The 57,222-nt window shown below is 72.6% G+C and carries 52 protein-coding genes, 1 tRNA gene and 1 riboswitch (1 of these 54 running past the window's edge); of the genes, 33 read left to right on the top strand and 20 right to left on the bottom strand.

Annotation, left to right across the window (positions count from 1 at the left end; all coding sequences use genetic code 11):
* The first annotated feature begins 44 nt into the window (after positions 1-44).
* Entirely contained in the window at positions 45-1,574 is a 1,530-nt protein-coding gene (locus ABTZ03_RS11785) for a UDP-N-acetylglucosamine 1-carboxyvinyltransferase (protein WP_350512750.1), read from the top strand.
* A 30-nt stretch (positions 1,575-1,604) separates the two neighbouring features.
* Here the strand turns inward: ABTZ03_RS11785 and ABTZ03_RS11790 are convergent, their stop codons facing one another.
* From ABTZ03_RS11790 to ABTZ03_RS11815, 6 genes are all read right to left on the bottom strand, one after another.
* Positions 1,605-2,129 (bottom strand): protein-tyrosine phosphatase family protein, encoded by a 525-nt coding sequence (locus tag ABTZ03_RS11790; protein WP_350512751.1) that lies wholly within the window; start codon positions 2,127-2,129, stop codon positions 1,605-1,607.
* 60 nt (positions 2,130-2,189) lie between these two features.
* Positions 2,190-2,690, bottom strand: coding sequence for a DinB family protein (locus tag ABTZ03_RS11795; RefSeq protein WP_350512752.1), 501 nt, complete (start codon positions 2,688-2,690; stop codon positions 2,190-2,192).
* A 55-nt stretch (positions 2,691-2,745) separates the two neighbouring features.
* On the bottom strand, positions 2,746-3,513 hold the full coding sequence (locus tag ABTZ03_RS11800; RefSeq protein WP_350512753.1) for a cobalt-precorrin-6A reductase: 768 nt from the start codon (positions 3,511-3,513) through the stop codon (positions 2,746-2,748).
* Positions 3,510-4,271, bottom strand: a complete 762-nt coding sequence (cobM, locus tag ABTZ03_RS11805) for a precorrin-4 C(11)-methyltransferase (protein ID WP_350512754.1) — start codon at positions 4,269-4,271, stop codon at positions 3,510-3,512. Before cobM ends, ABTZ03_RS11800 begins: the two co-directional genes overlap by 4 nt.
* On the bottom strand, positions 4,268-5,506 hold the full coding sequence (gene cbiE / locus ABTZ03_RS11810) for a precorrin-6y C5,15-methyltransferase (decarboxylating) subunit CbiE (RefSeq protein ID WP_350512755.1): 1,239 nt from the start codon (positions 5,504-5,506) through the stop codon (positions 4,268-4,270). Before cbiE ends, cobM begins: the two co-directional genes overlap by 4 nt.
* Positions 5,507-5,712: 206 nt before the next feature.
* Positions 5,713-6,201, bottom strand: a complete 489-nt coding sequence (locus ABTZ03_RS11815) for a gamma-glutamylcyclotransferase family protein (protein WP_350512756.1) — start codon at positions 6,199-6,201, stop codon at positions 5,713-5,715.
* Positions 6,202-6,334: 133 nt separating this feature from the next.
* On the opposite strand from ABTZ03_RS11815, the gene ABTZ03_RS11820 reads away from it, so the two are divergent.
* Positions 6,335-7,372: an EamA family transporter gene (locus ABTZ03_RS11820; RefSeq protein WP_350512757.1), complete on the top strand. Its 1,038-nt coding sequence runs from the start codon at positions 6,335-6,337 to the stop codon at positions 7,370-7,372.
* 96 nt (positions 7,373-7,468) lie between these two features.
* Here ABTZ03_RS11820 and ABTZ03_RS11825 read toward each other — a convergent pair whose 3' ends face one another.
* The 6 genes from ABTZ03_RS11825 to ABTZ03_RS11850 form a co-directional block, all read right to left on the bottom strand.
* The gene (locus tag ABTZ03_RS11825; RefSeq protein ID WP_350512758.1) at positions 7,469-8,032 is read right to left on the bottom strand and encodes an EF-hand domain-containing protein; all 564 of its coding nucleotides are present in this window, start codon (positions 8,030-8,032) and stop codon (positions 7,469-7,471) included.
* A 265-nt stretch (positions 8,033-8,297) separates the two neighbouring features.
* On the bottom strand, positions 8,298-8,738 hold the full coding sequence (locus ABTZ03_RS11830) for a cytidine deaminase family protein (protein ID WP_350512759.1): 441 nt from the start codon (positions 8,736-8,738) through the stop codon (positions 8,298-8,300).
* A 108-nt stretch (positions 8,739-8,846) separates the two neighbouring features.
* On the bottom strand, positions 8,847-10,622 hold the full coding sequence (locus ABTZ03_RS11835; protein WP_350512760.1) for a dipeptide ABC transporter ATP-binding protein: 1,776 nt from the start codon (positions 10,620-10,622) through the stop codon (positions 8,847-8,849).
* Between the two features lie 47 nt (positions 10,623-10,669).
* Complete coding sequence (locus ABTZ03_RS11840) at positions 10,670-11,662, bottom strand: ABC transporter permease (protein WP_350512761.1); 993 nt, start codon at positions 11,660-11,662, stop codon at positions 10,670-10,672.
* A gap of 106 nt (positions 11,663-11,768) precedes the next feature.
* Complete coding sequence (locus tag ABTZ03_RS11845; RefSeq protein WP_350512762.1) at positions 11,769-13,523, bottom strand: ABC transporter substrate-binding protein; 1,755 nt, start codon at positions 13,521-13,523, stop codon at positions 11,769-11,771.
* A gap of 68 nt (positions 13,524-13,591) precedes the next feature.
* Entirely contained in the window at positions 13,592-14,563 is a 972-nt protein-coding gene (locus ABTZ03_RS11850; protein WP_350512763.1) for an ABC transporter permease, read from the bottom strand.
* Between the two features lie 304 nt (positions 14,564-14,867).
* Positions 14,868-14,963, top strand: a riboswitch (ZMP/ZTP riboswitch).
* 20 nt (positions 14,964-14,983) lie between these two features.
* Here ABTZ03_RS11850 and ABTZ03_RS11855 point away from each other — a divergent pair.
* Positions 14,984-16,450 carry a glycine hydroxymethyltransferase gene (locus tag ABTZ03_RS11855; RefSeq protein WP_350512764.1) on the top strand — a complete coding sequence of 489 codons (1,467 nt, stop codon included), beginning with the start codon at positions 14,984-14,986 and terminating at the stop codon, positions 16,448-16,450.
* A gap of 121 nt (positions 16,451-16,571) precedes the next feature.
* Here the strand turns inward: ABTZ03_RS11855 and ABTZ03_RS11860 are convergent, their stop codons facing one another.
* Positions 16,572-18,005, bottom strand: a complete 1,434-nt coding sequence (locus ABTZ03_RS11860) for an aldehyde dehydrogenase family protein (RefSeq protein ID WP_350512765.1) — start codon at positions 18,003-18,005, stop codon at positions 16,572-16,574.
* A gap of 591 nt (positions 18,006-18,596) precedes the next feature.
* Between ABTZ03_RS11860 and ABTZ03_RS11865 the strand changes: the two genes are divergently transcribed.
* Positions 18,597-19,571: a class I SAM-dependent methyltransferase gene (locus ABTZ03_RS11865; RefSeq protein ID WP_350512766.1), complete on the top strand. Its 975-nt coding sequence runs from the start codon at positions 18,597-18,599 to the stop codon at positions 19,569-19,571.
* Between the two features lie 85 nt (positions 19,572-19,656).
* On the opposite strand, the gene ABTZ03_RS11870 is transcribed toward ABTZ03_RS11865, so the two are convergent.
* Together ABTZ03_RS11870 and ABTZ03_RS11875 are read right to left on the bottom strand one after the other, a co-directional pair.
* On the bottom strand, positions 19,657-21,306 hold the full coding sequence (locus ABTZ03_RS11870) for an APC family permease (protein ID WP_350512767.1): 1,650 nt from the start codon (positions 21,304-21,306) through the stop codon (positions 19,657-19,659).
* Between the two features lie 307 nt (positions 21,307-21,613).
* Positions 21,614-21,698, bottom strand: a tRNA-Leu gene (locus ABTZ03_RS11875).
* A 418-nt stretch (positions 21,699-22,116) separates the two neighbouring features.
* Between ABTZ03_RS11875 and ABTZ03_RS11880 the strand changes: the two genes are divergently transcribed.
* Positions 22,117-22,638 (top strand): ATP-binding protein, encoded by a 522-nt coding sequence (locus ABTZ03_RS11880; protein WP_502894438.1) that lies wholly within the window; start codon positions 22,117-22,119, stop codon positions 22,636-22,638.
* A gap of 80 nt (positions 22,639-22,718) precedes the next feature.
* Here the strand turns inward: ABTZ03_RS11880 and idi are convergent, their stop codons facing one another.
* Positions 22,719-23,372 carry an isopentenyl-diphosphate Delta-isomerase gene (gene idi / locus ABTZ03_RS11885; RefSeq protein ID WP_350512768.1) on the bottom strand — a complete coding sequence of 218 codons (654 nt, stop codon included), beginning with the start codon at positions 23,370-23,372 and terminating at the stop codon, positions 22,719-22,721.
* Between the two features lie 489 nt (positions 23,373-23,861).
* On the opposite strand from idi, the gene ABTZ03_RS11890 reads away from it, so the two are divergent.
* The 15 genes from ABTZ03_RS11890 to ABTZ03_RS11960 all read left to right on the top strand — a co-directional run bounded on the left by ABTZ03_RS11890 (position 23,862) and on the right by ABTZ03_RS11960 (position 41,674).
* On the top strand, positions 23,862-24,617 hold the full coding sequence (locus ABTZ03_RS11890) for a phosphocholine cytidylyltransferase family protein (RefSeq protein ID WP_350512769.1): 756 nt from the start codon (positions 23,862-23,864) through the stop codon (positions 24,615-24,617).
* Positions 24,605-25,666: an iron-containing alcohol dehydrogenase family protein gene (locus tag ABTZ03_RS11895; protein WP_350512770.1), complete on the top strand. Its 1,062-nt coding sequence runs from the start codon at positions 24,605-24,607 to the stop codon at positions 25,664-25,666. Before ABTZ03_RS11890 ends, ABTZ03_RS11895 begins: the two co-directional genes overlap by 13 nt.
* Positions 25,667-25,757: 91 nt before the next feature.
* Positions 25,758-26,495 carry a CDP-alcohol phosphatidyltransferase family protein gene (locus ABTZ03_RS11900; RefSeq protein WP_350512825.1) on the top strand — a complete coding sequence of 246 codons (738 nt, stop codon included), beginning with the start codon at positions 25,758-25,760 and terminating at the stop codon, positions 26,493-26,495.
* Complete coding sequence (locus ABTZ03_RS11905; protein ID WP_350512771.1) at positions 26,492-27,406, top strand: glycosyltransferase family 2 protein; 915 nt, start codon at positions 26,492-26,494, stop codon at positions 27,404-27,406. The genes ABTZ03_RS11900 and ABTZ03_RS11905 overlap by 4 nt, the downstream gene beginning before the upstream one ends.
* Positions 27,407-27,551: 145 nt before the next feature.
* The gene (locus ABTZ03_RS11910) at positions 27,552-28,493 is read left to right on the top strand and encodes an ABC transporter permease (RefSeq protein WP_350512772.1); all 942 of its coding nucleotides are present in this window, start codon (positions 27,552-27,554) and stop codon (positions 28,491-28,493) included.
* Positions 28,486-29,295, top strand: coding sequence for an ABC transporter ATP-binding protein (locus ABTZ03_RS11915; protein ID WP_350512773.1), 810 nt, complete (start codon positions 28,486-28,488; stop codon positions 29,293-29,295). Before ABTZ03_RS11910 ends, ABTZ03_RS11915 begins: the two co-directional genes overlap by 8 nt.
* Before the next feature lie 299 nt (positions 29,296-29,594).
* Positions 29,595-30,542 (top strand): squalene synthase HpnC, encoded by a 948-nt coding sequence (gene hpnC, locus ABTZ03_RS11920; RefSeq protein ID WP_350512774.1) that lies wholly within the window; start codon positions 29,595-29,597, stop codon positions 30,540-30,542.
* 41 nt (positions 30,543-30,583) lie between these two features.
* Positions 30,584-31,441 (top strand): presqualene diphosphate synthase HpnD, encoded by an 858-nt coding sequence (hpnD, locus tag ABTZ03_RS11925; protein ID WP_350512826.1) that lies wholly within the window; start codon positions 30,584-30,586, stop codon positions 31,439-31,441.
* A 154-nt stretch (positions 31,442-31,595) separates the two neighbouring features.
* Positions 31,596-33,023: a hydroxysqualene dehydroxylase HpnE gene (hpnE, locus tag ABTZ03_RS11930; protein WP_350512775.1), complete on the top strand. Its 1,428-nt coding sequence runs from the start codon at positions 31,596-31,598 to the stop codon at positions 33,021-33,023.
* Between the two features lie 242 nt (positions 33,024-33,265).
* Positions 33,266-34,354 carry a polyprenyl synthetase family protein gene (locus ABTZ03_RS11935; RefSeq protein ID WP_502894439.1) on the top strand — a complete coding sequence of 363 codons (1,089 nt, stop codon included), beginning with the start codon at positions 33,266-33,268 and terminating at the stop codon, positions 34,352-34,354.
* 127 nt (positions 34,355-34,481) lie between these two features.
* Positions 34,482-36,443, top strand: coding sequence for a squalene--hopene cyclase (gene shc, locus ABTZ03_RS11940; protein WP_350512828.1), 1,962 nt, complete (start codon positions 34,482-34,484; stop codon positions 36,441-36,443).
* Positions 36,440-37,141, top strand: a complete 702-nt coding sequence (locus tag ABTZ03_RS11945) for a 5'-methylthioadenosine/S-adenosylhomocysteine nucleosidase family protein (protein WP_350512776.1) — start codon at positions 36,440-36,442, stop codon at positions 37,139-37,141. The genes shc and ABTZ03_RS11945 overlap by 4 nt, the downstream gene beginning before the upstream one ends.
* 2 nt (positions 37,142-37,143) lie before the next feature.
* On the top strand, positions 37,144-38,172 hold the full coding sequence (hpnH, locus tag ABTZ03_RS11950; RefSeq protein ID WP_350512777.1) for an adenosyl-hopene transferase HpnH: 1,029 nt from the start codon (positions 37,144-37,146) through the stop codon (positions 38,170-38,172).
* A gap of 132 nt (positions 38,173-38,304) precedes the next feature.
* Positions 38,305-40,215 carry a 1-deoxy-D-xylulose-5-phosphate synthase gene (gene dxs / locus ABTZ03_RS11955; RefSeq protein WP_350512778.1) on the top strand — a complete coding sequence of 637 codons (1,911 nt, stop codon included), beginning with the start codon at positions 38,305-38,307 and terminating at the stop codon, positions 40,213-40,215.
* Positions 40,205-41,674: an aspartate aminotransferase family protein gene (locus ABTZ03_RS11960; protein ID WP_350512779.1), complete on the top strand. Its 1,470-nt coding sequence runs from the start codon at positions 40,205-40,207 to the stop codon at positions 41,672-41,674. The genes dxs and ABTZ03_RS11960 overlap by 11 nt, the downstream gene beginning before the upstream one ends.
* Before the next feature lie 57 nt (positions 41,675-41,731).
* Here ABTZ03_RS11960 and ABTZ03_RS11965 read toward each other — a convergent pair whose 3' ends face one another.
* Positions 41,732-42,007, bottom strand: a complete 276-nt coding sequence (locus ABTZ03_RS11965) for a DUF6343 family protein (protein ID WP_350512780.1) — start codon at positions 42,005-42,007, stop codon at positions 41,732-41,734.
* 77 nt (positions 42,008-42,084) lie between these two features.
* On the opposite strand from ABTZ03_RS11965, the gene ABTZ03_RS11970 reads away from it, so the two are divergent.
* Entirely contained in the window at positions 42,085-42,300 is a 216-nt protein-coding gene (locus tag ABTZ03_RS11970; protein WP_350512781.1) for an I78 family peptidase inhibitor, read from the top strand.
* A 95-nt stretch (positions 42,301-42,395) separates the two neighbouring features.
* Here the strand turns inward: ABTZ03_RS11970 and ABTZ03_RS11975 are convergent, their stop codons facing one another.
* Together ABTZ03_RS11975 and fabG are read right to left on the bottom strand one after the other, a co-directional pair.
* Positions 42,396-43,229: a phosphatase PAP2 family protein gene (locus ABTZ03_RS11975; protein WP_350512782.1), complete on the bottom strand. Its 834-nt coding sequence runs from the start codon at positions 43,227-43,229 to the stop codon at positions 42,396-42,398.
* Between the two features lie 231 nt (positions 43,230-43,460).
* On the bottom strand, positions 43,461-44,228 hold the full coding sequence (gene fabG / locus ABTZ03_RS11980; protein WP_350512783.1) for a 3-oxoacyl-ACP reductase FabG: 768 nt from the start codon (positions 44,226-44,228) through the stop codon (positions 43,461-43,463).
* A gap of 374 nt (positions 44,229-44,602) precedes the next feature.
* Here fabG and ABTZ03_RS11985 point away from each other — a divergent pair, with 374 nt between their 5' ends.
* On the top strand, positions 44,603-45,499 hold the full coding sequence (locus ABTZ03_RS11985; RefSeq protein ID WP_350512784.1) for a MarR family winged helix-turn-helix transcriptional regulator: 897 nt from the start codon (positions 44,603-44,605) through the stop codon (positions 45,497-45,499).
* 214 nt (positions 45,500-45,713) lie between these two features.
* Here the strand turns inward: ABTZ03_RS11985 and ABTZ03_RS11990 are convergent, their stop codons facing one another.
* Positions 45,714-46,577 (bottom strand): aldo/keto reductase, encoded by an 864-nt coding sequence (locus ABTZ03_RS11990; protein WP_350512785.1) that lies wholly within the window; start codon positions 46,575-46,577, stop codon positions 45,714-45,716.
* 376 nt (positions 46,578-46,953) lie between these two features.
* Between ABTZ03_RS11990 and ABTZ03_RS11995 the strand changes: the two genes are divergently transcribed.
* The 11 genes from ABTZ03_RS11995 to ABTZ03_RS12045 form a co-directional block, all read left to right on the top strand.
* Positions 46,954-48,714 carry an ABC transporter transmembrane domain-containing protein gene (locus ABTZ03_RS11995; RefSeq protein WP_350512786.1) on the top strand — a complete coding sequence of 587 codons (1,761 nt, stop codon included), beginning with the start codon at positions 46,954-46,956 and terminating at the stop codon, positions 48,712-48,714.
* 46 nt (positions 48,715-48,760) lie between these two features.
* A complete protein-coding gene (locus ABTZ03_RS12000; RefSeq protein ID WP_350512787.1) occupies positions 48,761-50,533 on the top strand; it encodes an ABC transporter ATP-binding protein in 1,773 nt (590 codons plus the stop codon).
* A gap of 168 nt (positions 50,534-50,701) precedes the next feature.
* Positions 50,702-50,947, top strand: coding sequence for a lipopolysaccharide assembly protein LapA domain-containing protein (locus tag ABTZ03_RS12005; protein WP_350512788.1), 246 nt, complete (start codon positions 50,702-50,704; stop codon positions 50,945-50,947).
* Positions 50,948-50,994: 47 nt separating this feature from the next.
* Entirely contained in the window at positions 50,995-51,723 is a 729-nt protein-coding gene (locus ABTZ03_RS12010) for an amino acid ABC transporter ATP-binding protein (protein WP_350512829.1), read from the top strand.
* 52 nt (positions 51,724-51,775) lie between these two features.
* On the top strand, positions 51,776-52,657 hold the full coding sequence (locus tag ABTZ03_RS12015; protein ID WP_502894443.1) for a glutamate ABC transporter substrate-binding protein: 882 nt from the start codon (positions 51,776-51,778) through the stop codon (positions 52,655-52,657).
* Positions 52,658-52,669: 12 nt separating this feature from the next.
* Positions 52,670-53,314 carry an amino acid ABC transporter permease gene (locus tag ABTZ03_RS12020; RefSeq protein WP_350512789.1) on the top strand — a complete coding sequence of 215 codons (645 nt, stop codon included), beginning with the start codon at positions 52,670-52,672 and terminating at the stop codon, positions 53,312-53,314.
* Positions 53,311-54,180 carry an amino acid ABC transporter permease gene (locus ABTZ03_RS12025; RefSeq protein WP_350512790.1) on the top strand — a complete coding sequence of 290 codons (870 nt, stop codon included), beginning with the start codon at positions 53,311-53,313 and terminating at the stop codon, positions 54,178-54,180. The genes ABTZ03_RS12020 and ABTZ03_RS12025 overlap by 4 nt, the downstream gene beginning before the upstream one ends.
* Positions 54,181-54,327: 147 nt before the next feature.
* A complete protein-coding gene (locus tag ABTZ03_RS12030) occupies positions 54,328-55,233 on the top strand; it encodes a LysR family transcriptional regulator (protein ID WP_350512831.1) in 906 nt (301 codons plus the stop codon).
* 121 nt (positions 55,234-55,354) lie between these two features.
* Entirely contained in the window at positions 55,355-55,936 is a 582-nt protein-coding gene (locus ABTZ03_RS12035) for a cysteine dioxygenase family protein (RefSeq protein WP_350512791.1), read from the top strand.
* Positions 55,937-55,950: 14 nt separating this feature from the next.
* Complete coding sequence (locus ABTZ03_RS12040; protein WP_350512832.1) at positions 55,951-57,018, top strand: YeiH family protein; 1,068 nt, start codon at positions 55,951-55,953, stop codon at positions 57,016-57,018.
* A gap of 159 nt (positions 57,019-57,177) precedes the next feature.
* A protein-coding gene (locus ABTZ03_RS12045) for a spermidine synthase family protein (protein WP_350512792.1) crosses the window boundary here: on the top strand, positions 57,178-57,222 show its beginning. The gene runs 663 nt beyond the window's last position; only the first 45 of its 708 coding nucleotides appear in the window; its start codon is at positions 57,178-57,180; its stop codon lies beyond the right edge, outside the window.

The raw sequence follows: 57,222 nt of genomic DNA on the forward strand, positions 1-57,222 counted from the left end.
CCTTGATTCTGTCGCCATCTCAGCCATGAGATATGGTCTGCCGAGTGACAGGCGACTACCTCACCCGTATCGGCACCCTCATCCGTACCGCTCGCCAGCACCGCGGCTGGTCCCAGGCGCAGCTCGGAGAGGCACTCGGCACCAGCCAGAGCGCGGTCAACCGCATCGAACAGGGCAAGCAGAACGTCAGCCTTGAGATGGTCGCTCGCATCGGCGACGCCCTCAACAGCGAGATCGTGTCCCTCGGCTACTCCGGCCCCATGCACCTGCGGGTCACCGGCGGCACCCGACTCTCCGGCTCCATCGACGTCCGCAGCAGCAAGAACGCCTGCGTCGCGATCCTGTGCGCCTCGCTGCTGACCACCGGCCGCACCACGATCCGCAGCGTCGCCCGGATCGAGGAGGTCTACCGCATCCTCGAAGTGCTCACCAGCATCGGCGTCAAGAGCCGCTGGCTCAACGACGGCCGCGACCTCGAACTCACCCCGCCGGCCGAGCTCGACCTCGCCGCGATGGACGTCGAGGCCGCCCGCCGCACCCGCAGCGTGCTGATGTTCCTCGGCCCGCTGATGCACCGCGCCCAGCACTTCGCCATCCCGTACGCCGGCGGCTGCGACCTCGGCACCCGCACCGTCCAGCCGCACCTCACCGCGCTGCGCCGCTTCGGCCTGGAGGTCGCCACCACCGGCGGCGCCTACCACGCCTCGGTCGAGCCGGGCACCCCGATGGACCGCCCGATCGTGCTGACCGAGCGCGGGGACACCGTCACCGAGAACGCCCTGCTGGCCGCCGCGCGGCACGACGGCGTCAGCGTCATCCGCAACGCCTCGCCCAACTACATGGTCCAGGACCTCTGCTTCTTCCTGGAGAAGCTGGGCGTGAAGATCGAGGGCATCGGCACCACCACCCTCACCGTGCACGGCGTCCCGCAGATCGGCTGCGACGTCGACTACACCCCGGCCGAGGACCCGGTGGAGGCGATGAGCCTGCTCGCCGCCGCCGTGGTCACCTCCTCCGAGCTGACCATCCGCCGGGTGCCGATCGAGTTCCTGGAGATCGAACTCGCGGTGCTGGAGGGCATGGGCCTCGACTACGACCGGACCCCCGAGTACCGGGCCCACAACGGCCACACCCGGCTGGTCGACCTCACCGTGCGCCCCTCCAAGCTGACCGCGCCGATCGACACCATCCACCCGATGCCGTTCCCCGGCATCAACATCGACAACGTGCCGTTCTTCGCCGCCATCGCCGCGGCCGCGCACGGCACCACGATGATCCACGACTGGGTCTACGACAACCGCGCGATCTACCTGACCGAGTTGACCCGGCTCGGCGCGGACGTCAAGCTGCTCGACCCGCACCGCGTCCTGGTCCAGGGTCCGACCCGCTGGCGCGCCGCCGAGATGATGTGCCCGCCCGCGCTGCGCCCGGCCGTGGTCATCCTGCTCGCGATGCTCGCCGCCCAGGGCACCTCGGTGCTGCGCAACGTGTACGTCATCAACCGCGGTTACGAGGACCTCGCCGAGCGCCTCAACTCGATCGGCGCCCAGATCGAGACCTTCCGCGACATCTGACGGTCAGTCACATCTCCGTGCGTCGAACCGTCAGTCCGCCGACCGGCCCGCGTCGCTGAGACCGGTCAGCAGGATCGCCACGTCCAACCCGGTGTTCAGGTAGTCCACGAACACCGGGTTGTTCAGCGCCCAGAGCGACCGGCGCTCCCGGACCAGCCGGACCGCCCCGGCCGGTTCGTGCCCGAGGTGGACCAGCGCCTGCGCGGCCACCAGACCGGAGCGGTTGTAGCCGGAGCGGCAGCGCACCAGCGTCCGCCGGCCACGGCGTACGGCGGACGCGGTGAACTCCGCCGCCTCCTGGACGGCGAGCAACTGGCCGGGCGAGAGCGGGGCGTCCGGCACCTCCCGGACGACGTGTTCCACTCCGGCGGCCGGGCCGTGCCCGGGGAGCGTGAACAGGCTGACCACCAGGTCGAACTGCCGCCCGACGACCACCGGTTCCAGCTCGCCGCCGGGCGGGGTGCAGTAGTGCCCGCCCATCCAGAGGCCGGGGACGACCTCGTTCCAGGGCTCGGACGGCCCGGGGGTGCCCCGTTCCTTCTGGCGGGTCCGCATACCTGCTCCTTCCGGCCCGCCGACGCGGCTGCTCGCCCGTGCGGCTGCTCGTTCGTGCGGCTACTCGCCCGTGCTGCCGTCGAGGTGCTCGCGCAGGAGGTCGGCGTGGCCGTTGTGACGGGCGTACTCCTCGATCATGTGGGTGAGGATCCAGCGCAGCGAGAAGACCTCCTCGCCGTAGCGGCCCAGGACGTCCAACGACTCCGCGGCGGCGACGAGTTCCCGGGCGTGGTCGCACTCGCCGCGCCAGATCGCGAAGGCCTCCGCCGGGTCGGCGCTCTCGGCGTCGAACTCGGCGAAGCTGCCGTCGGGGTGCTTCCAGAAGCCGGGCCGGTCCTCGCCGTTGAGCACGTTGCGGAACCAGCCGCGCTCCACCTCGGCGAGGTGGCGGACCAGTCCGAGCAGGGAGAGCCCGGAGGGCGCCAGCGCGGGGGCGCGCAGTTGTTCGGGGGTCAAGCCGGCGCACTTCATCGCCAGGGTGTCCCGCTGGTAGTCCAGGAAGCTTGCCAGGGTGGCCCGTTCGTCGGCCGTGCGCAGCGTGGTGGTGCGGTCGTCGGTCATCGCGTCATCCTGTCGGACGGTCCGCCGGCCGTCCGGCAATTCCACCAGGTGGGATCTACGCGGGCCGTTCCAGCCAGCGGACCGCCTGCTCGACGTCCGGCGCGACCGGCACCCCGTCCGGTACCGGCGGGCGCTCCACCACGACCACGGGCAGGCCGAGTTCGCGCGCGGCGGTGAGCTTGGGGGCGGTCGCGGCGCCGCCGCTGTCCTTGGTGACGACCACGTCGATCCGGTGCTCGCGCAGCAGCGCCCGTTCGCCGTCGAGGGTGAACGGGCCGCGGTCCAGCAGGACGTCGAGCGAGGCCGGCAACGGTGGCTCGGGCGGGTCCACCGACCGGGACAGGAAGTGCAGTCGGTCCAGGTGGGCGAAGGCGGCGATGCCCTGTCGGCCGGAGCTGAGGAAGACCCTGCGCCCGAGGCCGGGTAGCAGCTCGGCCGCGGCCGCCAGCGAGGGGACGCGGTGCCAGCGGTCCCCGGCGACGGGGGCGAAGCCGGGACGGCGCAGGACCAGCAGCGGTACGCCGGTGGCGGCGGCCGCGAGGGCGGCGTTGTGCGACATCCCGGCGGCGAACGGGTGGGTGGCGTCCACCACGGCGTCCACGGCCTCGGCGCGCAGCCAGGCGGCCAGCCCGTCCGGGCCGCCGAAGCCGCCGATCCGCACGTCCCCTACGGGCAGCCGAGGTCGGGCGACCCGCCCGGCCAGCGAACTGGTCACCCGCAGGCCCGGCCGCCCGTCCAGCGCCGCGGCGAGCGCCCGCCCCTCCGTCGTCCCGCCCAGGACCAGCACGTGGGCGGGGAGGCGGCTTCGGCCGTCCCGGGTCATGCGCCGCAGGGCTCGTGCGGGCGCTCGCGGTCCGCCGAGTAGAGGTGGCTGTCGCGGAACTGCTCGGCGGCGAGGGTGCGGCCGACGAGGATGACGGCGGTGCGCACCACGCCCGCCGCCTTGACCTGCCCGGCGATGTCGGCCAGCGTGCCGCGCAGCACCAGCTCGTCCGGGCGGCTCGCCATCGCGACCACCGCGGTCGGGCAGTCGGCGCCGTAGTGCGGCAGCAGCTGCTCGACCACGTCGTCCACGTAGCCGGCGGCCAGGTGCAGCACCAGCAGGGCGCCGCTGCGGCCGAGGGTGGCGAGGTCCTCGCCCTCCGGCATCGGGGTGGCGCGCTTGGCGATCCGGGTCAGGATGACGGTCTGGCCGACGGTCGGCACCGTCAACTCCCGCTTCAGCGCGGCCGCGGCGGCCGCGAAGGCGGGCACCCCGGGGACCACCTGGTACGGGACGCCGGCCGCGTCCAGTCGGCGCATCTGCTCGGCGACGGCGGAGAAGACCGACGGGTCGCCGGAGTGCAGCCGGGCCACGTCCCGGCCCTGCTCGTGCGCGGCGACCAGTTCGGCGATGATCTGGTCCAGGGTGAGCTGCGCGGTGTCGACCAGCCGGGCGCCGGGCGGGCACTCGTCCAGCAGCTCGCGCGGGACGAGGCTGCCGGCGTACAGGCAGACCTCGGCCCGGGCCAGCAGGCGCTGGCCGCGCAGGGTGATCAGGTCGGCGGCGCCCGGGCCGGCTCCGATGAAGTAGACGGTCACGAGGCGTCCTCCTGAGGGGTGTCGGGCTTGGCGGCGGACCACTGGGTGACCGGCATGGCCTGCCGCCACCCGGTGAAGCCACCCACCGGGACGGCGTGGGCGACGGCCAGCTTGACCAGCTCCCCGCCGTGCCGCCGGTACCACTCGGTGAGCAGCGCCTCGGACTCCAGCGTCACGGTGTTGGCGACCAGCCGGCCGCCCGGGCGCAGCGCGGCCCAGCAACTCTCCAGCAGGCCGGGGGCGGTGAGCCCGCCGCCGATGAAGACGGCGTCGGGGGTGGGGAGTTCGGCGAGCGCGGCGGGGGCGCGACCGGTCACCACCCGGAGTCGGGGCACGCCGAGCCGGGCGGCGTTGTGTGCGATCCGCTCGGCCCGGACCGGGTCGCGCTCGATGCTGACGGCCTGGCAGTCCCGGTGGGCGCGCAGCCACTCGACGGCGATCGAGCCGGATCCGCCGCCGACGTCCCAGAGCAGTTCGCCGGGGGAGGGGGCGAGGGTGGCCAGGGTGGCGGCGCGGACGTGCCGCTTGGTGAGCTGGCCGTCGCTCTCGTACGCGTCGTCCGGCAGGCCGGGGACGAGCGAGCCGCGCGGACCGTCGCCGAGTTCGATGGCGATGAGGTTCAGCGGGGCGCCGGGCGGGTGCGGCCAGTCCTCGGCGCGGCCGTCGAGCCGGCGCTCCTCGGTGTGGCCGAGCTGCTCCAGCACGTGCAGCCGGGCGGTGCCGAATCCGCGCTCGGTGAGCAGCGCGGCGACGGTGGCCGGGGTGGTGGCGTCGGCGCTGAGCACCAGCAGGCGGCGGCCGGGGTGGAGGGCGAGCGCGAGGGTGTCCAGCGGGCGGCCGACCAGGCTGACCACCTCGGTGGCCTCCAGCGGCCAGCCGAGCCGGGCGCAGGCGAGGGAGACGGCGGAGGGGTGCGGCAGGACGCGCAGCCGTTCGGGGCCGACGGTCTCGGCGAGGGTGCGGCCGATGCCGAAGAACATCGGATCGCCGCTGGCCAGCACAGCGAGGCGGCGGTCGGCGTGCTCGGCGAGCAGGCCGGGGACGGCCGGGCGCAGCGGGGACGGCCAGGCGACCCGCTCGGCGGTGACCGCGTCGGTCGGGAGCAGCTCCAGCTGTCGGGGACTGCCGATGACCACCTCGGCGGACTCCAGCGCGGCCCGGGAGACGGCGGAGAGGCCGGACCAGCCGTCGGCCCCGATCCCGACGACGGTGATCGGAGGGGGCAGCTCGGGCACCGGGTGGCTCCTCGTGGTTCGTTCCTGCTGGCCGGGGCAGCCTACCTGGCCGGATTCGGGCGGACTCAGGCGAGGTGAGGGCAGCCGAGCAGCGGGCGACGACTTCCGGCGGACAGCTCTCAGTGAACAGCTTTCAACGATCGACTTTCAGCTGACAACTTTCAGAGAACAGATTTCAACATCTGAAATCCGTTCGCTGAAATCTGTCAGCTGTCACCCGTCACCCGCCCGCTCTCACCCGCCCGCCCCCACCGGTCCGCCCAGTCCCCCGAGGCGATCAGGGCCGGCCGGGCCCGGAGCCGGGCCTCGGCCGCCGGCCCGGCGAGGTAGACCCACGCCTCGCGCCGTTCGCCCGCCGCCGTCCGCACCGTCAACCGCCGGCGCACGTACAGTCCCGTACCGTCCGCCCGGCACTCCTCCAGCCGGTCCAGCGCCACGAGTGCCCCCGGGTACGCGTCCGGCCGTACGGTGATCAGCTCGCCGACGACCCGGCGCCCGGGGTCCGGGTCCGGCACCACGTACGGGAACCCCGGTCCGTCGTGCAGGGCCGCGCCGTCCAGCACCGCCGGACGGATCTCGGCACAGCGCCCGGCCAGGTGGGCGGCATGGTTGTGGCCGCCGCTGCGCAGAGTGCCGTACACGAAGAACGGCAGCGCCGCCGCCCCGGCCGGTGGGGCCTGCTCGGACGCGGACACGGGTTCGACCTCCTCGCTGGGGGAGCGCCCACGGTACGTCCTGCCGATCGATCCGTGGAACCCACTGGCGCGCGGGGTGGTGGATGCGCTGTCATATCGGATGTTCTGCCAGCACCGTCCTAGGGGGACACACATGACATCGCCCGCCTCCCCGTCACCGGCAACAACCCCCGGGAGCACTCCTGCCGCCCCCAGTACCCCCGGTGGCACCGCCGCCGCCCCCACCGCCCGCCTCTCCGGCGGGGTCTGGCTGGCCCTCGCGGTGGTCTACGTCGTCTGGGGCTCCACCTACCTCGCGATCCGGATCGCGGTCGAGACGATGCCCTCGTTCTTCTCCGCCGCCGCCCGCTTCCTCACCGCCGGCCTGCTGATGGTCGGCTTCCTGCTGATCCGCCAGGGCCCGGCCGCCCTGCGGGTGAGCGGCCGCCAGCTGGCCTCCGCCGCGCTGGTCGGCCTCCTGCTGCTGACCGGCGGCAACGGCCTGGTGGTGCTCGGCGAGACCTCCGTCCCGTCCGGACTGGCCGCGCTGCTGGTGGCGGCCGTCCCGCTCTGGATGGTCGTGCTGACGGCCTTCGGCGGCGGCGAGCGCCCGAAGCCCGCCGAGCTCGCCGGGGTGCTGCTCGGCCTGGTGGGCCTCGGGGTGCTGTCCGCCCCCGCGATCGGCGGGTCGATCAAGCCGCTCGGGGTGATCGTGATCATCGGCGCCACGCTGTGCTGGGCGTCCGGTTCGTTCGTCAGCAAGAAGCTCCCGATGCCGGGCAACGTGCTCGCCGCGAGCGCCTACCAGATGCTGGCCGGCGGCCTCGCTGACCTGGTGGTCGGACTGGCCCGCGGCGAGCAGCACGGGCTCGACCTCGGGGCGATCTCCGGCCGGTCCTGGCTGGCCCTCGGCTACCTGGTGCTGTTCGGTTCGCTGCTGGCCTTCACCGCGTACTCCTGGCTGCTGCGCTCCGCCCCGCTGACCCTGGTCGGCACCTACGCGTACGTGAACCCGGTGGTCGCGGTGCTGCTGGGCTGGCTGATCCTGGCCGAGCCGCTGACCGGGCCGACGCTGGCGGGCGGGGCGATCGTGGTGGTCGGGGTGTGCCTGGTGGTGAGCGTCAGTCGACGCCCGGGGCAGCAGGGTGCGGGGAAGCGGCGTCCCAGGTGGGGGCGGTCCGCTGGTAGCTGAGCACGGTCCCGGGCCGCGCGGAGCGGCCCGGGCGGCAGTAGTCGACCTGTAGACCGGCCGGCCGGTCTACAGCTCCGGCCGGCCCGTACCCGCAGGTCAGATCGTGTGCGGCGGCTTCCCGGTCCACCAGTTCCCCGGTGCCTCCGGGTCACGGCTGGTCCAGTACTCGACGATCGCGCCGGTGAACTCGGCCGCCGACAGCGTTCCGTCCCCGTCGCGGTCGAGGTGGCGGAAGGCCTCGTCGGCGTCGTCGCGGCAGAGGCCGGCGAAGTGGCCGCGCTGGAAGACGAAGAACTCGCCGGCGTCCACCGTCCCGCTGCGGTCCGCGTCGGCGACGGCGAGGAAGGCCTCGGCCAGGGCGCCGATGGTCTCCTGGGCGGCGACCGGGTCGTCGGCGAGCGCGCCGGTCGAGGCGACGAACTGCTCGCGGGTGATCGCCTCCGTTCCGGTGGACCGGCCGGCCAGGTGCAGGTCGTGCCAGATGGTCAGGTAGGCGCGGACGATGGCCGCCTCCGCCTCCGAGCCCTCCTGGTGACCGAGCGAGCGGGCGACCGAGTGGCCCATCAGTACGTGGTCCCGCTCGGTGAGCAGCCCGTCCCCGTCGGCATCGAGGTGGTCGAAACCGTGATTGATCTTCGCGATGAGCAGGTCGTCCGACAATGTGCCCCCTCCGGTGGCGATCCCCGCGGCTCTGGCTCCGGTCCCGGCTCCGGCTCCGGTCCCGACCCCGGCTTCGGTCCCACTCCGGCTCCGGCTCCGCGGTGCGTTGAGCGACGTCACGTCGCCAGCACGCTAACGCCTTGAGCCACGCCCGCGCATCCGAACGAGGGGCGAACAATTGCCCCCGTACCGCACGTCCCGCCCGCACTCCCCGCCCCGCCGTCCCCGCCCGTACTCCGCCCCGCCGCCCCGGCCCGCGCCCGGCTCAGTCCTCCTGGTGGTCGGCCCAGACGTACGTCGCCGGCAGCAGCTCCGGTATCGGGAGGGTGCGCAGGCCGGAGCCCTCCCCGACGATGACGCCGACCTTCGGGAAGTAGTCGAGCAGCACCTGCCGGCAGCGCCCGCAGGGGGGAATCACCCCGCGTTCGCGGTCGCCGACCGCCACCACGGTGGTGAGGTCGTACGCCCCCTGGCCGGCGGCCGCCCCGATCAGCACCAGTTCCGCGCACGGGCCGCCGGTGAAGTGGTAGACGTTCACCGCCGTGATGATCCGCCCGTCGGCGTTGCGCCCGGCCGCCGCGACGGTGTGGTTGTCGCCCCGCGAGTACCGCCGGGCCACTTCGAGGGCCGCCTCGACGAGCTCCTGGTCGACGGCCTCACGGTCGTCGGCCGTGTGATCGACGGCCTCGTGATGGATGCCGGACATCATCCTCAGTCCCTCCTGGTCAAACCCGAAACACTTCGAGCATGACCGTTCGGGTCCCGATCGTGCCAACCATTTGGGTGAACCCCTTCTCCGGCGGCCCCGCTGCCCTCAGTGCACCGCCGCCAGCAGCTCCCGGGTGTACTCGGTGTGCGGTGCGCCGAACAGCCGGTCCCGGTCGGTCGACTCGACCAGCCGCCCCCGGTGCATGACCGCCACCCGGTCGCAGAAGTGCCGCACCACCGCGAGGTCGTGCGAGACGAACAGGAAGGCGACACCGAGCCGCTCGCGCAGCTCCATCAGCAGGTTGAGCACCTGCGCCTGCACCGACACGTCGAGCGCCGAGACCGGCTCGTCCGCGATGATCAGCCGCGGTTCGGGGGCCAGCGCCCGGGCGATGCCGATCCGTTGCCGTTGCCCGCCGGAGAACTCGTGCGGGTAGCGGTCCAGGTGCGCGGCGGACAGCCCGACCTGTTCCAGCAGCTCGGCCGACCGCTCCCGCCGCTGCGCCGCGTCCAGCGCCGTGTGCAGGCGCAGCGGGGTGTCGAGGGTCTGGCCGACGGTGCGGCGCGGGTTGAGCGAGGCGTACGGGTCCTGGAACACCAGCTGGATCTCCCGGCTGAGCCGCCGCCGCAGTTCCCGGTCCGGGCGGGTGACGTCCTGGCCGTCGTACCGCACCCGCCCACCGGTCGGCCGCTGCAGTCCGGCCAGCACCCGGGAGGTGGTGGACTTCCCGGAGCCGGACTCGCCGACCAGTCCGAGCGTCTCGCCCGGCGCGATCCGCAGGCTGACCTCGTCGACCGCCCGGACCGGCTCGGCCCGCAGCGAGGGGAGGCGCCGCCGTCCGGGGAAGTGCACCGAGAGCTGCTCCACCTCGACCAGCCACCGCCCCGGCCGCTCGGCCGCCCCCGCGCCCGCCCCGGTCCCGGCGTCCGTCCCCGCCACGCCCCCGGTCCCGGCGTCCGTCCCCGCCACGCCCCCGGTCCCGGCGTCCGTCCCCGCCACGGCCCCGGCCCCCGCCGCGGGCCTGGGCGCGAACACTCGCGAAGGTGACGGATCGTCAACTGTCGGCAGTGCGCTGCCCGGTACGGAGTCCAGTCGCAGTGCCGCACCCACCAGCGCACGGGTGTACGGCCGACGCGGGGCGGCCAGCAGCTCGCCGGTCGGCGCGGACTCCACCTCGGCCCCGCCGCGCAGCACCAGGGTGCGGTCCGTCGTCCCCGCGACCACCCCGAGGTCATGGCTGACCAGCAGGACGGCCGTGCCGTGCTCGCGCTGCAACTCGCCCAGCAGGTCCAGGACCTGCCGCTGGACCCGGGCGTCCAGCGCGGTGGTCGGCTCGTCCGCGATCAGCAGTCGGGGGTCGTTCATCAGCGCCATCGCGATCATCACCCGCTGCCGCATCCCGCCGGAGAACCGGTGCGGATGGTCGCGCAGTCGGGCGGCCGGGATGCCGACCCGGTCGAGCATCGCGGCCGCCCGGCGCCGGGCCTCGGCGCGCCCGGCCCCCGGGTGGTGCAGCCGGTACATCTCGGCGAGTTGGGCGCCGACGCCGTGGAAGGGGCTGAGCGAGGTGAGCGCGTCCTGGAAGACCAGCGCGGCCCGGCCGCCCCGCACCCCGCGCAGCACCGACTCCCCGGCGCCGACCAGCTCCTGTCCGTCGAGCCGGATCGAGCCGCTGACGGTGGTGGTCCGCGGGTCGTGCAGGCCGAGGACGGCCAGTCCGACGGTGGACTTCCCGGATCCCGACTCGCCCACCAGGCCCAGGACTTCACCCGCGCCGAGGTCGAAGGACAGGCCCCGGACGGCGGTCACCGGGTCGCCGCCGCGCGGATCGGCGAACGTCACCGTGAGGTCCCGCACGCTGAGCACCGGCTCGGCATCCATCGCGCGACCCCTTTGGGAATCAAGAGACTTCATCGAATCGGCTCCCTTCAGCTCAGCCGGATGCGCGGGTCGAGCCAGGCCACCGCCAGGTCCGCCAGCGCGACGAACAGCACCACGAAGCAGGCGGCCAGCAGCACCGTGCCGACCACGGCCGGCAGGTCCTGTCCGGACACGGCCTGGGCGGCGAACCGCCCGATCCCGTTCAGCCCGAACACCGTCTCGGTGATCACCGCCCCGCCGAGCAGCACCCCGGCCTCCAGCCCGAGCAGCTGGACCAGCGGCCCGGCGGCGCCGCGCGAGGTGTACTTCAGATGGGCGCGCAGCCGTCCCAGCCCCTTGGCGCGGGCGGTCCGGACATACTCCTCGTTCATCGTCTCCAGCAGCTGGGAGCGCGAAAGCCGCGCGAACACGGCCGAGTTGACGAAACCGAGGACGAGCCAGGGGAGCAGCATCCCGCCCGCCCAGGCGGCCGGGTCCTCGCCCGGCGGGGTGTAGGAGGGCAGCGGCAGCAGGCCCGTCGAGTACACCAGCGCCCACTGCGCGACGTACCCGAGGAAGTAGATCTGCACGCTCGCGCCGACCAGGGTGAAGCCGGAGAGCAGCCGGTCGGTGCGGCGGCCGTGCCGCAGCGCCGAGACGAACCCGGTGCCGAGGCCGAGCACCAGCAGGACGGCGAGCGCCCCGGCGGTCAGCGAGAGGGTGACCGGCAGGTGGTCGGCCAGCGCCTCGGTGACGGGCTGGTGCAGTCGGTAGGAGTATCCGAGGCAGGGGGCCGCGCAGTGGATGACCGAGCCGTCCACGTCGTTGATGTCCCGCCCGGCCACCACGCCGACCAGGTAGTCGGTGTACTGGGCGAGCAACGGCTGGTCCAGACCCATGCTCTGGCGCACCGCGGCGATCTGCCCGCTGTCGCAGCGCGGGCCGCAGGCGGCCCGGGCCGGGTCGGCGGGCGCGGCGTAGAACAGGGCGAAGGCGGCGGCGGAGACCGTGACCAGGACGCCGAGCGCCTGGAGGGTCCGCCGCAGGGCGAAGGAGAGCATGGCCGATCCGGGGTCGACGGGACGGGGAGGAAAGCGGTGGAAGCGGTCGAGGCGGCGGAGGCGGTGGAGACCCGGCCCGGGTCCCCACCGCCTCAGGTGTTCGGACTCAGGACTTCAGGTACAGCCAGGTCAGCCCGACCGTCCCGTAGATCGGGTGGATGAACGCCCCGCCGACGTTGCTGCCGCGCAGCTGGTCGGTGGTCGGGTAGGCGAAGGGCAGCACCGGCAGGTCCTTCATCACGGTCTGCTCCAGCGCGTACAGCTCCTTGGCCTTGGCGCGCGGCTCGCCGATCTGGTTGATCCGGTCGATCTCCTTGTCGACCTCCGGGTTGCGGTAGCGCGCGGAGTTGACGTCGCCGCCGGCCCGGCCGTCGAAGGAGAACGGGATCAGGGTGGACGGGGTCGGCCAGTCGACCGAGCTGGTCTCCTCGAACAGGTCGTACGGCGAGTCGGCGCGGTGCACCTCGTCCAGGTAGGCCTTGGGGTCGATCGGCTTGGGCACCACGGTCAGGCCGGCCTTGGCGAAGCCGTCCACCAGCACCTGGGCGACCCGCTGCCCGTTCGGGGTGTTCTTGTACGCGTAGGTCAGGCTCGCCGGCGCCTGCTTGGCCTTGGCGAGCTCGGCCTTGGCGGCCTCCGGGTCGCCCTCGGGCTTGGCCGGGTAGAGGTCGTACTTCTGCCAGTCGATCAGCGCCGGCGAGCTGAGCGTGCTGGCCAGCTCGCCGATCCGGGAGCCGCCCTGCACCTGCCGGGCCTGCTGGCGCGGGTAGGCCAGGTTCAGCGCCTTGCGCACCTCGACGTCCGGTACCCGCTCGTTGTTGACCACCAGCTGGGTGACGAAGGCGCCCTGGCGGCCGGAGACGACGAGTTCCTTCGCCTTGGGGTCGGTGTCGGCGGTCTGGTACAGCTCGGGCGAGAGGGTGTCGGCGGCGGTGGTGGCGTCGGCGCCGCCGTCGCGCCCGGAGAGGATCTGCTGGTTGAGGTTGAGCGTCTCCTTGCCGTAGGTGAACACGAACTTGTCCGGGTACTGGTTGCGGACCGGGTCGGTCTCCGCCTTCCAGGCCGGGTTGCGCTCCAACACCATGCGGGTGTTCTGGACGTGCTCGACGATCCGGTACGGGCCGGTGGCGAACGGCAGCCGGTCGTAGTCCGTCCCGGTGTCCTTGTCGCGGCGCACCGGCGAGGAGGAGGACTGGGCGGCCATGTACGGCACGTCGGCCTGCGGCTGCGGGAAGTGGAAGACGACGGTGCGCGCGTCCGGGGTCTCGATCGCGTCGAGGTCACCGGACTGCGGACCGGCGTACTTGGCCCGCGCCGACTCGTAGTCGGGCGCACCGGTGAGCCACTGCGGCCAGTACGGCGGGCCGACCTCGTAGCCCTTGCCGAAGGTGCGCTCGATGCCGTACTTGACGTCCTGGGCGGTGATCGGCTTGCCGTCCTCCCAGGCCACGCCCTCCTTGAGCCGGTACGTCCAGGTGCGCCCGCCGTCGGTCGCGGTGCCGGTGTCGGTGGCCAGGTCGCCGACCAACCTGGCCTTGCCGTCCACGATCTGATACTGCGTCAGCTGGCGGCCCCAGAGCAGCGAGGCGTTGTAGGCGGCGCCGGCGTAGACCTTCTGCGGGTCCAGGTGGCGGAACTCGACGCTGTTGTACACGTTCACCGTGCCGCCCGGGCGGGCACCGGGGACGGCTGGGGCGGGACCGGCGCTGTCCTTCTCGGTGCCGAGCGCGGCGGTCAGCGGGGAGGTCTCCTTGGCCGGGGCCCCGCCCGCGGCGGAGCCGGTGCTGCCCGCGCCGGCCGAGCAGGAGGTCGCCAGCAGGGCGGTGGCGATGACGGCGAGCGACGGTCTGGTCCAGCGCATGGCGAAATTCCTCAGGAGTGGTCGAGCGGGCGGGAAAGGGAAGGGGAAGGCAGACGGAGGACGGCGGTTCAGCGGCCGCGACGCGGGTCCAGCGCGTCCCGGACGGCGTCGCCGAGCAGGTTGAAGGCGAGCACGAACAGCAGCAGCGCCGCGCCGGGGAAGACCAGGTAGGTCGGGTCGGCCTGGAACACCTCCGAGCCGCGCGCGATCATCCGGCCCCAGTCGGGGACGGGCTCGGTGACGCCGACGCCGAGGAAGGACAGCGCGGCCTCGGAGGCGACGAAGGTCGGCACCGCCATGGTGGCGTGCACCAGCAGCTGGGAGCGGACGTTCGGCAGCAGTTCGTGGACGACGACATGGAACCGGCTCGCCCCCTGCGCCCGGGCGGACTGCACGAAATCCCTTTCCCGGAGTGATCGGACGGTGGCCCGGAGGGAAAGCGCGAGCGGAATCCAGCCGAACGCGGAGAAGACCAGGATCAGCACCAGGAACTGCATCCACTCCGGCTCCGCGGTGCCCGGGTCGACCAGTCGGGACTGGATGACCGGGCTCAGCGCGAGCAGCAGGAGCAGCGTCGGAAAGGCCAGCAGCACATTGGCGAGAAAGCCGAACAGCCGGTCCGCGATTCCGCCGAGATAACCGACCGCGACCCCGGCCAGCACGCCGAGCGTGGTGGTCACGGCGGCCGCCGCGAGGGCGATCAGCAGTGAGGTGCGGATGCCGTAGAGCAACTGGGTGAACACGTCCCGGCCGAGGCCCGGTTCCAGGCCGAACCAGAACTCGCCGGAGATCCCGCCGTTCGGCAGCATCGGCAGGCCGCCGTCGCTGAGCAGGCCCGGAGCGTTCTGGCCGTAGTGCTCGACCGGGTTCTTGCCGTACAGGGCGGCGATCAGCGGAGCGGCGAGGGCGAGCACCAGGAACAGCAGCACGACGGCGGCCGCGACGGCGCCGGTCCGGTCGCGCAGGATCCGGCGCGGCAGGCTCGGGGCGGCGGGCCCGGAGGCCGTGCCGGAAACTGCGACTGTGTCGACCGCTGCCATGTGAGGCGTACTCCCCGAATTCTCCGCCGCCCCATGGGTGAGGGTGCGCTGGTGGGCATTTCCGAACCGGCCCCAGGGGTTTCCCGGCGGCCGTTCGAGCGACATCAGATCGGATGCGTCCGAGGTTCCGCAAATCACCGGAAGGCGTTCCGCGGGAATTCCTTCGGCACTGTTTCGGGAATTGTGGCGGCTTCATTTCGCCGCAACACGGCCGTTGCAGGAGAACGGACATAACGCCGTGAACCGGGCGGCCCGTTCCGCATTCTGAGACCTCCGCCACAGTCCCCGGGGTGTTGGTACGATCCCGGTGGACCGCGACTGGCGCGTAGGGATGGAATCGACCATCGGGAAGCGGTCCCGTGAATCCTCACGTCGGTTGCCGAGCGCCTGGGCCACCCGCATCCCCGTCAGGAGACCGCCATGGCCCAGCCCGAGCAGACGCCCCACACCGCAGCCGCCCCCGCGGCCGACACCGCCTTCCGCAGCGCCCTGGACGTCGTGGCCGGCGTCGAGCCGCGGATCGCCGCCGCCATCGGCCGGGAGCTGGAGGACCAGCGCGCCTCGCTGAAGCTGATCGCCAGCGAGAACTACGCCTCCCCGGCCGTGCTGCTCGCCATGGGCAACTGGCTCAGCGACAAGTACGCCGAGGGCACCGTCGGCCGGCGCTTCTACGCCGGCTGCCGCAACGTCGACACCGTCGAGGCGATCGCCGCCGAGCACGCCCGCGAGCTGTTCGGCGCCCAACACGCCTACGTCCAGCCGCACTCGGGCATCGACGCCAACCTCACCGCGTTCTGGGCCGTACTGTCCCAGCGGGTCGAGAGCCCGGCCCTGGAGCGCGCCGCGGTCCGCAACGTCAACGACCTCACCGAGCAGGACTGGGCCGAACTGCGCCGGCAGCTCGGCAACCAGCGGATGCTCGGCATGTCCCTGGACACCGGCGGCCACCTCACCCACGGCTTCCGCCCCAACATCTCGGGCAAGATGTTCGAGCAGCGCAGCTACGGCACCGACCCGGCCACCGGCCTGATCGACTACGACGCGCTGCGCGAGACGGCCCGCGAGTTCCGCCCGCTGATCCTGGTAGCCGGCTACTCCGCGTACCCGCGCCTGGTGGACTTCCGTCGGATGCGGGAGATCGCGGACGAGGTCGGCGCGACCCTCATGGTCGACATGGCGCACTTCGCCGGCCTGGTCGCGGGCAAGGTGCTGACCGGCGACCACGACCCGGTGCCGCACGCCCACATCGTCACCACGACCACCCACAAGTCCCTGCGCGGCCCGCGCGGCGGCATGGTGCTCAGCACCACCGAACTGGCCGAACACGTCGACCGGGGCTGCCCGTTGGTGCTCGGCGGCCCGCTCTCCCACGTGATGGCCGCCAAGGCCGTGGCCCTCGCCGAGGCCCGCCGCCCGGAGTTCCGGGCCTACGCCCAGGCCGTGGTCGACAACGCCCGGGCGCTCGCGGAGGGCCTGCTGCGCCGCGGCGGCAAGCTGGTCACCGGCGGCACCGACAACCACCTGGTGCTCGCCGACGTCTCCGGCTACGGCCTGACGGGCCGTCAGGCCGAGGCGGCGCTGCTCGACTCGGGCATCGTCACCAACCGCAACTCCGTCCCGCAGGACCCGAACGGCGCCTGGTACACCTCGGGCGTGCGCCTGGGCACCCCGGCGCTCACCACCCGCGGCCTGGGCACCGGCGAGATGGACGAGATCGCCGCCCTGATCGACACCGTCCTGCGCGGCACCACGCCGACCGCCGCCGCCAGCGGTGCCCCGTCCAAGGCGAACTACGCCCTCGACGAGACCCTCCGCGACGGCGTGGCCAAGCGCGCCGCCGACCTCCTCGCGCCCTTCCCGCTCTACCCGGGCGTCGACCTGGTCTGACCTCCCCGGGCTTGAACCCGGGGCCGCCGACGCTGAGTTCGGCAGCCCCGGGTCGACCCGACCGGTAGCGCGGCCAGGACCGCGACCGGCACCGCAGCCAGGACCGCGCCCGCTACCGCGGCTAGTACTGCAGCGACTTGTACTGGAGGAACTCCTCCAGCCCGTGCCGGCCCAGTTCCCGGCCGAGCCCGGAGCTCTTGTAACCGCCGAACGGCGCAAGGGGGTTGAAGCGGCCCCCGTTGAGGTCGACCTGGCCGGTGTCGAGCCGGCGGGCGAAGGCGGCGGCGATCTCGGTGTTCGCCGCCCAGACGCCGCCCGCCAGCCCGTAGACCGTGCCGTTGGCGATCTCGACGGCGTGCTCCTCGTCGCGATAGGCGATGATGCTCAGGACCGGGCCGAAGATCTCCTCCTGGGCCACCGCCAGGTCCGGGGTGACGTCGGCGAGGACGGTCGGGCGGACGTAGAAGCCGGCCGGGAGTCCGGGCAGCGGCTCCGGACCGCCGGCCACCAGCCGGGCGCCCTGCGCGAGCGCGTCCTCCAGGTAGCCGCGGACCCGCTCCAACTGCCGGGCGTTGACCAGCGGACCGACCCGGGTCTGCGGGTCGGTCGGGTCGCCCGGCAGGTACTTCTCGGCGGCCTTGGCGGCGATCCCGACCGCCTCCTCGTACTGGTCCCGGTGGACCAGCAGCCGGGTCCACGCGCTGCACGTCTGGCCGGAGTTGGCGAAGACGTTGGCGACGTTCACGTTCACCGCCCGGGCCAGGTCGGCGCCCGGCAGCACCACGTTGGCGGACTTCCCGCCCAGTTCCAGGGCGACCCGCTTCAGCCCCCGCCCGGCCGTCTCGGCGACCTGCCGGCCGACCGCCGTCGAGCCGGTGAAGGACACCACGTCCACCTCCGGGTGGGCGACGAGCGCCGCACCCGCGACCGCGCCGGTGCCGGTCACCAGGTTGAACACCCCGGCGGGGAAGCCGGCTTCGTCCACCAGCCGGGCGAACAGCCGGGCCACCAGCGGGGTGTCCTCGGCCGGCTTCAGCACCACCGGACAACCGGCCGCCAGCGCCGGGACGACCTTGGCCACGATCTGGTGCAGCGGGTAGTTCCACGGCGTGACCGCCGCGACCACCCCGGCCGGCTCGGCGAGCACCACCGAGTTGCCGATCCGCTCCTCGAAGGGGTGCTCGGCCAGCAGCGTCAGGTACGAGGTCGTCACGGTCAGCGGCAGCCCGGCGTGCACGGCCCCGGCGAAGCCGACCGGGGCGCCCAACTCGGCGACCACGGTGGCGGTGATCTCGGCCTGGGCGGCGGCGATCCCGTCCCGCAGCCGGGTCAGCGGCGCGATCCGCTCCTCGCGCGAGGTGGCGGCCCAGCCGCGGGCGGCCCGGCGGGCCGCGGCCACCGCGGCGTCGACGTCGGCCGCCGCACCGGCCGGTACGGTGGCGAGCACCCGCTCGGTCGCCGGGTTCAGCACGGCGATCGATCCGGAGTCCCGGGAGGGCCGCCAGGCACCGTCGATGTACTGGTCGCCGTACTCCGCGTACTCCTGCTCCTGCACGGGGGCCGTCCTCTCAGCTGGTCAGGCGTCTTAACTAACAGCGCTAGTAAGTAGCTCAGTCAAGGCGGCCGGGCGGCCGCGCGCAAGAGCCAATCCCGCCGAGCGGACCGGCCGGTTACCCCGGGGCGAACCGCGCGGTGCACTCGTCGAACGGTTCCGGGCGCCCACGACGCCGGCCGCCACCGCCGGCCGTCGTCGGCGTCGGCAACTCGGCTACCGCCGTGGCCTCCTGAGCGTCCATCCGGCCACCCGCGAGCAAGACCACCCGCGACCAGGACCATCCGCCGGCCCGGTGACACGGAGCGACGGAGCGGGGCAGAACGGATCATCTCCGCCCACCGGACCGGGGTTCAGGTCCGGCCGCGGACCCGCAGGTACCGGTCCGTCGGGAATTCGTGGGCTCCGGGGCCTCCTCATCGCCCGGGCACCCGCTGTAGATTGCAGCTCCCTCCGTGGTGGGGCCTACTGTCGGGGGAGGGTCGACGCATGGGCGGTCGCGGGCCCGGTACATCTCGGTGGCCGGGCGGGCCGCCGCCGCGTCGAGGCGTGGCTGAGAACCCGCAGGTCATCCGTACCGCTAAGGAGCATCCCGTGACCGACACCGCGTTGAGGGGCGAATCGCAGCAGCCCGACGGACCAGCCGTGTTGGAGGACGTGCCGGGATGGTTCTGGGACCACGACCGGCACTCCTTCGAGTGGTTCCTCGGGCGGCAGGCCAAGGACGGTGTCACCGGTGACCTGATGGAGCTGGGGGCCTACCTCGGTCGCAGCGCGATCGTGATCGGCGAATACCTCAACCCCGGCGAGACCTTCACGGTCTGTGACCTGTTCGACTCGGACGCGCCGGACGACGAGAACTCCTCCGAGATGAACATCTCCTACCGGAAGACGCTGACCCGCTCGGCTTTCGAGACCAACTACCTGGCCTTCCACGACGAACTGCCGGAGATCATCCAGGCCCCGACCTCGGTGCTGGCGGGCGGACGGGTCCCGGCCGGGGCGTACCGCTTCATCCACATCGACGCCTCGCACCTCTACGAGCACGTGGCGGACGACCTCCGGGTGGCCCGGACGGCGCTCCAGGAGCAGGGCGTCGTGGTGCTGGACGACTACCGCGCCCAGCACACCCCGGGCGTCGCGGCCGCGACCTGGGAGGCGGTGTTCAACCACGGCCTCAAGCCGATCATGCTCACCGAGTGCAAGTTCTACGGCACCTGGGGCGACCCGGAGCCGTTCCAGCGCGACCTGCTCGACCGGGTGGACCTCGCGTCCGGCTGTTACCTGAGCACCGAGACCCTGAACGGCCGGCAGCTGCTGCGGATGACCGGCGACTCGACGGGCATCGGGCCGTTCCGCGGCTCCCGTCACGTGCAGCGGCTGGGCGGCGGGCACCCCGAGTCCCGCGGCTCGCTGCGGACGGCCCAGGACGAGGCCGCGCTCGACCTCGCGGTCCGCCGCGCCCGCGCCGCCGAGGCCCGCCGCCCGGTCAACGTCGCCAAGCGCGCCGCCAGGGACCTGCTGCCCCCGGTCGTCACCTCCGCGATCCGCCGCGCCCGCCGCGGCTGACGCCGGACGGTCGGCCGGGCCGAAGGGCCGGCAACGCCGAAGGGCCGGTCGGAATCCCGACCGGCCCTTCGAAGCACGTACCCGCTCAGACCCGCGAGGCCTCCGCGGTCCCGCTGGCGGCCTCGGCCGCCGGCTCGGTCTCCAGCTCCCGGCGCACCTCGGCCAGCGAGGGGTTGGCCCAGGCGCTGGCGACGCCCCAGTAGTAGAACGCCAGCCCGATCGCGGCCACGATCAGCAGGTCCCAGCCCTCCGGCAGGTACCCGTGTCCGCCGAAGTCGGAGCTGCCGGCCCAGGAGACCCCGGCCATCACGAACAGGTAGGCGATCATCCAGGCGCCCGCCTTGAGGTGCGGCTTCAGCTCGGGGAACGGCTTGCGCAGCTCGTACCAGGCCCAGATCGGCAGGCCGGCGGCCATCAGCAGGATGACCTTGCCGGTGAGCGGCCACTTGGCCCAGTACAGCACCAGCGAGCCGAACACCATGGCGATCGGCGCGATCACCGGCATGGCCTTGAGCTTCACCGGTCGCGGCAGGTCGGGGGCGAGTCGGCGCAGCGCCATCACGGCGACCGGGCCGGTGATGTAGGAGATCACGGTGGCCACCGAGACGATCTCGGCCAGCGAGCCCCAGCCGCGGAAGACCGCGAGGAACAGGAAGGCGACCACCAGGTTGAGCACCAGCGCGGGGCGCGGGATGCCGGTCTTGGCGTCGACCTTGCCGAAGACCTTCGGCAGGTGGCCGTTCTCCTGCACGCCGTGGATCATGCGCGAGGTGGTGGCGGCGTAGATCATGCCGGTGCCGGACGGCGAGACGAAGGCGTCCGCGTAGAGCAGCATGGCGAGCCAGTTGAGGCCCCAGGCCATCGCGAGGTCGGCCAGCGGCGAGGTGTAGCCGAGGCCGCTCCAGCCGTTGGCCAGGCCCTCGTCCGGCACGGCGCCGAGGAAGGCGACCTGCAGCGCGATGTAGATCACCAGGGCGATCAGGATCGAGCTGATCACGGCCTTCGGCAGCGACTTGCCGGGGTTGCGGGCCTCACCGGCCAGGTTGAGCGGCGACTGGAAGCCGTTGAAGGCCCAGACGATGCCGGAGGTCGCGACGGCGGTGAACACCGCGCTCCAGCCGTTCGGCGCGAAGCCGCCGTGGTCGGTGAAGTGCGAGGTGTCGAAGTGCGCGAAGAGCAGGGCGCCGGCGGTCAGCGTGGGCACGACGACCTTGAACACGGTGATCGCCGTGTTGGTCTTGGCGAACAGCGTGATCGCGAACCAGTTCAGCGCGAAGTACACCAGGAGCAGGACGCTGGCCAGTGCGACGCCGCTGGTACTCAGCTCCTTGCCGTCGTACAGGGCTTTGGCCCAGCCGTAGTGCCAGGAGCTCATGTACTGGACGGAGGCGGTGGCCTCACCCGGGATGACCGAGACGATGGCGATCCAGTTGGCCCAGGCGGCCAGGTAGCCGGCCAGCGAGCCGTGCGAGTACTGCCCGTACCGGACCATGCCGCCGGCCTTGGGGAACATCGAACCCAGCTCGCTGTACGTGAGGGCGATGGTGAGTGCCACGGCGGCACCGATCACCCAGGCGAGGATCGAGGCGGGGCCGGCCAGCTTGGCCGCCCGCTCGGCGCCGAAGAGCCAGCCGGAACCGATGATCGACCCCAGTCCGACCGCGGTCAGACTGATGGTGCCGAGCGATCGGCGGTAGTTCTGGTGTGACGCCGTCGATGAATCGGGCTCACTCAACGTATCGGTCCTCTCGCTCGGGGTTCAGTGGTGGTGTCGGGGCTTTTGCGGTTTTGGGTCGGTATTTCGGACAAACCCCAGCAGCCTAGGGTCCGAAATGGGGCGAATACCTCAGAGGAAGCTCAAACCACTCGATCGTTGCCATCTCGTGTCCGATTTCCGGACGATCCTGCTCCGCTTGGCGAGACGAGCGCCACACCGCCACCGGCGGTGGATCGAGGAGTGAGGTCGGCGCGGATCGGGAATCCGGCCGGGAAAAGGAAATTCCCCGCGGGATCCTTTCGGATTCCACGGGGAATTTCTGTTGTGTCCGAGGGGGGACTTGAACCCCCACGCCCGATAAAGGGCACTAGCACCTCAAGCTAGCGCGTCTGCCATTCCGCCACCCGGACAGGGTGTGTGCTCCGGGGGTTTTTCTCTCGCCCCCTCGGCGACAGAGAGAACATTACCAGGGTTCTGGAGTGCTTCTCACCTGCGTTTCCTCGGCCGGGCCCGACGGTCCGCCGCCGGGCCGACCGTCGGGCCCGCGCGCCGCCCGCCCCACCCGCACGGCAACGGGACGACCGGCCCCGCAGGACTGACTGGTACCGCTCGCCCGGGCGCTCGAACCCCGCCCGAAGCGGTGGTGAGCGCGAAGCAAACGATCGGTTCCACCCCCACCCGTGATCGATTCCGATCGGAAGCGATCCGACACGGGCAACTTGTCGACGGTGCCACGGCCGCGCCGAGCGCTCTCCTAGCCTCTGTGGACCGAGGGCGCCATGATGCGGATCGCCTGATTCCCGGGTCGCGGACGAAGGGCGGCTGGACGTGGAGCAGATCAGCGGGGCGGCGAAGGCCGAGCCGAGACGCGACGGCCGGTCGGTCGGCCGGCGGTCGGTCGGCGGTCCGGCCGGTGGTCCGGTCGAGGGCCTGTGGCACTTCCGGGAGCCCGCCGTCGAGGCGTCCGTGCCGCGCACCCGCCACGCGGTGCGGGACCGCCTGCTGTCCCTGGGCATGACCGGGGTGCGCTACCAGGAGCTGGTGGACGACGTGCTGCTGATCGTCTCCGAGCTGGTCGGCAACGCGGTCAAGCACGCGGCCGAGCTGTCCCCCGAGGTGGCCACCGAGCTGTCGGTGCGCCGGGGCTGGGTGCGGATCTCGGTCGAGGACGGCGACCCGTACCGCCCGAAGGCGCTGGAGAGCGACACCGGCCGGACCGGCGGACGCGGCCTGCTGCTGGTGAAGAGCGTCACGCTGCAGGCCGGCGGGGTGTGCGACGTCGAACACACGGGGGAGGGCGGCAAGGTCATCTGGGCCTCGCTGCCCATCCCCCCGGAGTCCGAGCACTGACGGCCACCCCCACGGACGCGGGCGACCGAACAGAGATGCCCGCCCCCACCGGGACGGGCACCCCCACGAGCCGGCGGTCGCTACCAGTCCCGCCCGGCGATCTCCCGGATCCCCGGCAGCGCCGCCTCGAAGACCGTCTCGAACCACACCGAGAACGGCCGCTCCGCCCGCAGCTCGCGCAGTTCCTGCGCGGTCACGAAGGCGTAGTCGTCGATCTCCTCCGGGTTCGGCTCGGCCGGCCCGGTCACCAGTCCAACGAACAGGTGGTTCCACTCCCGCTCGATCAGCCCGGAGGCCTCGTCCGGCAGGTCGTAGCGGACCGTCCCGGCCTCGCAGAGCAGGGCCGGCGCGACGCCGAACTCCTCGGCGGTGCGCCGCGCGGCGGCGACGAACGGCGGCTCGTCCGGGTACGGGTGTCCGCAGCAGGTGTTCGACCAGACCCCGGGGGAGTGGTACTTGCCGAGCGCCCGGCGCTGCAGCAGCATCCGGCCCTGGCGGTCGAAGAGGAACACCGAGAACGCCCGGTGCAGCCGGCCCGGCATCCGGTGGGCCCAGAGCTTCTCGGCGGTGCCGATCGTGACGCCTTCGTCGTCGACCAGTTCCAGCAGGATCTCGGCGCCCGCGGGGTCGGCGGCGGAGGACCCCGGGTCGGCCGTCACGTCGGTCTCCACGTCCAGACCGGTGTCGATCTCGGCGGCGAACTGGCTCTGGTCGGTCGGCGGACTCTGGGGCATGGGGCCTCTTTCGGGAGCGGGAGCAACGGGAGCATCGGGTGCGTCCTGTGCACCGGGTGGAGTGCACGGGACACAGCGGGGGCACCGGCGCCGGCGTCGGTCCCCAGTCTGCCGTATGGGTGGCGGTCCGGACGGGTCCCACGCACATCCGGGCGGATCATGACCACGGGGAGTCCGGATCCGGGCGGAGAAGGGTCCGAGTCGTCCACGGAAGGGTCATTGGTCTCGAAGAACCGTTCGGTATCCGTTCCCATCGTGTTCGATCACCGCTCCTCCACCCCACCGTCACCTCGCCGCCTCCGGGCGCGTTCGGGTGGGTCGCCCGGGTCGCCTACCATCACTTACGAAACGCTGCCCGGATCTGTGCCGGTTCGGCGCGCCGCCGCCGGGCCCGGCCGAACGCCGGTCCGGGGGCCGACAGAGCGCCGCCGTGACCGTCGGCACATCCCGCGCGCACCGCACGACGCACGACGGATCAGGAGACCCCGCATGATCGGCCTCGTTCTGGCAGCCGGCGCCGGCCGCCGGCTGCGCCCGTACACCGACACCCTGCCCAAGGCGCTGGTGCCGGTCGACGGGGAGCGGACCGTCCTGGACCTCACCCTGCGCAACTTCGCCGAGGTCGGGCTGCGTGACGCGGCGATCGTCGTCGGCTACCGCAAGGAGGCCGTCCAGGACCGCAAGGACGCCCTGGAGGGCAAGTACGGCGTCAAGCTCCACCTGGTCGAGAACGACAAGGCCGAGGAGTGGAACAACGCCTACTCGCTGTGGTGCGCCCGTGACCTCTTCGCCGAGGGCCTGCTGCTCGCCAACGGCGACACCGTCCACCCGGCCTCCGTCCAGCGCACCATGCTGGAGGGCAACCGGCGGCTGACCGAGGACGGCAGCGCCCCCGGCATCCTGCTCGCCCTCGACACGGTGAAGAAGCTCGCCGACGAGGAGATGAAGGTCGTCGTCGACCCGGCCACCGGAATGAGCCGGATCACCAAGCTGATGGACCCGGCCGAGGCGACCGGCGAGTACATCGGCGTCACCGTGATCAACCCGTCCGCCGCCGCCGACCTCACCGACGCGCTGCGCGCCACCTACGAGCGCGACCCGCAGCTGTACTACGAGGACGGCTACCAGGAGATGGTGAACCGGGGCCTGCGGATCGACGTGCAGCCGATCGGCGAGGTGTCCTGGGTCGAGGTCGACAACCACGACGACCTGGCGAAGGCGCGGGAGATCGCGTGCCAGTACTGACCCGACTGGTCCCGTCGCCGCTGTTCGCCGAGATCCGCCCGGGCGCGCTGGACGCGCTCGGCGGCATCCTGGCGGACCAGCGGCTGTCGGCCTCGGGCCGGATCGCGGTGGCGATCAGCAACGGCTCGGGCGCCGCGATGCGCGAGCGCCTGGAGCCGGCCCTGCCCGGTGCCGACTGGTACAACGTGGACGACGGCAGCCTCGACAGCGCGGTGCGCTTCGCCGAGGAGATGCGCGGCAAGCACTACGACGCGGTCGTCGGCCTCGGCGGTGGCAAGATCATCGACGCCGCCAAGTACGCCGCCGCCCGGGTCGGCCTGCCGGTGGTCGCGGTGGCCACCAACCTGGCCCACGACGGCATCTGCTCGCCGGTCTCCACCCTCGACAACGACACCGGCCGGGGCTCCTACGGGGTGCCCAGCCCGATCGGCATCGTGGTCGACCTGGACGTGATCCGGCAGGCCCCGCAGCGCTTCGTGGCGGGCGGCATCGGCGACGTCGTCTCCAACATCTCGGCCTGCGCGGACTGGGAGTTGTCGCACGCGGTCACCGGCGAGCCGGTGGACGGACTGGCCGTCGCGATGGCCCGTTCGGCGGGCGAGAACCTGCTGCGGCACCCGGGGAGCACTCAGGACCAGGACCTCCTGACGGCCCTCGCCGAAGCCCTGGTACTGTCCGGCATCGCGATGAACATCGCGGGCAGCACCCGGCCTTCCTCGGGCGCCTGCCACGAGATCTCGCATGCCCTGGACGTGCTGTACCCCAAGCGTTCCGCCCAGCACGGCGAACAGGTGGGCCTCGGCGCCGCGTTCGCCAGTTTCCTGCGGGGCGAGCGCGAGCTGACCGGTCTGATCGTGGAGCGCCTGGCGAGCCACGGACTGCCGGTGACCGCAGCTCAAATCGGTTTCAGCGAAGCGGAGTTCACCGAAGCGGTGCACTACGCTCCGAACACCCGCCCGGGGCGCTTCACCATCCTGGAACACCTCGACCTCTCCCCTTCCGCAATCAGGGACGCGTACGCCGACTATGTCCAAGCCGTCAACAGCTGACCCCTCCACCGCGGGTGCCGAGCGGCCCCCGGTGGACCTGAGCCGCAGGCCCTCGATCGAGGAACTGCGTGCGGTGATCCACCCGGAGGGCATGCTCCAGCGCCGCAGCGCCGAGCACTGGGCCGGGCGTCTGTACATGCGGAGGATCTCGCTGCGGATCACCCGCGTGCTGTCCACCGTGACGGCGATCACGCCCAACGGCCTGACCTACCTGATGATGTTCACCGGCATCCTGGCCGGCGCCGCCCTGGTCCTTCCGGGCATCACCGGCGCGGTCCTGGGCGCGCTGCTGATCCAGGTCTACCTGCTGCTGGACTGCGTGGACGGCGAGGTGGCCCGCTGGCGTCGGCAGACCTCGCTCACCGGCGTCTACCTGGACCGGGTCGGACACTACATGTCCGAGGCGGCCCTGCTGACCGGCCTCGGCCTGCGCGCCACCGACCTGCTGCACCGCGAGGGCAGCGGCTCGCACTGGGAGTGGGCGTTCCTGGGCACGCTGGCCGCGCTCGGCGCGATCCTGATCAAGTCCGAGACGGACCTGGTGGACGTCGCCCGGGCCCGCAGCGGCATGACCGCGGTCGAGGACAGCGCCTCGGTGCCGCGCTCGGCCTCGGTGGCCAGGGCCCGCAAGGCGGCCTCCCTGCTGAAGTTCCACCGGCTGGTCGGCGCGGTCGAGGCCTCGCTGTTCATCCTCGCGGCCGGGATCGGCGACGCCGTCCACGGCGGGCTGTTCTTCACCCGCCTCGCGGTCGTGGTGCTGGCGGCGATCGCCATGCTGCAGACCGTCCTGCACCTGTTGAGCATCGTCCTTTCGAGCAGGCTCCGATGAACACTTCCACTTCTTCCACGTCCACGACGGCCGAGGACTTCCGCCTCGGCGTGGTCATCATCACCATGGGCAACCGGCCGGTCGAGCTCAACGCCCTGATCGATTCGGTCCGCGCCCAGGAGGGCCCGGCGGTCGAGTTCGCCGTGGTCGGCCAGGGCGCCCGGCTGCCCGAGCTGCCCGAGGGCGTGCGCACCGTCGAGCTGCCGGAGAACCTCGGCATCCCGGGCGGGCGCAACGTCGGCATCGAGCTGTTCGGGCCGGACGGCCGGGAGGTGGACGCCGTCCTCTTCCTGGACGACGACGGCCTGCTGCCGCGCACCGACTCGGCCCGGCTGCTGCGCGAGGCCTTCACCTCCGACCCGGAACTGGGCATCGTGTCCTTCCGGATCGAGGACCCGGAGACCGGGGTCACCCAGCGCCGGCACGTCCCCCGGCTGCGCGCCAGCGACCCGCTGCGCTCCTCCCGGGTGACCACCTTCCTGGGCGGCGCGAGCGCCGTGCGCTGCAAGGTGTTCGAGCAGGCCGGGCAGCTGCCCGCCGAGTTCTTCTACGCCCACGAGGAGACCGACCTCGCGTGGCGTGCCCTGGACGCCGGTTGGGCCATCGACTACCGCGCGGACGTGGTGCTGCACCACCCCGCCACGTCGCCGGCCCGGCACGCGACCTACTTCCACAACGTGGCCCGTAACAGGGTCTGGCTCGCGAGGCGGAACCTTCCGGCCCCGTTGGTGCCTCTCTATCTGGGAACCTGGTTTCTGCTGACCCTGGCCCGACGGCCCTCCGCGGAGGGGCTGAAGGCCTGGCTGAGCGGATTCCGGGCGGGCTTCCGCGAACCCTGCGGTCCGCGGAAGCCGATGCGATGGCGTACCGTCTGGCGACTGACCAGGATGGGCCGACCTCCGATCATCTGATTGGATCAGGTGATCGATCGCTTCCGGCCGGTGACCACACACCGGCCGGGCCTCCCCCCCGTGATCCCAGTGGATCCCCATCGGCGCAAGGCCGGCGGACCCCCGCCGACCGGCCGCCCCGACCGATCCCGCGCGAAGGACGAATGTGTCGACAGTGAGTGAACCCGTCAGCCTCTCAGCCCCCACGGGGGCGGACGCGGGCCTGACCCCCAAGCAGCTTGCGGACAAGTACGGTCTGTCGGTGAGCGGTGCCCGCCCCGGACTGTTCGCCTACACCAAGCAGCTCTGGAGCCGGCGCCACTTCATCTGGGCCTTCGCCACCGCCCGTCTGGTGGCCCAGTACACCGACGCCAAGCTGGGCCAGCTCTGGCAGGTCGTGACCCCGCTGCTCAACTGCGGGGTGTTCTACCTGGTCTTCGGCGTCATCCTGGCGAGCAAGCAGGGCTTCCCCGGGCACACCTACATCTCCTGGCTGTGCATCGGCGTCTTCGTCTTCCAGTTCACCCAGAACGCCGTGCAGTCCGGCACCCGGGCGATCTCCGACAACCTCGGCCTGATCCGGGCACTGCACTTCCCGCGCGCCAGCCTGCCGATCGCCTTCACCGTGATCCAGCTCCAGCAGCTGCTGATCTCGATGGTGGTCCTGGTCATCACCGTGCTGGCGGGCGGCATCACGCCGGGCAAGACCTGGCTGCTGGTCATCCCGGCGCTGCTGCTGCAGACGCTGTTCAACACCGGCGTCTCGCTGATCTTCGCCCGGATCGGTTCCAAGACCAGCGACATCTCCCAGCTGATCCCGTTCGTGATGCGGGCCTGGATGTTCCTGTCCGGCGTGATGTTCAGCATCCAGGACAAGATCCAGAGCTGGTCGCCCGTCATCCAGAAGATCATGGCCCTCAACCCGGCCTCGGTCTACATGGACCTGGTGCGCCACGCCTTCGCGCCGATCATCTACAACAAGCACCAGCCCGTGCACCAGACCCTGCCGCCGCACCAGTGGACCTACGGCATCGCCTGGGCGGTCGGGATCTTCATCATCGGATACGTCTTCTTCTGGAAGGCCGAGGAGGAGTACGGCCGTGGCTGACACCGACCTGAGCAAGCGCGACGTCGTGACGGACACCAAGGTCGCCCGCGAGCCCACCGTCGTCGTCGACGACGTGCACATCGTCTACCGGGTGCACGGCGCCGGCTCCGGCAAGGGCAGCGCCACCTCGGCGGTCAGCCGCATCCTCAGCCGCAAGCGCGGCGCCGGCGTGCGCGAGGTGCACGCGGTGAAGGGCATCAGCTTCACCGCGTACAAGGGCGAGGCGATCGGCCTGATCGGCTCCAACGGCTCCGGCAAGTCGACCATGCTGGCCGCCATCGCGGGCCTGCTGCCGACCGAGAAGGGCGGCATCTACACCAACGGCCAGCCCTCGCTGCTGGGCGTCAACGCGGCCCTGATGAACGAGCTCACCGGTGAGCGCAACGTCATCCTGGGCTGCCTGGCGATGGGCATGACCCCGGCCCAGGTGAAGGCGCGCTACCAGGAGATCGTCGACTTCTCCGGCATCAACGACAAGGGAGACTTCATCTCCCTGCCGATGCGCACCTACTCCTCCGGCATGGGCGCCCGGCTGCGCTTCTCGATCGCCGCGGCCAAGACCCACGACGTGCTGCTGATCGACGAGGCGCTGGCCACCGGCGACCAGGCCTTCCAGCAGCGCAGCAAGCGCCGCATCGACGAGCTGCGCGGCTCCGCCGGTACGGTCTTCCTGGTCAGCCACGACAACAACTCGATCCGCGAGGTCTGCGAGCGGACCATCTGGATCGAGGCCGGCGAGCTGGTCATGGACGGCCCGACCGAGGAGGTCGTCGGCCGGTACGAGCGCGGCGAGCGCCCGTAACCGTCCGCGCGAAAAGCCCTGGCACCGAAGGGCCGGTCCCGGAATACTCCGGAACCGGCCCTTCGGCGTGCCGCCCTACCCCGGGTGGCCCGCCGCCGCGGGGGTGAGCGCCACCGTGCGCCGGGCGGGGCGCTCTTCTCGGGCGCGTCGCGGGGTGTCAGGCTGGGGGCCGCGGGGGCGGTGTGCCGTGCGTGACGCCCGCGCTCGGACGCGTGTCCGAGTCGGACCAGTGGTACCCAGCGGTGTAGAACGGGGGAGTGACTGCAGTGTCGGCTTCGGCCCAGCCCAGAGATACGCCGGTGAACCCTTCCGCGGGACAGACCCTGGACAAGGCGGGTGCGGAGAACTTCCCGGTCGCCCCCTTCTTCCTGCCCGCGGCCTGGCGCGACGACCTGATGGCCGTCTACGGCTTCGCCCGGCTGGTCGACGACGCCGGCGACGGGGACCTCGCCGACCCGGCCGCCACCGCCGCCCTGCTCGGGGTCGAGCAGCGGCCCCCCGCCACCCCTTCGGCCCAGTCCGGCCCGCCGAGCCCGGCGGAGGTCTCCTTCCGGTTCGCACTGCTGGACGGACTGGAGCATGACCTCGACCGGGTGTTCGAGGCCGCCCTGCGTCCCGACGGCGCCGACCGGCCCCGCCACCCGCTGCTGGCCCGGCTGGTCCCGCTGGTCGACCGGCACGGCCTGACCCCCGAGCCGTTCCGCCGTCTGATCGAGGCCAACCGGGTGGACCAGACCACCACCCGCTACGCCGGTTACGAGGACCTGGTCGGCTACTGCACGCTCTCCGCGGACCCGGTCGGCCGCCTGGTGCTGGCCATCGCCGGCGTCTCCACCCCCGAGCGGATCGAGCTCTCCGACGCCATCTGCACCGCCCTCCAGCTGGTCGAACACATCCAGGACGTGGCCGAGGACCTCACCCGCGGCCGGATCTACCTCCCCGCCGAGGACCTCGAACGCTTCGGCGTCACCGAGGAGGAGCTCGCCGAGCCCGCCGCGACCGGTGCGGTTCGGGAACTGATCGCCTTCGAGGTCGAACGGGCCCGCACCCTGCTCGACCACGGCGCACCATTGGTAGGTACGGTTCGGGGGAGGCTTCGACTGCTCCTGGCGGGATTCACCGCAGGTGGTTACGCGGCCCTGGCGGCCGTCGAGGACGCCGGGTACGACGTACTCGCCCGGCAGGCGAAGCCGGACAAGCGCCGCCTCGCAATGAAGGCGGCGGCCATCTTCGCGAAGGGAAGGTGAACGCCCGAGTGGCGGCATCACCACTGGCGTCGGCCCCGACCATGGCGGCGTACCGGTACTGCGAGGCAGTCACCGGGCTGCAGGCGCGCAACTTCAGCTACGGCATCCGGCTGCTTCCCGAACCCAAGCGGCTGGCCATGTCGGCCCTGTACGCGCTGGCCCGCCGGGTGGACGACATCGGCGACGGCGACCTCCCGGCCGACCGCAAGGCCGAGGCGCTGGTGCGCACCCGGGAGCTGGTGGACGAGGTCCGCGCCGGCACGGTCGCCGAGGACGACACCGACCCGATCAAGGTCGCCCTGGCCGACGCGGCCCGGCGCTTCCCGATCCCGCTCGGCGGCTTCGACGAGCTGATCGACGGCGTGGAGATGGACCTCAAGGGCGCCGAGTACCAGACCTACGAGGAGCTGAAGGTCTACTGCCGCTGCGTGGCGGGCGCGATCGGCCGGCTCTCGCTGGGCGTCTACGGCTGCGACGACCCCGAGCGCGGGGCGGAGTACGCGGACACCCTGGGCCTGGCCCTGCAGCTCACCAACATCCTGCGCGACCTGCGCGAGGACGCCCTGACCGGCCGCACCTACCTGCCCACCGAGGACCTGGCCCGGTTCGGCTGCGAGCAGGGCTTCGCGCTGCCCAAGCCGCCGGTCGGCGCGGACTTCACCGGACTGGTGGCCTTCGAGGCCGCCCGCGCCCAGGCCGCCTTCGAGGAGGGCCTGCGCCTGCTGCCGATGCTCGACCGCCGCAGCCGCGCCTGCACCGCCGCGATGGCCGGGATCTACCACCGGCTGCTCGGCCGGATCGCCGCCGATCCCGAGTCGGTGCTGCGCGGCCGGGTCTCGCTGCCGGGCTGGGAGAAGGCGTACGTCGCGCTTTCCGGGCTCGCCGGGGGGCGTTCTTGAATCTCGTCACAGTTCTGTCACGCTGTGTCAGCGGGGAATCACATCCGGGTAGAGCCGTGTTGACCACGTCGCTGACCACGAGGGTGCCGGCCGCGAGCGGGCCGGCCACCGCGACCGCCGCCGGGCGGTCCGGCGACTGCGAGGGGGAGGGTCGATGACCGGGCGAGCCGTTGCCGCACGCCCGGCCGCCGTCGTGGTCGGCGGCGGCCTGGCCGGCATCACCACCGCACTGCGACTGGCCGAGGCCGGCCACGACGTCACCCTCGCCGAGGGGCGTCCCCGACTCGGCGGCCTGGCCTTCTCCTTCCAGCGCGGCGAGCTGACCGTCGACAACGGCCAACACGTCTTCCTGCGCTGCTGCACCGCCTACCGCGGCCTGCTGGAGCGCCTCGGCGCCACCCGGATGACCCACCTCCAGGACCGGCTGGACGTCCCGGTGCTCTCCGTCACCGGCCCCGACCGGGCCCCGGTGCGTACCCTCGGCCGACTGCGCCGGGCCGGCCTGCCCGTCCCGCTGCACCTGGCCGGCAGCCTGGCCCGCTACCCCCACCTGTCCCCGGCCGACCGGGCCCGGGTGGTCCGCGGCGCCCTCGCCCTGAACGGCCTGGACCTCGCCGACCCGGCGCTGGACGGGCTCTCCTTCGGCGAGTGGCTGCGCCGCAACGGGCAGAACGCGGCCACCACGGCCGCCCTGTGGGACCTGGTCGGCGTGGCCACCCTGAACGCCCGGGCCGACCAGGTGTCGCTGGCGCTCGCCGCGATGGTCTTCAAGACCGGCCTGCTCTCCGACCCCGGGGCCTCCGACATCGGCATCGCCGCCGTCCCGCTCGGGGTGATCCACCACGACCGGGCGCTCGCCGAGCTGGAACGCGCCGGCGTGCGGGTGCTGCTGCGGGCCCGGGTCGCGGAGCTCAAGCCCGCCACGCCCCAGCACGCCGTCCGGCTGGAGGGCGGTGAGCTGCTCACCGCCGACACCGTGGTGCTGGCCGGGGCCCAGGACACCGCGGCCGCCCTGCTGCCGCCGGGCGCCGTCCCCCAGCGGCTGGCGGACCTCGGCACCACGCCGATCCTCAACGTGCACGTGGTCTACGACCGCAAGGTGCTGCGCCGGCCGTTCTTCGCCGCGCTCGACAGCCCGGTCCAGTGGGTCTTCGACCGCACCACCCACTCGGGCCTGGCCGGCACCCCGATCGGCCGAACCCACCCGGGCGCCCAGTACCTGGCGCTCTCGCAGTCCGCCGTCCAGGACGAGATCGACCTGCCGGTCGCCGAGCTCCGCGACCGCTACCTGCCCGAGCTGGCCCGGCTGCTCCCGGCCGCCGCGGGCGCCGAGGTGCTGGACTTCTTCGTCACCCGGGAGCGCACCGCCACCTTCGACGGGGCCCCGGGCAGCGCCGCGCTGCGCCCGGCGGCCGCGACCGGTGTCCCGGGGCTGCTGCTGGCCGGCGCCTGGACCGCCACCGGCTGGCCCGCGACCATGGAGGGCGCCGTGCGCAGCGGCCACGCCGCGGCCGACGCCGCGCTCGCCGCGGTCGGCGCCCGGGTACCGGTGGACCGGGGCGACGGGCGGTGGCCGAGGTGACGGCGGGCCCCGGCGCCGGAGAGCCCGCCAGAGCCGACGGGCGTACCGTCGGCCCCATCGGCCGTACCGACACCGTTCGTTCCGGCACCACCCGCACTGGCACCACCCGCACTGGCACCACCCGCACTGGCACCACCCGCACTGGCACCACTCGTACTGGCACCACTCGTACTGGCACCAGCCGCACCGACAGCACCCGGCCGCCCCGTGCGGTCCGGCACCACGAGGGAGAGGGAACGCACGTGGAGTCACGCACCGGCTTCGCCGTCGGAGGCACGGCGCACGCCGAACCGGTCTCCGTGCCGGAGCTGCTCGCCCGCAGCCGTACGCTCTGCACCCCGCCGCTCCGGGCCGCCGTCGCCCGTCTGGCCGCACCCATGGACACCGTCGCCGCCTACCACTTCGGCTGGATCGACCGGGACGGCACCCCGGTGGAGGGCGACGGCGGCAAGGCCGTGCGCCCGGCCCTGGCGCTGCTGTCGGCCCGGGCGGCCGGTGCGGCGGCCGAGGTGGGCGTGCCCGGTGGGGTGGCGGTTGAACTGGTGCACAACTTCTCCCTCCTTCATGATGATCTGATGGACGGTGACGAGACCCGGCGGCACCGGGCCACCGCCTGGACGGTCTTCGGGCCGGCCCAGGCGATCCTGGTCGGCGACGCCCTGGCGACGCTCGGCACGGAGGTGCTGCTCGACGCCGCGGTGACCGGTGGCGCGAGCCCCACCGACGCCGCGCGGGCCGTCCGGCTGCTCACCACGGCGACCCGCCGACTGATCGACGGCCAGGCCATGGACGTCGCCTTCGAACAGCGCGACAGTGTCACCGTCGCCGAGTGCCTGGAGATGGAGGGCGGCAAGACCGCCGCCCTGCTCTCCGCCGCCTCGGCGATCGGCGCCGTCCTGGCCGGGGCCGACGACAAGGTCTCCGACGCGCTCCAGCGCTACGGCCACCACCTGGGCCTGGCCTTCCAGGCGGTGGACGACCTGCTGGGCATCTGGGGCGCGACCGAGGTCACCGGCAAGCCGCACTGGGGCGACCTGCGCCAGCGCAAGAAGTCCCTGCCGGTCGCCGCCGCGCTGGCCGAGGGCGGGGCCGCCTCCCGCCGGCTGGCCGAGCAGCTCGCCGACCCGAAGGGCCGCGGCGAGGAGGGCGAGCCCGAGCTCGCCGCCCGGGCCGCGCTGATCGAGGAGGCCGGCGGCCGCGCCTGGACCCAGGAGGAGGCCCGCCGCCAGCACACGACTGCCCTCGCCGCCCTGGACGAGGTGCCCATGGCCGACGGGGTGCGCGAGCACTTCGTCGCACTCGCCGAATTCGTGGTGGTACGAGAGAGGTGACGTTACGTTGACAGCAACCGCGGACGGCCGGCTCGACCCTGAGTACGATTCCGAGCCGGTCGCGGTGGGCGACCGCCCCCCGACCCTGCTGGGCGCGGGGCGGCGCCGGCCCGAGGACACCGACCGGCTGCGGCCGGTCGGTGAGGCGGACCGGCAGCCCGGCGACGCGCGCGAGGCGCTCGCGCGTGCCACCACCCACCTGCTCTCGCTGCAGTCCTCCGAGGGCTGGTGGAAGGGCGACCTGGAGACCAACGTCACCATGGACGCCGAGGACTTACTGCTCCGCCAGTTCCTGGGCATCCGGACGGAGGAGCAGACCCGGGCCACCGCCGAGTGGATCCGCTCCCAGCAGCGGGAGGACGGCACCTGGGCCACCTTCCACGGCGGGCCGGCCGAACTGTCCACCACCGTCGAGGCCTACGTCGCCCTCAAACTCGCCGGCGACGACCCGAACGCCCCGCACATGCTGGCCGCCGCGCGCTACGTCCGCTCCGCCGGGGGCATCGCGGCCGCCCGGGTGTTCACCCGGATCTGGCTCGCGCTCTTCGGCTGGTGGCCCTGGGAACGGCTGCCCGAGATGCCACCCGAGATCATCTTCCTGCCCAAGTGGCTGCCGCTGAACATCTACGCCTTCGGCTGCTGGGCCCGCCAGACCATCGTCCCGCTGACCATCGTCTCGGCCCACCGCCCGGTCCGTCCGGCCCCCTTCGCGCTCACCGAGCTGCACACCGACCCGGACCACCCCTTCCCCGACCGGCCGTTCGCCCCCGCCACCAGCTGGGACGGCATGTTCGAGCGCCTGGACAAGGTGCTGCACGCCTACCACCGCCGGGCCTTCCGACCGCTGCGCCGGCTCGCCGTCGCCCAGGCCTGCCGCTGGATCGTCGAGCGCCAGGAGGCGGACGGCTGCTGGGGCGGCATCCAGCCGCCCGCCGTCTACTCGCTGATCGCCCTGCACCTGGAGGGCTACGAGCTGGAGCACCCGGTGATGACCGCCGGGCTCTCCTCCTTCGACCGCTTCACCGTGCATACCGAGGACGGCATGCGCTGGATGGAGGCCTGCCAGTCCCCGGTCTGGGACACCTGCCTGGCCACCATCGCGCTGGTCGACGCCGGGGTGCCGGCCGACCACCCGGCGCTGGTCTCCGCCGTCGACTGGATGCTCGCCGAGGAGATCCGCAAGCCCGGTGACTGGTCCGTCCAGCGGCCCGCCCTGCCGGCCGGCGGCTGGGCCTTCGAGTTCGAGAACGACACCTACCCCGACATCGACGACACCGCCGAGGTGGTGCTGGCGCTGCGCCGGGTCGCCCACCCCGACCAGGGCCGGGTCGACGCGGCGGTGGACCGGGGCGTGCTGTGGAACCTCGGGATGCAGTCCAAGAACGGCGCCTGGGGCGCCTTCGACGTGGACAACACCAGCCTGCTGCCGAACAAGCTGCCGTTCTGCGACTTCGGCGAGGTGGTCGACCCGCCGTCCGCCGACGTCACCGCCCACGTCGTGGAGATGCTCGCCGAGACCGGCCGGGCCCGGGACCCGCGGACCCGGCGCGGCATCGAGTGGCTGCTGCGCAACCAGGAGGCGGACGGCTCCTGGTTCGGCCGCTGGGGCACCAACTACATCTACGGCACCGGCTCGGTGCTGCCCGCCCTGGCCGCGGCCGGTGTCCCGGACGAGCACCCGGCGATCCGCCGGGCGGTGCGCTGGCTGGAGGACCGGCAGAACGCCGACGGCGGCTGGGGCGAGGACATGCGCTCCTACGACGACCCGGCGCGCTGGGCCGGACGCGGCGACTCCACCGCCTCGCAGACCGCGTGGGCGCTGATGGCGCTGCTCTCGGCGGGCGAGGGCCCGGACGGCCGGACCAACCCGGCGGTGGAACGCGGGGTGGAGTGGTTGGTGCGCACCCAGCTGCCCGAGGGCACCTGGGACGAACCGCAGTTCACCGGCACCGGCTTCCCCTGGGACTTCTCCATCAACTACCACCTCTACCGGCTGGTCTTCCCGGTCACCGCGCTCGGCCGCTACCTCAACGGCGCCCCGGGCATGGTGTCGCCGGGCGGCACCCCGACGATCGGGGCGGCGCGGTGACCACCGCCCCCCTGCTGGTGCTCTGCGCCCTGGGCCCCGAGGTGTGGGCCCTGCGCGGCGGCGACTGGCGCGGCTCGGCCGGCGGACCGCCGGTGCTGGTGCGCACCGGGGTCGGCCGGCGGCGCGCCGGGACGGCCGTCCGCCGGCTGCTCGGCTCCGCCCCGGGCGGCTACGGCGCGGTCGTGGTCGCGGGCTTCGGCGCCGCCGTCGGACCGGGCGTGGCACCCGGCGAGGTGGTGGCCGCCGACGGCGTGCGCGACGCCGAGGGCCACCTCTACCCGGTCGACTCCGGGCCGGAGCTGGCCAGGGCGCTCAAGGAACAGGGCCTGACCGCGCACACCGGGGTGCACCACACCGCCGACCACGTGGTGCGCGGCATCGAGCGGCGCGCCCTGCACCTCCAGGGCGCGCTCGCCGTCGACATGGAGGCGGCGGCCGTGCTGGCCGCGCTGCGGGAGGTGCGCCCGGTCCTGCCGGTCGCGGTGCTGCGGGTCGTGGTGGACACCCCCGAACACGAACTGCTGCGGCCCGGCACCCTGCCGGCCGGGGTGCGCGCCTGGCGGACCCTGCGGGCGACGGTACCCGCCCTGGTCGACTGGTACCGGCAGGAGCACGTCACGGGCTCCCAGGAGCACATCACGGGCTCCGCAGACCTGAACCACCCCACATCCTCGACGCTCCCCCAGGAGGCGAGCTAGCCATGGCCATGCCGTTGCGCCAGACCGTGCGGGTCGGCACCTACCTGATGCAGCAGAAGCTGCTCAAGCGACGCGACAAGTTCCCGCTGATCGTCGAACTGGAACCGCTGTTCGCCTGCAACCTCGCCTGCGAGGGCTGCGGCAAGATCCAGCACCCGGCGGGCGTCCTCAAGCAGCGGATGCCCGTCGCCCAGGCGGTCGGCGCGGTCCTGGAGTCGGGTGCCCCGATGGTCTCGATCGCCGGCGGCGAGCCGCTGATGCACCCGCAGATCGACGAGATCGTCCGACAGCTGGTGGAGCGCCGCAAGTACGTCTTCCTCTGCACCAACGCGCTGCTGATGCGCAAGAAGATGGACAAGTTCAAGCCCTCGCCGTACTTCACCTTCGCCGTGCACATCGACGGGCTGCGCGAGCGGCACGACGAGTCGGTGGCCAAGGAGGGCACCTTCGACGAGGCGGTGGCGGCGATCAAGGAGGCCAAGCGGCGCGGCTTCCGGGTCACCACCAACAGCACCTTCTTCAACACCGACACCCCGCAGACCGTCATCGACGTGCTGGACTACCTCAACGACGAGCTCAAGGTCGACGAGATGATGATCTCTCCGGCCTACGCCTACGAGAAGGCCCCCGACCAGGAGCACTTCCTCGGTGTCGAGCAGACCCGGGAGCTCTTCCGCAAGGCCTTCGCCGGCGGCAACCGCAAGCGCTGGCGCCTCAACCACAGCCCGCTCTTCCTGGACTTCCTGGAGGGCAAGGCCGACTTCGAGTGCACCCCCTGGGGCATCCCCAACTACTCCCTGTTCGGCTGGCAGCGGCCCTGCTACCTGATGGCCGACGGCTACGTGCCGACCTACCGCGAGCTGGTCGAGAAGACCGACTGGAGCAAGTACGGGCGCGGCAAGGACCCGCGCTGCGAGAACTGCATGGCCCACTGCGGCTACGAGCCGACCGCGGTCCTCGCGACCATGGGCTCGCTCCAGCAGTCGCTGCGCGCCATCACCGAGACCGTCAGCTCCAACCGCGGGCGCTGAGGCCGGGCCGGCGCCGCCCGGCCCCGCAGCCGACCGCGTCCTGAGCTCCCGCCCGGCCCGGGCCCTCGCGCCCGGGCCGGCCCCGCCCCCGGTGGGCGGAGGCACCACCGCTCCGAGTCGTGAGGTGTACCCATGTCACTGCTCTCCCGCGTCACGTCCCCGGCCGAGCTGCGCAAGCTCCCCGCCGCCGAACTGCCGCTGCTCGCCGACGAGATCCGCGACTTCCTGATCGACGCCGTCACCCGCACCGGCGGACACCTCGGACCCAACCTCGGCGTGGTGGAGCTCACCATCGCGCTGCACCGGGTCTTCGACTCGCCGTACGATCGGATCGTCTTCGACACCGGCCACCAGAGCTACGTCCACAAGCTGCTCACCGGGCGCCAGGACTTCTCCCGGCTGCGGATGAAGGGCGGACTGTCCGGCTACCCCTCGCGGGCCGAGTCCGAGCACGACCTGGTCGAGAACTCGCACGCCTCCACCGCGCTCTCCTACGCCGACGGACTCGCCAAGGCCGCCCAACTGCTCGGCCAGCACGACCGGCACACCGTCGCGGTCATCGGCGACGGCGCGCTCACCGGCGGGCTCGCCTGGGAGGCGCTCAACAACATCGCCGAGGCCCGCGACCGGCCGCTGGTCATCGTGGTCAACGACAACGAGCGCTCCTACGCCCGGACCATCGGCGGCCTGGCCAACCACCTGGCCACCCTGCGCACCACCCAGGGCTACGAACGCTTCCTGGCCATCGGCAAGGAGGCGCTGCAGCGCACCCCGCTGGTCGGGCAGCCGATCTTCGACGCCCTGCACGGGGCCAAGAAGGGCTTCAAGGACGCCTTCGCCCCGCAGGGCATGTTCGAGGACCTCGGGCTGAAGTACCTCGGCCCGATCGACGGCCACGACCCGGGAGCGGTCGAGCAGGCGCTGCGCCAGGCCCGGAACTTCGGCGGCCCGGTCATCGTGCACTGCCTGACCGTCAAGGGACGCGGCTACCGGCCCGCCGAGCAGGACGAGGCGGACCGCTTCCACGCCGTCAACCCGATCGACCCGTACACCTGTCTGCCGATCTCGCCCAGCGCCGGGGTCTCCTGGACCTCGGTGTTCGGCGAGGAGATGGTCGAGCTCGGCGCCGAGCGGCCCGACCTGGTGGCGATCACCGCCGCGATGCTCCAGCCGGTCGGGCTGGCGCCGTTCGCCAAGGCGTACCCGGACCGGACCTTCGACGTCGGGATCGCCGAGCAGCACGCCGTCACCAGCGCGGCGGGGCTGGCCACCGGCGGGCTGCACCCGGTGGTGGCGGTGTACGCGACCTTCCTGAACCGGGCCTTCGACCAGGTCCTGATGGACGTCGCCCTGCACCGGCTGGGCGTCACCTTCGTGCTCGACCGCTCCGGGGTGACCGGCTCCGACGGGGCCTCGCACAACGGGATGTGGGACCTGTCGATCCTCCAGGTCGTCCCCGGGCTACGGCTGGCCGCGCCGCGCGACGCCGAGCAACTGCGGGCCCAACTGCGCGAGGCCGTCGAGGTCGCGGACGCGCCGACCGTGGTGCGCTTCCCCAAGGGCAGCGTCGGGCCGGTGGTCAAGGCGGTCGAGCGGATCGGCGGGACGGACGTGCTGCTGCGCACCGGCCGGGCACCGGAGATCCTGCTGGTGGCCGTCGGGGTCACCGCCTCGGCCTGTCTGGACGCCGCCCGGCTGCTGCTGGCCGAGGGCTTCACCGCGACCGTGGTCGACCCGCGCTGGGTCAAACCGGTCGACCCGGCGCTGGCCGAACTCGCCGCCGCCCACCGGCTGGTGGTCACGGTCGAGGACAACGGCCGGACCGGGGGCGTCGGTTCGGCCGTCGCCCAGGCGCTGCGCGACGCCGACGTGGACGTTCCGGTCCGGGTGCTCGGGTTGCCGCAGGAGTTCCTCGGCCACGCCGCCCGCGGCGAGATCCTGGAGGAGGCCGGGCTGACCGGCACCGGGGTCGCGGCCCAGACCGCCGTCTTCGCCAAGAACCTGCTACCGACCCGAGGAGCGAACCCGCGCCATGCCGGCTGACCCCGCCGCCGCCGACCGCACCGCCGCCGAGCGCACCGCTGCCGACCCCGCCGCCGGCGGCCGCCCGGCCGACGGTCGCCCCGCCTTCGACCTCGCCGCCCTGCTCGCCGAACGCGGTGGCGAGCGCTACGAGTTGCACAGCCGCCACCTCAACCCGCAGCTTCCCCGGATGCTCCGCACCATCGGCTTCGACAAGCACTACGAGCGCGCGGAGGGCCAGTACTTCTACGACGCCGAGGGCAACGAGTACCTCGACATGCTGGCCGGCTTCGGCATCTTCGCGCTCGGCCGGCACCACCCGGTGGTGCGCTCCTCGATCCAGCAGGTGATGGACCTGGACCTGCCGGACCTGGTCCGCTTCGACTGCTCGCCGCTGCCCGGGCTGCTGGCCGAGCGGCTGCTGTCGTACGCGCCCGGACTGGACCGGGTGTTCTTCGGCAACAGCGGCACCGAGGCGGTGGAGACCGCGCTGAAGTTCGCCCGGTACGCCACCGGCCGCAAGCGGATCCTCTACGCCGACCACGCCTTCCACGGGCTGACCACCGGCTCGCTCTCGGTCAACGGGGAGAACGGTTTCCGCAAGGGCTTCGACCCGCTGCTGCCGGACACCGCCATCCCGCTCGGCGACATCGGCGCACTGGCCAAGGAGTTGAAGCGGGGCGACGTCGCGGCGTTGATCGTCGAACCGATCCAGGGCAAGGGCGTCCAGGCGCCGCCGCCCGGCTGGCTGCGGGCCGCCCAGGCGCTGCTGCACGAGCACAGGGCGCTGCTGATCTGCGACGAGGTGCAGACCGGGATCGGCCGCACGGGGGAGTTCTTCGCCTACCAGCACGAGGAGGGCGTGCTGCCCGACCTGGTGTGCGCCGCCAAGGCGCTCTCCGGTGGGTACGTGCCGGTCGGGGCGACGCTCGGCAAGAGCTGGATCTTCGAGAAGGTGTACTCCTCGATGGACCGGGTGCTGGTGCACTCGGCCAGCTTCGGGTCCAACGCCCAGGCGATGGCGGCCGGGCTGGCGACCCTGGAGGTGATGCGCGAGGAGAAGGTGGTGGAGAACGCCCGGCAGGTCGGTGACCGGTTCCGGGAGCGGCTGACCGCGCTGATCGAGCGGTACGAGCTGCTGGCCGAGGTGCGCGGCCGCGGGCTGATGATCGGCATCGAGTTCGGCCGGCCCAAGTCGCTGAAGCTGCGCACCGGTTGGACGGCACTGCAGGCGGCACGCAAGGGGTTGTTCGCCCAGATGGTGGTCGTCCCGCTGCTGCAGCGGCACCGGATCCTGACCCAGGTGTCCGGGGACCACCTGGAGGTGATCAAGTTGATCCCGCCGCTGATCATCACCGATCGGGACGTGGACCGGTTCATCGACGCGTTCACCGAGATCATGGACGAGGCCCACCGGGGGAACGGCCTGATGTGGGACTTCGGCCGGACCCTGGTGAAGCAGGCGGTCGGCAACCGGTGACGGCGGCGGAGTGGGACGTCGGCCCGGCCGACTTCCCACTCCGTGGGAGACACCGCGTCAGAGCTCGGTCCGGCGGCGCCGGACCACCACCACGAGATCGACGACGGCGAACAGGGTGAGCAGCCCGAGGGCGACCGCGAAGCCGGTGAGGGTGCCCCGGCTGGGCGCGCCGTCGACGGGGGAGGTGGCCGCCCAGTACGCGAAGCCCGCGGTGCCCAGCGCGAACAGCGGGGTGAAGGTCAGCGAGAGCAGGTAACGGAGCTTGAGGTCGCTGCGGGCGGTGGCCGGCTCGGTGCCGCTGCGCCACCGTCGCCGAGGGGTCGTGGTGCGCATGCCGGTTCACCTCCGGGCCGCGCGGGTGGGGGCTACGATTCCAGCGTACGTCCGAGGGGGAGAGCCGGGGAGGCGCGATGACGGGGACGGACGCCGGGGGCGCGGGCACGACGGAGGACGGCGAGGGCTACGCGGGGCTGCGGATCGAGCGGGCCCGGGAGCTGGCCCGGCGGCACGGCTGGGCCTCGGTCCGGGTGCTGGAGCCGGGGCAGCTGATCACCATGGAGTACCGGGAGGGGCGGTTGAACCTCACGGTGCGGGACGGTGTGGTCGAGCGCAGCTGGGAGGGGTAGGGCCCGACCGGGTTGCGGCGCGGTCGGCGGACTCGGTGCTGTCGGCGCGCTCGGTGGGCTCGGTGGGCACGGCGCGCTCGGTGGGTTCAGGGGGTTCAGGGGGCGAACCGGCGTTGGAGTCGGCGGTGGAGCCGCTGTTCGGCGACCGCGACCAGGGGTTCCAGCAGCGGCAGCGAGAGCAGCACCAGCAGTCCGGCGGCCCAGCCGGCCAGGACGTCGGAGACCCAGTGGGTGCCCAGGTAGACCGTGGTGAGGCCGATCGAGCAGGCGGTGGCGGCGGCGATCACCGTGCCGGTGCGCCGCCAGCGGACCGCGAGGTAGGCGAGCACGCCCCAGGTGACCACGGCGTTGGCGGTGTGGCCGGACGGGAAGATGGTGCCGCCGGAGAACAGCTCGGGCGAGCCGACGTACTGGGCGTAGTGCGGGCCGAGCCGGCCGGTGACGATCTTGACCGCACCCACCGTGACGTTGAGCAGCAGCAGGGCGACGCCCATCACCAGCAGCGGGCGCAGTCGGCCGAGGCGGTGGGCGCGCCACAGCAGCCAGGCGAAGGCGGCGATCGCGCTGGGTCCGCGCTGCCCGGCGACCACCCAGGCGTTGAGCAGCGGTTCCAGGCTGGGCCACCGGTCGTACGGCCGCAGCAGCCGCACCGACCAGTCGAGGTCGACCAGATCGGTGTTGAGCAGGACGCCGGCCAGCACCAGCAGGTAGGCGGCGAGGGTGACGGCGAACAGGGCGGCCCGGCGGCGGCTCATCGGGGGCCAGCCGGCCGTGCCGTCGTCGAGGGCGGTGGCCGGGCGGGGCGCGCCGTGATCGAGGGCGGCCGGGCCGGGCGCGCCGCGGTCGGGGCCCGGTTGTTCCCGAGGGGAGCCGGTGCGGCGTTCCGGCCCCTGTCGCGGAATGCGAGCGGCGGTACTCCTGGATTGCACGGGGTGACCATACCCATCCGGCGCAGGGTATTCCGGAGGGAATTGTCATTTTCCCGGGAAATCGACAATTGGGTGCTCTGCGGGCGACCTGGGGAGTGATTTCCGGTATTCCGGGATCGAATGCCAGTGTGGTCTTCGAATGATTCTCCAAAAGCCCCGGTAAAGAAAACGGAGCGGGAGGCCGGTTCGCCCGGCTTCCCACCCCGTGGTCACCCTGTGTAGGTTCGGTGCTCAGTCGAGGGGGCCGCCCGCGACGTAGATCACCTGTCCGGAGACGAAGCCGGCACCCTCGCTGGCGAGGAACGAGATGGTGTGGGCGACGTCCTCGGGCTCGCCGACCCGCTGGACCGGGATCTGGGAGGCCGCAGCGCGCTTGAAGTCCTCGAAGTCCATGCCGACCCGGGCGGCGGTGGCCGCCGTCATGTCCGTGGCGATGAAGCCGGGGGCGACGGCGTTGGCGGTGATGCCGAACTTGCCCAGCTCGATGGCCAAAGTCTTGGTGAAGCCCTGCAGGCCGGCCTTGGCAGCGGAGTAGTTGGCCTGGCCGCGGTTGCCCTGGGCGGACGAGGAGGACAGGTTGACGATGCGGCCGAAACCGGCGTCGACCATGTGCTTCTGCACCGCCCGGGTCATCAGGAAGGCGCCGCGCAGGTGCACGTTCATGACCGTGTCCCAGTCCGACTCGGACATCTTGAAGAGCAGGTTGTCGCGGAGTACGCCCGCGTTGTTGACCAGTACGACCGGGGTGCCGAGCTCGGCGGCCACCCGGTCGACGGCGGCCTGGACCTGCTCGGCGTCCGAGACGTCGGCGCCGACCGCCAGCGCCCGGCCGCCGGCCGCGGTGATCCGGTCGACGGTGTCCTTGCCGGCGGCTTCGTCGAGGTCCAGGACGGCCACCGCGTAGCCGTCGGAGGCCAGGCGCACGGCGGTGGCGGCGCCCAGGCCGCGGGCGGCGCCGGTGACCACGGCGACCCGGGGGGCGGTGCTCTGCTCGGTCATGCTCGCTCTCGTCTCTCTCGGGGGGTGCCTCCGGGGGAGTGCCCCCGGAGAGGGTGCCCATACCCTACCGGCGGGTAGGGGAGGCGGCCAGGGTGGAGAGACGCAGGTGACGGTCGGTAAGGACCGACCGGTCGGCTTTCTGCTGAGAACGAGTTACTGCAAGGCGTTGGCAGCGCGTAAATATGCCAATGTTGCCGAACCTGCGTCTACTATCCGCCCCTGCCTGCCAGCAAGGGCCAGCCGTTTGTATAGTGTCCGCCAGCAGCCACCGGCTGCACGGCTGGAGCGCCCTCCCTCATAGCTGGACGCCCACTCGCCGTTACTGCCCCACCCGGGTGTCCCACACACACCGGGTGTGACATCGGGACGGATACATGGTGCTGGGGGAGATCCCGACAACCCGCGTGTCTGCGCGACTGCAGCAGTCGCCCGGACACCTCATTCGCGTTGCGCAGCAGGTTCACACCCGGCTGTGGTCCGAGCATGTCGGAGCCGATCTCACGGCTCCGCAGTTCGCGGTCCTGCTGGTGCTCGCCCTCGAACCGGGCGCGGACCAGCGCACGGTCGGCGAGCGGGCCTCGCTGGACAAGGCCACGATGGCCGAGATGGTCGCGCGGCTGGTCCGTCGCGGCCTGGTGCTGCGAAGGCGTGACCCGGCCGACGGCCGGCGCAAGCTGCTCGCCCTGTCGCAGAGCGGCGCCCAGGCGGTGCGCGAGGCCACCGGTGGTGTGGTCCGCGTCCAGCGGGTGCTGTTCGAGCCACTCACGGCGGAGGAGCAGGTCGAGATCGTCCGGGTGATGGCCAAGATAGCCAGGCTGGAACCCGCGGCGGTCGCCGTCTTCACGGACGCCCGGCCGATACTGGACGCCCAGCGGGCGATCGGCTACCTGATCAGGGTCGGCCAGCAGGTGCACACCAAGCTCTGGTCGGAGCACGTCGGTGCGGAGCTGACCGCCCCGCAGTACGCCGTGCTGGACGCGCTGGAGCTGGAGCCGGGCGCGGACCAGCGCACGGTCGGCGAGCTGGCCTCGCTGGACAAGGCCACGATGGCCGAGATGGTCAGCCGACTGGTGCGCCGAGGCCTGGTGCAGCGCCGGCGGGACCCCTCGGACGGGCGGCGCAACCTGCTGTCGCTCTCGCCGGCGGGTCAGGACCTGCTGCACCGCTCGGCCGCCGGAGTGGCCGAAGTGCAGCGGTTGCTGCTCGCGTCGCTGGCGGAGGACGAGCACGAGGCCGCGCTCACGTTGATCGCCAAGGCGGCCAGACTCTAGTCCAAGCTTTGGTAACAACAGCCAAAACGATTCACCAAGGAGCCTGAGGCCCACGGTCGTTGACAGCGACCGTCGGTTGGCGTCGGTGAATCCGGACATGGCGAAGTGCCGCTCGTCCCTGACCGGAACGAGCGGTACTTCGATATGACCGACGCTCAGAAATGTCGTTGTCGGGGGCGCCGGGCCGAGTCGGCCGGCGCCCCCACGGCGGTCATCAGTTCCAGTCGAACCCCTGCGGGTCCGGGCCGATCCGCTTGCCGGTCGCGACCCCGGCGATCGCCGCGAGGTCCTCGGCGTCCAGCTCGAAGCCGGTGACGTCCAGGTTCTCCCGGATGCGGGACGGGGTGACCGACTTCGGGATCGCGATCACGCCGCTCTGCAGGTGCCAGCGGAGCACCACCTGGGCGACCGTACGGCCGTGCTTCTCGGCGATCTTCGCCAGCGCCGGCTCGGCCAGCAGCTCGCCGCCCTGACCCAGCGGGCTCCACGCCTCGGTGGCGATGCCGTGCTCGGCGTGGAAGGCGCGCAGCTCCTCCTGCGGGAAGTACGGGTGCAGCTCGACCTGGTTCAGAGCCGGGACGACCGAAGCCTCGTCCAGCAGGCGGGTGAGCTGCTCCTGGCCGAAGTTGGAGACGCCGATCGAGGTGACCCGGCCGCCCTCCTTCAGCTGCTCCAGGGCCTTCCAGACGTTCAGGAAGGTGCCGTGCATCGGGCGCGGCCAGTGGATCAGGTACAGGTCGATGTGGTCGAGGCCGAGCTTCTCGAGGGAAGCGTCGAACTCGCGCAGCACCGCGTCGCGGCCCTGCTCGCCGGACCAGTCGCGGGTGCCGGAGTTCCACAGCTTGGTGGTGACGTAGAGGTCCTGCCGGGCGAGGCCGCCCGCCAGTGCCTCGTTGATGGCCGCACCGGTGCCGGTCTCGTTCTCGTAGATCGCCGCGGTGTCGATGGAGCGGTAGCCCGCCTCGATCGCCGTGCGCACGGCGGGCGTCGCCTCGGCGTCCGGCACCTGCCACACGCCGAAGCCGAGCTGCGGGATCTTGGCGCCGTCGTTCAGGGTGACGCTGGGGATGTTGCTCACGGGAAGGGGTGCCTTCCTGGTTGTCCGTTGGTTCCAGAGGGGGCAACTGGCGCCCCGGCACGATTGTTCCCGCCGTTCGGGGGAATCTTTGGCGAACCTTTACGGCGGCGTGGCGTGCGCCCGGGGCCGGGTTGACGGGGGAGCCGCTCCGGGGTCGCGGAAAACCTGTTGCACAGGTCACAGCGGGCTTGGCAGGCTCCGGGCATGACCTCCTGAAATCAGGGTCCTTCGCACCCGACCCCGTTCGTCCGGCGCCCCAGCGGGGGCGTTGCGACGCAGCCGCGCCGTCGCGCCGCGCGCTCCCCGCCCGTGCCTTCGTGTGAGCGGGACGACTTCGTACCTCCAGCACTTCCCGCACCCCCCGCATCGGAGTGTCATGCCGCTCTCCTCCCTGCCGCTGGCCGACCCCGGCACCCCCGACCTCTCCTCACCGCCGGCCTTCCTGCGCTGGCTGCAACGCGCCCAACGGCCCGGGCAGGTCCGCGCCACCTGCTGGGCGCTGCTCGAAATGGGCGCCCAGGCCGCGCTGCCGATCCCGCTCGGGCACGGGGTGCAGGCCGCCGTCGACGGCGACGCCGGCGGGATCTGGCGGGCCGGCGCGCTCGCGCTGCTGCTGGCCGCCACCGCCTCGCTCGGCACCGTGCTGCTGCACCGGCAGGCGGTCTGGAACTGGATCCACGCCGCCAGCCACGTACGGCAGTTGGTGGCCCGGCAGGCCTCCCACCTGGGGGCCGGGCTGTCCCGGCGGATCGCCACCGGCGAGGTGGTCGCGGTCGGCAGCGGGGACGTCGAGCGGATCGGCTGGTACGTCGAACTGATCGCCCGGGTCCGGGCCGCCGTGATCGTCTGGTTGACGGTCAGCGCGGTGGTGCTGGTGGTCGAGCCGGTGCTCGGGGTCGGGGTGCTGCTCGGCGTCCCGGTGCTGGCCGCTTCGGTCTGGCCGCTGATCGGGCCGTTCGAGCGGCGCTACCAGCAGCAGCGCGAACTCGGCGGCAAGGCCACCGAACTGGCCGCCGACACGGTGGCCGGGCTGCGGGTGCTGCGCGGCATCGGCGGCGAGGAGCTGTTCCTGGAGCGGTACCGGACGGCCTCCCAGAAGGTCCGTGCGGCGGCGGTGCGCTCGGCCCGGCTCTGGTCGCTGATGCAGGCCCAACAGGTGCTGCTGCCGGGCCTGTTCGTGGTCGGGGTGACGTGGTACGGCGTCCGGCTGGCGGCCTCCGGCGAGCTCGGCGTGGGCACCCTGGTCGCGGTCTACGGGGCGACCGCCTTCCTGGCCGCGCCGCTGCGGATCCTGGGCGAGGCGGCACACGCCTGGAGCGTCGCCCGGGTCTCCGCCGGTCGGGCGGTACGGGTGCTCTCGCTCAGCCGCACCGACGGCACGGCCGACGGCGTGCTGACCCGGCCGGACCGGTCCGACCTGCACGACCCGGCCACCGGGCTGACCGTCCGGGCCGGCGAGCTGACCGCGGTGGTCTGCGGGGACCCGGACTTCGCCGGGGCGCTCGCCGAGCGGCTCGGCGGGCACGTCCCGCTGGCCGAGGACGAGCAACCCCTGCCGTCCGTCCGGCTCGGCGGCACCGAGCTGGACACCGTCCCGCTGGCCGAGGCCAGGGCGGCGGTGCTGGTCCACGACAAGGAGCCGGTGCTGCTCTCCGGCACGCTGGCCGAACTACTGGACATCCCGTCCTCGGGCCGGGTCCCGGTGGCCGAGGCGCTCGCCGCGGCCCGTTCGGAGGACGTGCTGGAGGCGCTGGTGGACGGCTCGCCGGAGTGCGAGGGGGACCCGATGCGCGCCCGGCTGACCGAACGTGGGCGCTCGCTCTCCGGCGGGCAGCGCCAGCGGCTGGCGCTGGCCCGCGCCCTGCTGGCCGACCCGCCGGTCCTGGTGCTGGACGAGCCCACCAGCGCGGTGGACGCCCACACCGAGTCCCGGATCGCCGCCGGCCTCCGGGACACCCGGTCCGGGCGCACCACGGTGGTCTTCGCGACCAGCCCGCTGCTGCTGGACCAGGCGGACCGGGTGGTGCTGCTGCGCGAGGGCCGGGCGGTCGCGGCCGGGCGGCACCGCGACCTGATGCGCACCGAGCCGGCCTACCGGGCCGTGGTCACCCGGGACGAGGAGGCGGTGTCGGTATGACCACCACCGCCGTCGACCGTCCGGTCCCGCACGTGAGGAGTACGCCATGAAGCCCCCCGTCCATCAGGAGCAGGGGCCGGCCACCACCCTGCCGGTCGGCTCACCGGCCGCCGTGCGCGGGTACCTGGGAGTGCTGGCGAAGCGGCACCGGGGCGGGTTCGCCGCGGTGGTCTCGCTGCACTCGGTGGCCACCCTGGCCGGACTGGTCGGGCCCTGGGTGCTCGGCAGCCTGGTCGAGTCGCTGGCCACCGGCACCGCGGGGTCCACCATCACCGTGGCGGTCGGCTGGTACCTGCTCGCACTGGCCGTGCAGTCCGCGTTCACCGGCTGGTCCCGGATGCGCGGGGCGGTGCTCGGCGAACGGGTGCTGGCCGACCTGCGGGAGGACTTCCTGGTCCGCTCGGTCGCGCTGCCGACCGGGGTGCTGGAGCGGGCCGGCACCGGGGACCTGGTCTCCCGGGGGACCACCGACATCGACCGGCTGGACAAGTCGGTGCGCGAGGCGGTGCCCGAACTCGCCGTCGCGGTGGTCTCGTTGCTGCTGGTGCTCGGTGCCCTGCTGGTCACCTCGCCGCTGCTGGCGCTGACCTCGCTGATCGGGCTGCCGCTGCTGCTGGTCAGCTCCCGCTGGTACTTCCGGCGGGCGCCGCAGTCCTACCGCAACGAGTCGGCCGGGTACGCGGCTGTGAGCAATGTGCTGGCCGAGACGGTGGACGCCGGGCGGACGGTCGAGGCGCTCCGGCTGGGCGAGCAGCGGGTCCGGCTGACGGACCGCAAGCTGCGCGAGTGGCTGGCCTGGGAGCGCTACACCCTGTGGCTGCGCTCGGTCTGGTTCCCGACCATCGACGCGGTCTACACCTCGGCGGTGCTGGCCACCCTGGTGGTCGGCGGGCTGCTCACTCTCAAGGGTTGGCTCAGTGTCGGCCAGTTGACCACCGGCGTGTTGTACGCGCAGATGCTGACCGGCCCGGTGGACCTGATCCTGCGCTGGTACGACGAACTGCAAATCGGGCAGGCCTCGTTGGCCCGGCTGGTCGGCGTGCGCGAGGTGCCGGAGCACGAGGGGGACGAGTCGGCCCACCCGGACGGCCGCCGGGTGGAGGCCCGGGACGTCCGGTTCGGCTACCGCGAGGGCGCGGACGTCCTGCACGGGATCAGCCTGGACGTCGCCCCGGGCAGCCGGGTCGCGCTGGTCGGCCCGTCCGGGGCGGGAAAGTCGACCCTGGGGCGGCTGCTGGCCGGGATCTACGCACCTGGCCGCGGTTCCGTCACCCTCGGTGGGGCGCCGCTGTCCCGGATGCCGGCCGAGCGTGTGCGGGCGGAGGTCGCCCTGGTCAACCAGGAGCACCACGTGTTCGTCGGCACCCTGCGGGACAACCTGCGGCTGGCCGCGCCCGGGGCGGACGACACCGAACTGCGTGCCGCGCTGGACGCGGTGGACGCCGGGGCCTGGGTGGACGCCCTCCCGGAGGGGCTGGACACCGAGGTCGGCTCCGGCGGCGCCTCGCTGACCCCGCCGCAGGCCCAGCAGCTCGCGCTGGCCCGGCTGGTGCTGGCGGACCCGCACACCCTGGTGCTGGACGAGGCCACCTCGCTGCTGGACCCGCGGGCCGCCCGGCACCTGGAGCGCTCGCTCTCCCGGGTGCTGGAGGGCCGGACGGTCATCGCGATCGCCCACCGGCTGCACACCGCGCACGACGCGGACGTGATCGCGGTGGTCGAGGGCGGACGGATCAGCGAGTACGGCAGCCACCCGGAGCTGGTCGCGGCCGGCGGCCCGTACGCGGCGCTCTGGCGCTCCTGGCGGGACGAACGCTAGGCCCCGCCCCGAGCCCGCCCCGGGCCCCGACCGCTGGGGGCGGCGGTCGGGGCGGGGTGACGGGGGTGCGAAACCCGTTCGGGGCCGGATTGCCCCGTGCGGGTTACTCACCCGCCCGTAAGGGCGCGTAACCGGGCAAATCGTCAGCCCGGCCAGCACACTGCTCCGGTGACCAAGACTTCAGACGGCTCGTCCCGGCCCCAGCGCAGCGAGATCGGCGGGATCCCCACGCGGTACATCGGGATCGGCGTGATCGTGATCCTCGCGGTGTGGTTCCTGTTCGCCAACCTCGACAAGGTCAAGATCCAGTTCTGGGTGTTCACCGTGACCGCGCCGCTCTGGATCGCGCTGCTGGCGACGCTGGTCGCCGGCGGCGTGCTGGGCTGGCTGCTGAAGGGACGGCGCGCCCGGTGAGCACCGCCCCCGAACCGGCGCCGACCGGGTCCCCGTCCTTCACCCCGCTGATCGAACTGCGCGGGGTCAACAAGCACTTCGGCGACCTGCACGTGCTGCAGGACATCGAGCTGACGGTCGGCCGGGGCGAGGTCGTCGTGGTGATCGGTCCGTCCGGCTCCGGCAAGTCCACGCTCTGCCGGGCGATCAACCGGCTGGAGCCGATCGAACGCGGCACCATCCTGATCGACGGCCAGCCGCTGCCCGCGGAGGGCAAGGGCCTGGCCAGGCTGCGCGCCGAGGTCGGCATGGTCTTCCAGTCCTTCAACCTGTTCGCGCACAAGACCGTGCTGCAGAACGTCTCGCTCGCCCAGATCAAGGTCCGCGGCCGGGGCAGGGCGGAGGCGGACGCCAAGTCCCGCGCGCTGCTGGAGCGGGTCGGCCTGTCGGCGCACGCCGACAAGTACCCGGCCCAGCTCTCCGGCGGCCAGCAGCAGCGGGTCGCGATCGCCCGCGCGCTGGCGATGGACCCCAAGGCGCTGTTGTTCGACGAGCCGACCTCGGCGCTCGACCCCGAGATGATCAACGAGGTGCTGGACGTCATGCGCCAGCTCGCCAGCGAGGGCATGACCATGGTGGTGGTCACCCACGAGATGGGCTTCGCCCGGGCCTCGGCGAACCGGGTGGTGTTCATGGCCGACGGTCGGATCGTCGAGGACCGCGCCCCGGAGGCCTTCTTCAGCGCCCCGGAGAGCGAGCGCGCCCGGGACTTCCTGTCCAAGATCCTGAAGCACTGAGGGCGGCGCCGTGAACCGTGTGACGACGCCCGCCCGGCGGGCGGGCGGCCGCCTGACCGCCGCCGTGCTGCTGCTCGCCGCGCTGGCGACCGGCTGCGGCAAGGCCGGCACCCCGCCGCCCAAGGGCCCGCAGCCCAGCGCGCTGCCCAGCTACCAGGTGCAGGACTCCTCCGCGATCACCGGCTCGCCGACCCTGGACGCCGCCCGCAGCCGGGGCCACCTGGTGGTGGGTGCCAAGGAGGACCAGCCGTACCTGGGCCAGAAGAACCCGGCCACCGGGGTGTACTCCGGCTTCGACATCGAGATCGCCAAGATGGTCGGTGCCTCCCTCGGGTTCCCGCCGGAGCGGATCCAGTTCAAGACCATCGCCTCGGCCAACCGCGAGACCGCGCTGCAGAACGGCCAGGTGGACTACTACGTGGGCACCTACACGATCAACGACAACCGCAAGAAGCTGGTCGGCTTCGCCGGGCCGTACTTCATCGCCGGGCAGTCGCTGCTGGTGCGCAAGAACGACAACAGCATCCACGGCCCGCAGGACCTGAACGGCAAGAAGGTCTGCTCGGCGGCCGGTTCGACGCCGTACCAGCGGATCCAGTCGCAGTACCCCAAGGCGCACCTGATCGGCTACGACACCTACTCGGCCTGCGTGGACAACCTGATCACCGGCCAGGTCGACGCCGTCACCACGGACAACGCCATCCTGCTGGGCTACGCGGCCAAGGTGCCGGACGAACTCAAGGTGGTGGGACCGCTGTTCTCGACCGAGCCGTACGGGATCGGCACGCCGAAGAACGACACCGTGCTGCGCGGGGCGCTGAACGACGCGCTGGTGCACCACGAGCAGAACGGGGACTGGAAGAAGGCCTTCGAGGCGACCCTCGGCCTGTCCGGGGAGCCCGCGCCCACCCCGCCGCCGATCGACCGGTACTGAGAGGGCCGCGCCGTGAAAACCCTGACCGACAACTGGTCGACCTTCTGGGACGGCTTCCTCGGCACGCTCTCGCTGTTCGCGGTGAGCGCCGTGCTGTCGCTGGTGCTGGGCGTGCTGATCGCGGGCTTCCGGGTCTCGCCGGTCCGGCCGCTGCGGCTGTTCGGGACGGTGTGGGTGACGCTGCTGCGCAACACACCGCTGACCCTGCTGTTCTTCATCGTGGTGCTGGGCCTGCCCCGGTTCAACATCACGCTGCCCTTCTACACCTTCGCCGTGCTGGCCCTCGGCTGCTACACCTCGGCCTTCGTCTGCGAGTCGATGCGCTCGGGGATCAACACCGTGCCGTCCGGGCAGGGCGAGGCCGCCCGCAGCCTGGGGATGAGCTTCGGGCAGACGATGAGCCTGGTGGTGCTGCCGCAGGCGTACCGCTCGGTGGTGGCGCCGATCGGCAGTGTGATGATCGCGCTGGCGAAGAACACCGCGATCGCCGGTTCGTTCAGCGTCACCGAACTGCTGGGCACCTACCGGACGCTCAACGAGCTGGGCTACAGCATCATCTGGACCTTCGTCTGGATCGCCGTCGGCTACCTGATCATCACCCTGGCCATCAGCGCCGTCTTCAACCTGCTGGAACGACGAGTGGCGGTGTCCCGATGACCGTTCAATCCTCGGCGCTGTACGACATCCCCGGACCGAAGGCGCTGGCCCGGCACCGGCTGTACGGCGGGATCGCGCTGCTGCTGATCGCGGCGCTGATCGGCTGGGTCGTCTACATGCTGTTCCACACCCACCAGTTCACCTACGCCAAGTGGGAGCCCTTCGAGTACCGGGGCGTGCAGGACCTGCTGCTGCGCGGCCTGGGCAACACCCTCCAGGCCTTCGGCTGGACGGCGCTGTTCGCGCTGCCCTTCGGCGCGCTGTTCGCGGCCGGGCGGCTGTCCGACCACCGGCCGGTGCGCTGGTTCGCCACGCTGGTGGTGGAGTTCTTCCGGGCCATGCCGCTGCTGGTGATGATCTTCTTCGTCTTCGTCGCCCTCAAGGTGCAGCCGCTGTGGGCGCTGGTGGCCGGGCTGGTGCTCTACAACGGCTCGGTGCTGGCCGAGGTGTTCCGGGCCGGGGTGCTCGCGGTGCCCACGGGGCAGCGGGAGGCGGCGTACGCGCTGGGCATGCGCAAGACCCAGGTGATGGCGTACGTGCTGGTGCCGCAGGCCAACCGGGCGATGCTGCCGGCCATCATCAGCCAGCTGGTGGTCGCGCTCAAGGACACCTCGCTCGGCTTCCTGATCACCTTCGAGGAGTTCCTGCACGCGGGCAAGCTGATCGCCACCAACCTGGACTACGACCTGCCGTTCATCCCGGTGGTGATCGTGATCGCGCCGATCTACATCGGCATGTGTCTGCTGCTGTCCTGGCTCGCCCGCTGGGTCGAGCGGCGCAGCCGCCGCAGCCCGAGCGTGCGGGGCGGGGCGCCGGTGGCCAAGGCGGGGGTGGCGATGGGGCTGCCACCGTCGGCCCAGCAGTGAGTCCGGCGGGGACGGTCCGGCCCCAGTGGGAAGGGTGGTTCGAGACGGAACCATAGGTGCGGGTGGGGTCGGAGCCGGTACCTCCAAATTCCTCTTATGATTGCGAGGGCAGGCGGCAGACGACCGGGCGGAGGGGCCATGGAGCCGGTGTTCGACTCGCGGCACATCAGGACGTTCCACGAGGTCGTCCGGGCCGGCTCCTACTCGGCCGCGGCCCGGGAGCTCGGCTACACCCAGCCCGCCATCACCCAGCAGATGAAGGCCCTGGAACGCACCGTCGGCGTCCCGCTGTTCACCCGCGCCGGGCGCGGGCTGCGGCTCACCGAGGCTGGCGAGGCGCTCTCCCGGCACGCCGAACTGATCCTCGGCAGCCTCTCCGCCGCCCAGCAGCAGCTCGCCGCGCTGGCCCGGCTGCGGGCCGGGCGGGTCCGGGTCTGCGCGTTCCCCAGCGCCAACGCCACCCTGATACCCGAGGCGATGGCCCGACTGCTCGCCGAGCACCCCGGCGTGCGGGTCGAGCTGCTGGAGGCCGAGCCGCCGGACTCCGTCCAGCGGCTGCTGCGCGGCGAGTGCGACATCGCGCTGGCCTTCCGCTACCCGGGCCAGACCACCGAGCTGCCGGACGGTCTGGACGAGATCCCGCTGATGGAGGACCTGCTCACGGTGCTGCTGCCGGTCGGGCACCCGCTGGGCCGCCGGCACGCCGTCCGGCTGGCCGATCTGGACGGCGAGCGGTGGATCGCCGGCTGCCCGCGCTGTCGGGCCAACCTGCTGCACGTCTGCGCGGAGGAGGGCTTCGCGCCGGACATCGTGTTCTCCACCGACGACAACCTCGCGGTGCAGAGCCTGGTCGCCGCCGGGGTCGGGATCGCGCTGATGCCCGCGCTGGTGCTCTCCTTCATGTGCCACCGCAAGGTCACCGGGCGGGCCGTCGAGCCGCACCTGCGGCGGCAGGTGAGCGCGTACGTGTTGCGCGAGCACCGGCGGATCCCGGCCACCGGACTGGTACTGGACCACCTGCGGCAGGCGGCGGCGAGCCGGGTGGGGTGCTGAGCGGAGTCGGGCCGGGGTGCCGAACGGAGCCGGGTGGGGTGCTGACTCATAAGCATGAGTGGGGGTAACGCTTAGAGACCCTCGTTGGACGTGATAGGTCGGTTGGTCCGAACCTGCTGGCATGACACCCTCAGCCACGGTCGACAGCGACCGGCTCACCGAGCGGATGACCGCGCTGGTCGGCGAGATCCGCGCCGTCGTGGACCGCGGACTGCCGCCCGAACTCACCGCGTACCTGGTCGGCGAACGCCTCGCCCCGCACCTGCTCACCGCCCCCGACGGGCCGGACGCGCTGCTCACCCCCGCGCAGCGGGAGGGCGACCCGCAGCGCTACCGCCAGCACGTCCTGCACGCCGAGGAGGACGGCAGCTTCTCCGTCGTCGCCCTGGTCTGGCTGCCCGGGCAGCAGACCCCGATCCACGACCACGTCTCCTGGTGCGTGGCCGGCGTCCATCAGGGCCAGGAGAGCGAGACCCGCTACCGGCTGGTCTCCGACGGGCGCAGCTCCCGACTGGTCGAGACCGAGCACGTGGCCGGCCCGGCCGGGACGGTCGCCGCCTTCGCCCCGCCCGGTGACATCCACCTGGTGCGCAACGCCTGCAGCAGCACCGCGATCTCGATCCACGTGTACGGCGCGGACGTCGCGCGGCTCGGCACCAGCATCCGGCGGGTCTACCGGCTCCCCGCCGACCAGGAGCGGTGAACGCCGACGTGGCACTGACCCTCCGGGAGCGGACCACCCGCACCCGCTCACTTCCCCCGCTCGGCGGGGACATCCCCGGCCTGCTGCTCGCGGCGGTCGGGGTGGCCGCCGCCCTGGGTGTCCACGCCGTGGTGCCGGCCGTGCCCGAGCTCACCGCCGCCGTGGTGCTCGGCATGGCGGCGGCCCATCTGCCCGGGCTGCGGCCGGTGGTCCGCGGGGTCGCCCGCCCGGGGCTGTCGACGGCCGGGAAGCGGCTGATGCGGCTGGGCATCGTGCTGCTCGGGCTCAAGCTCAGCCTGGACGACGTGCTCGGCCTCGGCTGGGCGACCGTCGCCATGGTGCTCACCGTGGTGGCCGCGACCTTCGCCGGCACGCTCTGGCTCGGCCGCAAGCTCGGACTGCCCGGGGACCAGTCGCTGCTGGTCGCCACCGGGTACTCGATCTGCGGGGCCTCGGCGATCGGCGCGGTCAGCCAGGCGGCCGGCAGCGAGGAGGAGGACGTCGCCTCCTCGGTCGCGCTGGTCACCCTGTGCGGGACGCTGGCGATCGCCGTGCTGCCGCTGCTGCAGCACCCGTTGGGGCTCGGTGAGATCGAGTTCGGGCGCTGGGTCGGGGCGAGCGTGCACGACGTCGGGCAGGTGGTCGCCACCGCGCAGACCGGCGGGCCCGGGGCCCTGCGCGAGGCCGTGCTGGTCAAACTGATGCGGGTGGTGCTGCTGGCGCCGTTGGTGGCCGGGGTCGCCGTGATGGCGCGGCGCAACGCGCGTGGGGCGGCCGCTGCCGCCGCGGACGGTGCGGACGGGACGGCGAAGAGCGGCAGTCGGCCGCCGATCGTGCCGATGTTCGTGGCCGGGTTCCTGGTGATGATCGTGCTGCGGACCACCGGGGTGCTGCCCGAGCGGGTGCTCTCACTGGCCGGGGACGCGCAGCAACTGCTGCTGGCCGCCGCGCTGTTCGGGCTCGGCAGTGCGGTGCACCTGCCGACCATGATGCGGACCGGCGGGCGGATCGCGCTGCTCGGACTCGGCTCCTGGGTGATGGTCGCGGGGGTCTCGTACGCGGGGGTGCTGGTCACCACCTGAGGCGGGCGGGGTGTGCGCGGGCCGGGCCCGATCCGGGTTTAACCGCAGGCCCGGCCCGCGCGGACTCGGTTATTGTCGGGCGGGTGATCCGGTGCGGGTGGTGATCGCCGCGCGCCGGGCCGTAGCCGCAGCCGCTGCCGAGTCCGTCGAGGAGGACACATGACCACCGCACTGCCCGAACGGGACGGCCACCAGGCCGTCGTC

The sequence above is a fragment of the Kitasatospora sp. NPDC096077 genome, assembly GCF_040303245.1.
Lineage (GTDB): Bacteria > Actinomycetota > Actinomycetes > Streptomycetales > Streptomycetaceae > Kitasatospora.

Bases quoted from the DNA above. Each gene is read 5' to 3' on its own strand.
- ABTZ03_RS11790 (WP_350512751.1), bottom strand. From the start codon at position 2,129: ATGCGGACCCGCCAGAAGGAACGGGGCACCCCCGGGCCGTCCGAGCCC.
- ABTZ03_RS11795 (WP_350512752.1), bottom strand. From the start codon at position 2,690: ATGACCGACGACCGCACCACCACGCTGCGCACGGCCGACGAACGGGCC.
- ABTZ03_RS11800 (WP_350512753.1), bottom strand. From the start codon at position 3,513: ATGACCCGGGACGGCCGAAGCCGCCTCCCCGCCCACGTGCTGGTCCTG.
- ABTZ03_RS11820 (WP_350512757.1), top strand. From the start codon at position 6,335: ATGACATCGCCCGCCTCCCCGTCACCGGCAACAACCCCCGGGAGCACT.
- ABTZ03_RS11830 (WP_350512759.1), bottom strand. From the start codon at position 8,738: ATGTCCGGCATCCATCACGAGGCCGTCGATCACACGGCCGACGACCGT.
- ABTZ03_RS11835 (WP_350512760.1), bottom strand. From the start codon at position 10,622: ATGGATGCCGAGCCGGTGCTCAGCGTGCGGGACCTCACGGTGACGTTC.
- ABTZ03_RS11840 (WP_350512761.1), bottom strand. From the start codon at position 11,662: ATGCTCTCCTTCGCCCTGCGGCGGACCCTCCAGGCGCTCGGCGTCCTG.
- ABTZ03_RS11845 (WP_350512762.1), bottom strand. From the start codon at position 13,523: ATGCGCTGGACCAGACCGTCGCTCGCCGTCATCGCCACCGCCCTGCTG.
- ABTZ03_RS11850 (WP_350512763.1), bottom strand. From the start codon at position 14,563: ATGGCAGCGGTCGACACAGTCGCAGTTTCCGGCACGGCCTCCGGGCCC.
- ABTZ03_RS11855 (WP_350512764.1), top strand. From the start codon at position 14,984: ATGGCCCAGCCCGAGCAGACGCCCCACACCGCAGCCGCCCCCGCGGCC.
- idi (WP_350512768.1), bottom strand. From the start codon at position 23,372: ATGCCCCAGAGTCCGCCGACCGACCAGAGCCAGTTCGCCGCCGAGATC.
- ABTZ03_RS11890 (WP_350512769.1), top strand. From the start codon at position 23,862: ATGATCGGCCTCGTTCTGGCAGCCGGCGCCGGCCGCCGGCTGCGCCCG.
- ABTZ03_RS11900 (WP_350512825.1), top strand. From the start codon at position 25,758: ATGCTCCAGCGCCGCAGCGCCGAGCACTGGGCCGGGCGTCTGTACATG.
- ABTZ03_RS11905 (WP_350512771.1), top strand. From the start codon at position 26,492: ATGAACACTTCCACTTCTTCCACGTCCACGACGGCCGAGGACTTCCGC.
- hpnD (WP_350512826.1), top strand. From the start codon at position 30,584: ATGGCGGCGTACCGGTACTGCGAGGCAGTCACCGGGCTGCAGGCGCGC.
- hpnE (WP_350512775.1), top strand. From the start codon at position 31,596: ATGACCGGGCGAGCCGTTGCCGCACGCCCGGCCGCCGTCGTGGTCGGC.
- hpnH (WP_350512777.1), top strand. From the start codon at position 37,144: ATGGCCATGCCGTTGCGCCAGACCGTGCGGGTCGGCACCTACCTGATG.
- dxs (WP_350512778.1), top strand. From the start codon at position 38,305: ATGTCACTGCTCTCCCGCGTCACGTCCCCGGCCGAGCTGCGCAAGCTC.
- ABTZ03_RS11960 (WP_350512779.1), top strand. From the start codon at position 40,205: ATGCCGGCTGACCCCGCCGCCGCCGACCGCACCGCCGCCGAGCGCACC.
- ABTZ03_RS11965 (WP_350512780.1), bottom strand. From the start codon at position 42,007: ATGCGCACCACGACCCCTCGGCGACGGTGGCGCAGCGGCACCGAGCCG.
- ABTZ03_RS11970 (WP_350512781.1), top strand. From the start codon at position 42,085: ATGACGGGGACGGACGCCGGGGGCGCGGGCACGACGGAGGACGGCGAG.
- fabG (WP_350512783.1), bottom strand. From the start codon at position 44,228: ATGACCGAGCAGAGCACCGCCCCCCGGGTCGCCGTGGTCACCGGCGCC.
- ABTZ03_RS11985 (WP_350512784.1), top strand. From the start codon at position 44,603: ATGGTGCTGGGGGAGATCCCGACAACCCGCGTGTCTGCGCGACTGCAG.
- ABTZ03_RS11995 (WP_350512786.1), top strand. From the start codon at position 46,954: ATGCCGCTCTCCTCCCTGCCGCTGGCCGACCCCGGCACCCCCGACCTC.
- ABTZ03_RS12000 (WP_350512787.1), top strand. From the start codon at position 48,761: ATGAAGCCCCCCGTCCATCAGGAGCAGGGGCCGGCCACCACCCTGCCG.
- ABTZ03_RS12025 (WP_350512790.1), top strand. From the start codon at position 53,311: ATGACCGTTCAATCCTCGGCGCTGTACGACATCCCCGGACCGAAGGCG.
- ABTZ03_RS12035 (WP_350512791.1), top strand. From the start codon at position 55,355: ATGACACCCTCAGCCACGGTCGACAGCGACCGGCTCACCGAGCGGATG.